This window comes from Actinomycetospora aeridis, from assembly GCF_037400275.1.
In the GTDB taxonomy this organism is placed as follows: domain Bacteria; phylum Actinomycetota; class Actinomycetes; order Mycobacteriales; family Pseudonocardiaceae; genus Actinomycetospora; species Actinomycetospora aeridis.
In genome coordinates, this window is record NZ_JBBEGL010000017.1 from 1 (window position 1) to 55773 (window position 55773).

60 protein-coding genes (1 of these 60 only partly in view) are annotated in these 55773 nt (G+C 74.2%); 14 read left to right on the forward strand and 46 right to left on the reverse strand.

Annotated features, from left to right (window positions below; all coding sequences use genetic code 11):
* Positions 1-291: 291 nt before the first annotated feature.
* The 15 genes from tyrS to WCD41_RS30065 all read right to left on the reverse strand — a co-directional run bounded on the left by tyrS (position 292) and on the right by WCD41_RS30065 (position 16697).
* The gene (gene tyrS, locus WCD41_RS29995; protein WP_337718920.1) at positions 292-1575 is read right to left on the reverse strand and encodes a tyrosine--tRNA ligase; all 1284 of its coding nucleotides are present in this window, start codon (positions 1573-1575) and stop codon (positions 292-294) included.
* 22 nt (positions 1576-1597) lie between these two features.
* Positions 1598-2221 (reverse strand): DNA-3-methyladenine glycosylase, encoded by a 624-nt coding sequence (locus tag WCD41_RS30000; RefSeq protein ID WP_337718921.1) that lies wholly within the window; start codon positions 2219-2221, stop codon positions 1598-1600.
* Positions 2222-2242: 21 nt separating this feature from the next.
* Positions 2243-3181 carry a lytic transglycosylase domain-containing protein gene (locus WCD41_RS30005; protein ID WP_337718922.1) on the reverse strand — a complete coding sequence of 313 codons (939 nt, stop codon included), beginning with the start codon at positions 3179-3181 and terminating at the stop codon, positions 2243-2245.
* Positions 3182-3310: 129 nt separating this feature from the next.
* Entirely contained in the window at positions 3311-4735 is a 1425-nt protein-coding gene (gene argH / locus WCD41_RS30010; protein WP_337718923.1) for an argininosuccinate lyase, read from the reverse strand.
* Entirely contained in the window at positions 4735-5928 is a 1194-nt protein-coding gene (locus WCD41_RS30015; protein ID WP_337718924.1) for an argininosuccinate synthase, read from the reverse strand. The genes argH and WCD41_RS30015 overlap by 1 nt, the downstream gene beginning before the upstream one ends.
* Positions 5925-6485, reverse strand: a complete 561-nt coding sequence (locus WCD41_RS30020; RefSeq protein WP_337718925.1) for an arginine repressor — start codon at positions 6483-6485, stop codon at positions 5925-5927. The genes WCD41_RS30015 and WCD41_RS30020 overlap by 4 nt, the downstream gene beginning before the upstream one ends.
* Complete coding sequence (gene argF, locus WCD41_RS30025) at positions 6482-7423, reverse strand: ornithine carbamoyltransferase (RefSeq protein ID WP_337718926.1); 942 nt, start codon at positions 7421-7423, stop codon at positions 6482-6484. Before argF ends, WCD41_RS30020 begins: the two co-directional genes overlap by 4 nt.
* Positions 7420-8628: an acetylornithine transaminase gene (locus WCD41_RS30030; RefSeq protein ID WP_337718927.1), complete on the reverse strand. Its 1209-nt coding sequence runs from the start codon at positions 8626-8628 to the stop codon at positions 7420-7422. Before WCD41_RS30030 ends, argF begins: the two co-directional genes overlap by 4 nt.
* A gap of 3 nt (positions 8629-8631) precedes the next feature.
* Positions 8632-9576: an acetylglutamate kinase gene (gene argB, locus WCD41_RS30035; RefSeq protein WP_337718928.1), complete on the reverse strand. Its 945-nt coding sequence runs from the start codon at positions 9574-9576 to the stop codon at positions 8632-8634.
* A complete protein-coding gene (argJ, locus tag WCD41_RS30040; RefSeq protein WP_337718929.1) occupies positions 9573-10733 on the reverse strand; it encodes a bifunctional glutamate N-acetyltransferase/amino-acid acetyltransferase ArgJ in 1161 nt (386 codons plus the stop codon). Before argJ ends, argB begins: the two co-directional genes overlap by 4 nt.
* Positions 10730-11761, reverse strand: a complete 1032-nt coding sequence (gene argC / locus WCD41_RS30045; RefSeq protein ID WP_337718995.1) for an N-acetyl-gamma-glutamyl-phosphate reductase — start codon at positions 11759-11761, stop codon at positions 10730-10732. Before argC ends, argJ begins: the two co-directional genes overlap by 4 nt.
* Before the next feature lie 39 nt (positions 11762-11800).
* A complete protein-coding gene (locus WCD41_RS30050; RefSeq protein ID WP_337718930.1) occupies positions 11801-12319 on the reverse strand; it encodes a hypothetical protein in 519 nt (172 codons plus the stop codon).
* A 205-nt stretch (positions 12320-12524) separates the two neighbouring features.
* Positions 12525-14612, reverse strand: a complete 2088-nt coding sequence (locus tag WCD41_RS30055) for an NAD(P)/FAD-dependent oxidoreductase (RefSeq protein ID WP_337718931.1) — start codon at positions 14610-14612, stop codon at positions 12525-12527.
* 229 nt (positions 14613-14841) lie between these two features.
* Positions 14842-15903, reverse strand: a complete 1062-nt coding sequence (locus tag WCD41_RS30060; RefSeq protein WP_337718932.1) for a winged helix DNA-binding domain-containing protein — start codon at positions 15901-15903, stop codon at positions 14842-14844.
* Positions 15900-16697, reverse strand: coding sequence for an alpha/beta hydrolase family protein (locus WCD41_RS30065; RefSeq protein ID WP_337718933.1), 798 nt, complete (start codon positions 16695-16697; stop codon positions 15900-15902). The genes WCD41_RS30060 and WCD41_RS30065 overlap by 4 nt, the downstream gene beginning before the upstream one ends.
* 66 nt (positions 16698-16763) lie before the next feature.
* On the opposite strand from WCD41_RS30065, the gene WCD41_RS30070 reads away from it, so the two are divergent.
* Positions 16764-17315: a TetR/AcrR family transcriptional regulator gene (locus WCD41_RS30070; protein WP_337718934.1), complete on the forward strand. Its 552-nt coding sequence runs from the start codon at positions 16764-16766 to the stop codon at positions 17313-17315.
* Here the strand turns inward: WCD41_RS30070 and pheT are convergent.
* The 6 genes from pheT to infC all read right to left on the reverse strand — a co-directional run bounded on the left by pheT (position 17312) and on the right by infC (position 23262).
* Complete coding sequence (pheT, locus tag WCD41_RS30075) at positions 17312-19846, reverse strand: phenylalanine--tRNA ligase subunit beta (protein WP_337718935.1); 2535 nt, start codon at positions 19844-19846, stop codon at positions 17312-17314. The genes WCD41_RS30070 and pheT overlap by 4 nt on opposite strands.
* Positions 19847-19891: 45 nt before the next feature.
* Positions 19892-20959 carry a phenylalanine--tRNA ligase subunit alpha gene (gene pheS / locus WCD41_RS30080; RefSeq protein ID WP_337718936.1) on the reverse strand — a complete coding sequence of 356 codons (1068 nt, stop codon included), beginning with the start codon at positions 20957-20959 and terminating at the stop codon, positions 19892-19894.
* Between the two features lie 81 nt (positions 20960-21040).
* Positions 21041-21868, reverse strand: coding sequence for a TrmH family RNA methyltransferase (locus tag WCD41_RS30085; RefSeq protein ID WP_373695224.1), 828 nt, complete (start codon positions 21866-21868; stop codon positions 21041-21043).
* Positions 21865-22269, reverse strand: coding sequence for a 50S ribosomal protein L20 (gene rplT / locus WCD41_RS30090; protein ID WP_337718937.1), 405 nt, complete (start codon positions 22267-22269; stop codon positions 21865-21867). Before rplT ends, WCD41_RS30085 begins: the two co-directional genes overlap by 4 nt.
* Before the next feature lie 51 nt (positions 22270-22320).
* Positions 22321-22515, reverse strand: a complete 195-nt coding sequence (rpmI, locus tag WCD41_RS30095; protein WP_337718938.1) for a 50S ribosomal protein L35 — start codon at positions 22513-22515, stop codon at positions 22321-22323.
* 120 nt (positions 22516-22635) lie between these two features.
* Positions 22636-23262 (reverse strand): translation initiation factor IF-3, encoded by a 627-nt coding sequence (gene infC, locus WCD41_RS30100; protein ID WP_373695220.1) that lies wholly within the window; start codon positions 23260-23262, stop codon positions 22636-22638.
* A 448-nt stretch (positions 23263-23710) separates the two neighbouring features.
* Here infC and WCD41_RS30105 point away from each other — a divergent pair, with 448 nt between their 5' ends.
* From WCD41_RS30105 to WCD41_RS30120, 4 genes are read left to right on the forward strand one after another with little or no spacing between them, the layout of a single operon-like run.
* Entirely contained in the window at positions 23711-24082 is a 372-nt protein-coding gene (locus WCD41_RS30105) for a hypothetical protein (protein WP_337718939.1), read from the forward strand.
* A complete protein-coding gene (locus WCD41_RS30110) occupies positions 24079-24906 on the forward strand; it encodes a glycosyltransferase family 2 protein (RefSeq protein ID WP_337718940.1) in 828 nt (275 codons plus the stop codon). The genes WCD41_RS30105 and WCD41_RS30110 overlap by 4 nt, the downstream gene beginning before the upstream one ends.
* A 1-nt stretch (position 24907) precedes the next feature.
* The gene (locus WCD41_RS30115) at positions 24908-26770 is read left to right on the forward strand and encodes a hypothetical protein (protein WP_337718941.1); all 1863 of its coding nucleotides are present in this window, start codon (positions 24908-24910) and stop codon (positions 26768-26770) included.
* Positions 26767-26973, forward strand: a complete 207-nt coding sequence (locus WCD41_RS30120) for a hypothetical protein (RefSeq protein ID WP_337718942.1) — start codon at positions 26767-26769, stop codon at positions 26971-26973. Before WCD41_RS30115 ends, WCD41_RS30120 begins: the two co-directional genes overlap by 4 nt.
* A gap of 66 nt (positions 26974-27039) precedes the next feature.
* Here the strand turns inward: WCD41_RS30120 and WCD41_RS30125 are convergent, their stop codons facing one another.
* The gene (locus WCD41_RS30125; RefSeq protein WP_337718943.1) at positions 27040-27717 is read right to left on the reverse strand and encodes a class I SAM-dependent methyltransferase; all 678 of its coding nucleotides are present in this window, start codon (positions 27715-27717) and stop codon (positions 27040-27042) included.
* Positions 27714-28733, reverse strand: a complete 1020-nt coding sequence (locus WCD41_RS30130) for a sulfotransferase family protein (RefSeq protein WP_337718944.1) — start codon at positions 28731-28733, stop codon at positions 27714-27716. Before WCD41_RS30130 ends, WCD41_RS30125 begins: the two co-directional genes overlap by 4 nt.
* Positions 28734-28980: 247 nt before the next feature.
* Between WCD41_RS30130 and rfbF the strand changes: the two genes are divergently transcribed.
* Positions 28981-29796: a glucose-1-phosphate cytidylyltransferase gene (gene rfbF / locus WCD41_RS30135; RefSeq protein ID WP_337718945.1), complete on the forward strand. Its 816-nt coding sequence runs from the start codon at positions 28981-28983 to the stop codon at positions 29794-29796.
* Positions 29797-29823: 27 nt separating this feature from the next.
* On the opposite strand, the gene WCD41_RS30140 is transcribed toward rfbF, so the two are convergent.
* The 6 genes from WCD41_RS30140 to WCD41_RS30165 form a co-directional block, all read right to left on the reverse strand.
* Positions 29824-30687, reverse strand: coding sequence for a glycosyltransferase family 2 protein (locus WCD41_RS30140; protein WP_373695221.1), 864 nt, complete (start codon positions 30685-30687; stop codon positions 29824-29826).
* A 135-nt stretch (positions 30688-30822) separates the two neighbouring features.
* On the reverse strand, positions 30823-32157 hold the full coding sequence (locus WCD41_RS30145) for a polysaccharide biosynthesis protein (RefSeq protein ID WP_337718946.1): 1335 nt from the start codon (positions 32155-32157) through the stop codon (positions 30823-30825).
* A gap of 41 nt (positions 32158-32198) precedes the next feature.
* The gene (locus WCD41_RS30150) at positions 32199-33176 is read right to left on the reverse strand and encodes a glycosyltransferase family 2 protein (protein ID WP_337718947.1); all 978 of its coding nucleotides are present in this window, start codon (positions 33174-33176) and stop codon (positions 32199-32201) included.
* On the reverse strand, positions 33173-33295 hold the full coding sequence (locus WCD41_RS30155) for a hypothetical protein (protein ID WP_337718948.1): 123 nt from the start codon (positions 33293-33295) through the stop codon (positions 33173-33175). Before WCD41_RS30155 ends, WCD41_RS30150 begins: the two co-directional genes overlap by 4 nt.
* Positions 33296-33349: 54 nt before the next feature.
* Positions 33350-36250 (reverse strand): excinuclease ABC subunit UvrA, encoded by a 2901-nt coding sequence (gene uvrA / locus WCD41_RS30160; RefSeq protein ID WP_337718949.1) that lies wholly within the window; start codon positions 36248-36250, stop codon positions 33350-33352.
* A 173-nt stretch (positions 36251-36423) separates the two neighbouring features.
* Entirely contained in the window at positions 36424-37176 is a 753-nt protein-coding gene (locus WCD41_RS30165; protein ID WP_337718950.1) for a helix-turn-helix domain-containing protein, read from the reverse strand.
* A gap of 53 nt (positions 37177-37229) precedes the next feature.
* Here WCD41_RS30165 and WCD41_RS30170 point away from each other — a divergent pair, with 53 nt between their 5' ends.
* From WCD41_RS30170 to WCD41_RS30185, 4 genes are all read left to right on the forward strand, one after another.
* Entirely contained in the window at positions 37230-37802 is a 573-nt protein-coding gene (locus WCD41_RS30170; protein WP_337718951.1) for a TIGR03086 family metal-binding protein, read from the forward strand.
* 50 nt (positions 37803-37852) lie between these two features.
* Complete coding sequence (locus WCD41_RS30175) at positions 37853-38044, forward strand: hypothetical protein (protein WP_337718952.1); 192 nt, start codon at positions 37853-37855, stop codon at positions 38042-38044.
* Positions 38045-38054: 10 nt separating this feature from the next.
* Positions 38055-38732, forward strand: a complete 678-nt coding sequence (locus WCD41_RS30180) for an MBL fold metallo-hydrolase (protein ID WP_337718953.1) — start codon at positions 38055-38057, stop codon at positions 38730-38732.
* Between the two features lie 219 nt (positions 38733-38951).
* Complete coding sequence (locus WCD41_RS30185) at positions 38952-39311, forward strand: hypothetical protein (RefSeq protein WP_337718954.1); 360 nt, start codon at positions 38952-38954, stop codon at positions 39309-39311.
* Positions 39312-39351: 40 nt separating this feature from the next.
* Here WCD41_RS30185 and WCD41_RS30190 read toward each other — a convergent pair whose 3' ends face one another.
* The 5 genes from WCD41_RS30190 to WCD41_RS30210 all read right to left on the reverse strand — a co-directional run bounded on the left by WCD41_RS30190 (position 39352) and on the right by WCD41_RS30210 (position 42978).
* The gene (locus WCD41_RS30190; protein WP_337718955.1) at positions 39352-39570 is read right to left on the reverse strand and encodes a type II toxin-antitoxin system HicB family antitoxin; all 219 of its coding nucleotides are present in this window, start codon (positions 39568-39570) and stop codon (positions 39352-39354) included.
* On the reverse strand, positions 39567-39770 hold the full coding sequence (locus WCD41_RS30195) for a type II toxin-antitoxin system HicA family toxin (protein ID WP_337718956.1): 204 nt from the start codon (positions 39768-39770) through the stop codon (positions 39567-39569). The genes WCD41_RS30190 and WCD41_RS30195 overlap by 4 nt, the downstream gene beginning before the upstream one ends.
* Before the next feature lie 293 nt (positions 39771-40063).
* A complete protein-coding gene (locus WCD41_RS30200; RefSeq protein WP_337718957.1) occupies positions 40064-40843 on the reverse strand; it encodes an HD domain-containing protein in 780 nt (259 codons plus the stop codon).
* On the reverse strand, positions 40843-41148 hold the full coding sequence (locus WCD41_RS30205; protein WP_337718958.1) for a PadR family transcriptional regulator: 306 nt from the start codon (positions 41146-41148) through the stop codon (positions 40843-40845). The genes WCD41_RS30200 and WCD41_RS30205 overlap by 1 nt, the downstream gene beginning before the upstream one ends.
* 90 nt (positions 41149-41238) lie before the next feature.
* Positions 41239-42978, reverse strand: a complete 1740-nt coding sequence (locus tag WCD41_RS30210; RefSeq protein WP_337718959.1) for an arabinofuranosyltransferase AftB family protein — start codon at positions 42976-42978, stop codon at positions 41239-41241.
* Between the two features lie 130 nt (positions 42979-43108).
* Between WCD41_RS30210 and WCD41_RS30215 the strand changes: the two genes are divergently transcribed.
* Positions 43109-44029, forward strand: coding sequence for an alpha/beta hydrolase (locus WCD41_RS30215; RefSeq protein WP_337718960.1), 921 nt, complete (start codon positions 43109-43111; stop codon positions 44027-44029).
* On the opposite strand, the gene WCD41_RS30220 is transcribed toward WCD41_RS30215, so the two are convergent.
* Positions 44026-44445: a TIGR03668 family PPOX class F420-dependent oxidoreductase gene (locus tag WCD41_RS30220; protein ID WP_337718961.1), complete on the reverse strand. Its 420-nt coding sequence runs from the start codon at positions 44443-44445 to the stop codon at positions 44026-44028. The two genes, WCD41_RS30215 and WCD41_RS30220, sit on opposite strands and share 4 nt — an antisense overlap.
* 16 nt (positions 44446-44461) lie before the next feature.
* A complete protein-coding gene (locus WCD41_RS30225; RefSeq protein WP_373695222.1) occupies positions 44462-45301 on the reverse strand; it encodes an LLM class F420-dependent oxidoreductase in 840 nt (279 codons plus the stop codon).
* A 59-nt stretch (positions 45302-45360) separates the two neighbouring features.
* Here WCD41_RS30225 and WCD41_RS30230 point away from each other — a divergent pair, with 59 nt between their 5' ends.
* Entirely contained in the window at positions 45361-45741 is a 381-nt protein-coding gene (locus tag WCD41_RS30230; protein ID WP_337718999.1) for an RNA-binding S4 domain-containing protein, read from the forward strand.
* Here WCD41_RS30230 and WCD41_RS30235 read toward each other — a convergent pair whose 3' ends face one another.
* The 6 genes from WCD41_RS30235 to nadA form a co-directional block, all read right to left on the reverse strand.
* Positions 45742-46533 carry a GH12 family glycosyl hydrolase domain-containing protein gene (locus tag WCD41_RS30235; protein ID WP_337718963.1) on the reverse strand — a complete coding sequence of 264 codons (792 nt, stop codon included), beginning with the start codon at positions 46531-46533 and terminating at the stop codon, positions 45742-45744.
* A gap of 92 nt (positions 46534-46625) precedes the next feature.
* A complete protein-coding gene (locus WCD41_RS30240) occupies positions 46626-47492 on the reverse strand; it encodes a GH12 family glycosyl hydrolase domain-containing protein (protein WP_337718964.1) in 867 nt (288 codons plus the stop codon).
* 10 nt (positions 47493-47502) lie between these two features.
* Positions 47503-48639: an NAD(P)/FAD-dependent oxidoreductase gene (locus tag WCD41_RS30245; RefSeq protein WP_337718965.1), complete on the reverse strand. Its 1137-nt coding sequence runs from the start codon at positions 48637-48639 to the stop codon at positions 47503-47505.
* 36 nt (positions 48640-48675) lie between these two features.
* Positions 48676-49545 (reverse strand): carboxylating nicotinate-nucleotide diphosphorylase, encoded by an 870-nt coding sequence (gene nadC / locus WCD41_RS30250; protein ID WP_337718966.1) that lies wholly within the window; start codon positions 49543-49545, stop codon positions 48676-48678.
* The gene (locus WCD41_RS30255; protein ID WP_337718967.1) at positions 49542-51140 is read right to left on the reverse strand and encodes an L-aspartate oxidase; all 1599 of its coding nucleotides are present in this window, start codon (positions 51138-51140) and stop codon (positions 49542-49544) included. Before WCD41_RS30255 ends, nadC begins: the two co-directional genes overlap by 4 nt.
* On the reverse strand, positions 51137-52141 hold the full coding sequence (gene nadA / locus WCD41_RS30260; RefSeq protein WP_337718968.1) for a quinolinate synthase NadA: 1005 nt from the start codon (positions 52139-52141) through the stop codon (positions 51137-51139). The genes WCD41_RS30255 and nadA overlap by 4 nt, the downstream gene beginning before the upstream one ends.
* Positions 52142-52404: 263 nt before the next feature.
* Here nadA and WCD41_RS30265 point away from each other — a divergent pair, with 263 nt between their 5' ends.
* Positions 52405-53100 (forward strand): NUDIX hydrolase, encoded by a 696-nt coding sequence (locus tag WCD41_RS30265; protein ID WP_337719000.1) that lies wholly within the window; start codon positions 52405-52407, stop codon positions 53098-53100.
* A gap of 1 nt (position 53101) precedes the next feature.
* Positions 53102-53812 carry an LON peptidase substrate-binding domain-containing protein gene (locus WCD41_RS30270; protein ID WP_373695223.1) on the forward strand — a complete coding sequence of 237 codons (711 nt, stop codon included), beginning with the start codon at positions 53102-53104 and terminating at the stop codon, positions 53810-53812.
* Here the strand turns inward: WCD41_RS30270 and WCD41_RS30275 are convergent.
* The 4 genes in view from WCD41_RS30275 to bioB are tightly spaced (each overlapping or abutting the next) and all read right to left on the reverse strand, a layout consistent with a single transcriptional unit that may run on beyond the window.
* Entirely contained in the window at positions 53805-54881 is a 1077-nt protein-coding gene (locus WCD41_RS30275; RefSeq protein ID WP_337718970.1) for a M20 family metallopeptidase, read from the reverse strand. The two genes, WCD41_RS30270 and WCD41_RS30275, sit on opposite strands and share 8 nt — an antisense overlap.
* The gene (locus tag WCD41_RS30280; protein ID WP_337718972.1) at positions 54878-55492 is read right to left on the reverse strand and encodes a DUF2567 domain-containing protein; all 615 of its coding nucleotides are present in this window, start codon (positions 55490-55492) and stop codon (positions 54878-54880) included. The genes WCD41_RS30275 and WCD41_RS30280 overlap by 4 nt, the downstream gene beginning before the upstream one ends.
* Complete coding sequence (gene bsaP / locus WCD41_RS30285) at positions 55489-55728, reverse strand: biotin synthase auxiliary protein BsaP (RefSeq protein WP_337718973.1); 240 nt, start codon at positions 55726-55728, stop codon at positions 55489-55491. The genes WCD41_RS30280 and bsaP overlap by 4 nt, the downstream gene beginning before the upstream one ends.
* Positions 55725-55773, reverse strand: the end of a protein-coding gene (gene bioB / locus WCD41_RS30290; protein WP_337718974.1) for a biotin synthase BioB. Its footprint extends 998 nt past the window's final position; 49 of the gene's 1047 nt are visible here — the last part of the coding sequence; its start codon lies beyond the right edge, outside the window — the gene reads right to left on this strand; the stop codon is at positions 55725-55727. The genes bsaP and bioB overlap by 4 nt, the downstream gene beginning before the upstream one ends.

Here is a 55773-nt window from a genome sequence, read left to right on the forward strand (position 1 = left end):
AAAAGAAAGCCATGCGATGCCGACGAGGACAAACACACCAAACATTCAGCACACTGTTGAGTTCTCAAAGGACAACCACACCACCATACCAACCCACTCACCGAGCGAGCCTTCCGGAGGGCGAAGCTCCTAACTTAGTTGTCCGCAGGGCCCGGGGCAACCCCTTGCTCTGCGATGACGTGAACTCTACACACGCCGGAAACCCGCCCTGCACGGGGGGTCGATCAGCGCATCAGCGCTGGTCAGCCGGAGTTCCCGGCCCACACGACCCCGGAAACCCTCCAGCACCTATCAGGTGCTCGCGAGCTCCACGCCCGCGGCGTTGCGCTTGCCCCGCCGCAGGACGAGCCAGCGCCCGTGGAGCAGGTCGGCGTCGGCCGGCTCCCACTCCTCGGACTCGATCTTCGCGTTGTTCACGTACGCCCCGCCCTCGGCGATCGTCCGGCGCGCGGCGCCCCGGCCCGTCGAGAGCCCGCTCCCCACCAGCAGGTCGACGATGGTCGGCCGCTCCGAGCGTGTCGCGGTGTACGAGGGGATCTCCGCGATGGCCGCGGCGAGGGTGGCGGCGTCGAGCTCTGCGAGCTCGCCCCGGCCGAACAGCGCCCGGCTGGCCGCCTCGGCGCGCTCGACCTCCGCGTCGCCGTGCACCAGCGCCGTGACCGCGCGCGCGAGGGCCCGCTGGGCCTCCCGCGCCTGGGGCTTCTCCTCGGTGAGGCGCTCAAGCTCGGTGATCTCGTCGTGGGAGAGCCAGGTGAAGGCGCGCAGGTAGGTGCCCACCATCGCGTCCTCGGCCTGGATCCAGAACTGGTAGAAGGCGTACGGGCTGGTCAGCTCGCGGTCGAGCCAGACCGTGCCCGACTCCGTCTTGCCGAACTTGGTGCCGTCGGCCTTCGTGATCAGCGGCGTCCCGAGCGCGTGCAGGGACCGGCCTTCGACGCGGTGCACCAGGTCGGTGCCCGCCGTGAGGTTGCCCCACTGGTCGCTCCCGCCGGTCTGCAGCGTGCAGCCGTAGCGGCGGAAGAGCTCGAGGAAGTCGTAGGACTGCAGCAGCTGGTAGGAGAACTCGGCGTAGCTGATGCCCTCGTCGGACTCCATCCGCCTGCTCACGGCCTCCTTAGCGAGCATGCGGCCCACCCGGAAGTGCTTGCCGACGTCGCGCAGGAAGTCCAGCGCCGACAGGCCCTCGGTCCAGTCCAGGTTGTTGACCAGCAGGGCGGCGTTGGGGGCGTCCGAGGAGAAGTCGAGGAACGGCCGCAGCTGCGCGCCCAGCTTCTCGACCCAGCCGGCGACGACGTCCCGGTCGTTGAGCGTGCGCTCCGAGGTGGGCTTCGGGTCGCCGATGAGGCCGGTCGCCCCGCCGACCAGCGCGACCGGGCGGTGCCCCGCCTGCTGGAAGCGGGCGAGGGTGAGCCACTGGAGCAGGTGCCCGATGTGGGCGCTCGGCGCCGTCGGGTCGATCCCGGAATAGAGCGTGACCATCCCCGCGTCGAGGTCCCGGCGCAGGGCGTCGAGGTCGGTGCTCTGGGCGATGAGGCCCCGCCAGGCGAGGTCGTCGAGGACGTGCGGCTCGGTCACGCGCCCAGTCTGGCCGACGTCGTCACCAGTCGGGACCGTCGGGCCGGGCGCGTCCCGCCTTGTACGGCGTCACCGCCCTCGAGCCGGCGACCCAGAGGCGCCACGGACGCTCCTGGCCCGCGGCGACCCCGACGCGCGGCCCGGTCCGGACGTCGGCGTCGGCGACCGGTGTGCCGGCGGACAGACGCACGGGTGACGACGGTGCGAGCACGTCGACGCCGTTGTGCTCGCGGCCGAGCCCGAGCAGGGCACAGAGGCGCGCCGGACCACGGGCGAGCTCGGTGTCGCGACCTCGTGCGGTCGGGCGCCGTGCGTGCGCGGCACCGACGTCGGAGAGCACCTCCCCCGCCCGCACCAGGACCGCGCCCGCCACCCCGTCCCGCAGGCAGACGATGTTCGCGCAGAAGTGCATGCCGTAGACGAAGTAGACGTACAGGTGCCCGGCCGGTCCCCACATGACCTCGTTGCGCGGGGTCCTGCCGCGGTAGCAGTGCGAGCCCGGGTCGTCGGCGCCCCGGTAGGCCTCGACCTCCACCAGACGCAGGCGCACCTCGCCCTGCGGGGTGTCGGAGGCGAGCTCGCACCCGAGGAGGTGGCGGGCGGCCGGGAGCACGTCGTCGGCGAGGACCGAGCGGTCGAGCAGCATCGCCGGTGATCCTCCCCCGGCTCAGCCCGGGGTCCCCGTCCGGGCCAGGTACGCGACGGCCGTGATCGGCTCCGCCTCGTCGTACCCGACGGGCAGGTGCACGCGGCCCGACGTCGTCCGGAAGTAGACCTCCCAGGCGTGGAAGGCGAGGTAGGCGCGCTCGTCGGCCTGCATCACGGAGGCGTACGCGCGCACCGCACGGACGTAGCGCTCGTCGTTGTTGTAGCGCTCCAGCGCCCGGTCCAGGCCGGCGTCGGTGGCGCCGCCGTTCGCGCGCAGGTAGTTGGCGGCACCGAGGATCGCGTCGTGGGGGTCGCTGATGTCGCCGCCGAGCCCGTAGGACGACCAGGTGGCGGGCATGAACTGCATCGGGCCCTGCGCACCGGCCTCCGAGTGCGACGCGATGCGGCCCATGCGGCTCTCGACGAGGTTGACGGCCGCGAGCACCGTCCACGGGACCCCGAAGCGCTCCTCGGCCTCGGCGTACGCGGCGCGGAGCTCGTCGGGCGGCAGCGGGGCGGCGATCCGCCAGGCCGGGAGCATCTCGCCGGGCCCGCGCTTCGCCATGGACAGGAGCGAGCGGCCGGCGCCGACGATGCGGTCGGTGGAGTCGCGGACCGGCGGGGACAGCGCGGCGAGGACGGGAGGCAGCCGCTCGGGGCGGAAGGCGAGCTCCTCGTAGGCGACCTGCGCGGTCCGGCCCGCGGCCGCGACGTCGCCGGGCGTGCGGGTGGGGTCGGCGATCGTGGCCTGGGCGTCCTCGAGGACGCGGGCCAGCGCGACGGGCTCCTCCGGGACCGACGGTCCGTGGGGCCCGATGGCGGCGGCGGTCGGCGGCGCCGGCGGGGAGCTCGGCGCGGCGGGAACGACCGAGGCGACGGGCGCCGCGGGCACCTCGGCGCACCCGGCGAGGACGCCGAGCAGCACGAGGACGACCCCGATCCCCCGCACCGCGCCCACGACTCCCACGGTAACGCTCGGTGCTCGCCGGGACGTCCGGACGCCGCGCCCGCGATCGACTGCGTGGAGATACGGACACTCAACGTCTGCGGCGCCACGCCGCTGACACGGGGACCACGTCACACAGGGTCAGCGGCGCTCGATGGGGCGGCCGGCCCAGGCGTGCGCCTCGATCGTCGCGCCGAAGATGCGGTCGAGCTGCTCGGCGACGCGCTTCGGGGCCGTGCCGCCGTGGGCGTCGCGGGAGGCGATCGAGCCCGCCACCGTGAGCACCGCGCGGACGTCCGGGGTCAGCGCCGGGTCGCACGCGGCGAGCTCGGAGTCGGTGAGCTCGTCGAGCCCGACGCCCCGTTCCTCGGCCGCACGAACGCACGCCCCCGCCGCCGCGTGGGCCCGCCGGAACGGCACGCCCTGGCGCACCAGCCACTCGGCGAGGTCGGTGGCCAGCGTGAAGCCCGCCGGGGCGAGCTCGGCGAGACGGTCGGTGTGGAACGTCAGCGTCCTGATCATGCCGGCCATCGCCGGGAGCACCATCGCGAGCTGGGCCGCCGAGTCGAACAGCGGCTCCTTGTCCTCCTGGAGATCCCGGTTGTAGGCCAGCGGGAGGGCCTTCAGCGTCGTCATCAGGCCGGAGAGGTTCCCGACGAGCCGCCCGGCCTTCCCGCGCGCGAGCTCCGCGACGTCCGGGTTCTTCTTCTGCGGCATGATCGACGACCCGGTCGACCACGCGTCCGCGAGCGTCACGTACCCGAACTCGGCGGTCGCCCAGAGGATGACCTCCTCGGCGATCCGCGACAGGTCCACCGCCACCTGGGCGAGCACGTACGCGCCCTCGGCCGCGAGGTCGCGCGACGCCGTGCCGTCGATGGAGTTGTCGACGGCGTCGGTGAACCCGAGGTCGTGCGCCACCGCGGCCGGGTCCAGGCCCAGCGACGTGCCGGCCAGCGCGCCCGACCCGTAGGGCGAGTACGCCAGCCGGCGGTCGAGGTCGCGGCACCGGCCGACGTCGCGCAGGAGGGCCTGGGCGTGCGCCCCGAGGTGGTGGGCCAGCAGCACCGGCTGGGCGTGCTGCAGGTGCGTGCGCCCCGGCATGGCGGCGTCGGGGTGCGCGCGGGCCTGGATCAGCAGCGCGTCCACCACGCCCGCGACGCCCCGCACCACCGAGCGCAGCTCGTCGCGCAGCCACATCCGCAGCTGCGTGGCGATCTGGTCGTTGCGCGAGCGGCCGGCCCGCAGGCGCCCGCCGACGTCCTCGCCCGCCCGCTCGATGAGCCCGCGCTCGAGCGCGGTGTGCACGTCCTCGTCGTCCTCCGCAGGCCGGAACGCCCCGGACTCGACGTCGGCCTCGAGCCGGCGCAGCCCGTCGAGCATGGCCTCGAGCTGCTCGTCGCTGAGCAGCCCGGCCCCGTGGAGCACGCGCGCGTGGGCCCGGGACCCGGCGATGTCGTACGGCGCGAGCACCCAGTCGAACTGGGTCGACTTCGACAGCGCCGCCATCACCGCGTCCGGGCCCGACGCGAACCGCCCGCCCCAGAGGGCAGACCCTTCCGGCATCAGCCCTGGTCCCTCTTCGCGGCGATCTTGGACGGCAGGCCCCAGAGCTGGACGAAGCCCTTGGCCAGCGACTGGTCGAACAGGTCGCCCTCGTCGTAGGTGGCGAGGTTGAAGTCGTAGAGCGACTGCGCACTGCGCCGGCCCGTGGGCACCGCGCGCCCGCCGTGCAGCGTCATCCGGACCTCGCCCGTGACGTGCTCCTGGGTGGTGTCGACGAAGGCGTCGAGGCTGCGGCGCAGCGGCGAGAACCACAGGCCGTCGTAGACCAGCTCGCCCCAGCGCTGCTCGACCTGGCGCTTGAACCGCGCCTGCTCGCGCTCGACGGTGACGTTCTCCAGCTCCTGGTGCGCCGTGATCAGCGCGATCGCGCCCGGGGCCTCGTAGACCTCGCGGCTCTTGATGCCCACGAGGCGGTCCTCGACCATGTCGAGCCGCCCGATGCCCTGCGCTCCGGCGCGCTGGTTGAGCTGCTCGATGGCCTGCAGCACCGAGACCTTCTGGCCGTCGAGGGTCACCGGGACGCCGGCCTCGAAACCGACGACGACCTCGTCGGCCTCGCGCGGCTCGGCGGGGTTGGCGGTGTAGGAGTAGACGTCCTCGATCGGCCCGTTCCAGATGTCCTCGAGGAAGCCGGTCTCGACCGCGCGGCCCCAGACGTTCTGGTCGATCGAGTAGGGCGAGCGCTTGTTGACGTCGATGGGCAGCGAGCGCTCCTCGGCCCAGGCGATCGCCTTCTCGCGGGTCCAGGCGAAGTCGCGGACCGGGGCGATGACGTCGAGGTCGGGGGCGAGCGCGCCCACGCCGACCTCGAAGCGGACCTGGTCGTTGCCCTTGCCGGTGCAGCCGTGGGCGACCGTCGACGCGCCGTGGGCGCGGGCCGCCTCGGCGAGGTGCTTGACGATCAGCGGGCGCGACAGCGCCGACACCAGCGGGTAGCGATCCATGTAGAGCGCGTTGGCCCGCATCGCCGGCAGGCAGTAGCCCTCGGCGAACTCGTCCCGGGCGTCGGCCACCGCCGCCTCCACGGCGCCGCAGTCCAGGGCGCGCTTGCGGATGACCTCGAGGTCCTCGCCGCCCTGCCCCACGTCGACGGCGACCGCGACGACCTCGCGCCCGGTCTCCTCGGCGATCCAGCCGATGGCGACCGAGGTGTCGAGACCCCCGGAGTACGCCAGCACGATGCGCTCGCTCACTGCTCTCCCTCTTCCTGCTCGTTCACGTGCTCGATCTCGTCGTGGGTGGACGACCGCGCCGTCGTCCTGGTGCTCAGGGTCCGCAGCTGTGCCGCGAGATCCGCCCCGTCGAGGGGCTCGCGGGCGACGACGAACACCGTGTCGTCGCCGGCGATGCAACCGACCACCTCGGCCAGGGCCGCGCGGTCCAGCGCGCTCGCCAGGTAGTGCGCGGCTCCCGGCGGGGTGCGCAGCACCGCGAGGTTGCCGGAGTGGTCGGTGGAGACCAGCAGCTCGCCGAGCAGCCTCGTCAGTCTGTCGGTGCCGCCGACGACCCCGCGCACGGGGCTCCCGTCGTCGGGCACCACGTAGCGCCCGACGCCGCCGTCGGCACCGCGCAGCTTCACCGCGCCGAGCTCGTCGAGGTCGCGCGAGAGCGTGGCCTGGGTGACCTCGACCCCCTCGGACGCGAGCAGCGCCGCCAGCTCGGACTGGCTGTGGACCTCACGCTCGGTGAGGAGGGCGACGACGCGTGCCTGGCGCGCCGCCCGGCTGGTCACGTGGCGTGTGTCGGTCACCGCGAGTGCTCCAGGAGCCACGTCAGGACGGCCTTCTGGGCGTGCAGGCGGTTCTCGGCCTCGTCCCACACCGCCGACGCGGGCCCGTCGATGACCTCGGCGGTGATCTCGTCGCCGCGGTGGGCGGGTAGGCAGTGCAGGACCGTGACGTCCGGGCGCGCGCGGGCGAGCGCCGCCTGGTCCAGCCGGAACGGGGCGAGCACCGCGCGGTCGCGGCCGTCGGACTCCTGGCCCATCGAGGTCCAGGTGTCGGTGACGAGGACGTCCGCGCCCTCGGAGGCGGCCGGGTCGTCCGTGACCGTGACCGACCCGCCCGTCCCGGCCGCCCGCGCCCGGGCGGCGTCGACGACCGCGGCGTCAGGGGTGAATCCGGTCGGTGCCGCCACCCGCACGTGCATGCCGGCGGTGGCCCCGCCCAGCAGCAGCGAGTGCGCCATGTTGTTGGCGCCGTCGCCGAGGTAGGTCAGCGTCCGGCCCGCGGTGCCGCCCTGGCGCTCGGCGATGGTCTGCAGGTCGGCGAGGACCTGGCAGGGGTGGAAGCCGTCGGTCAGCGCGTTGACCACCGGCACGGTCGCGTGCGCGGCCATCTCCTGGATGCGCTCCTCGCTGCTGGTGCGCCAGACGATCGCGTCGACGTAGCGCGAGAGCACCCGCGCGGTGTCGCCGATCGTCTCGCCGCGCCCGAGCTGCGCGTCCCGGCCGTCGATCATGACCGGGGTGCCGCCGAGCGCGGCGATGCCGACCTCGAACGACACCCGCGTGCGGGTCGAGCTCTTGTCGAAGACCACCGCGACGGCGCGCGGCCCCGCCAGGGGACGCCGGCCGAACGGGTCGGCCTTCATCGTCGCGGCGAGCTCGAGCACCTCGGCCTGCTCGACCGGGGCGAGGTCGTCGTCGCGCAGGAGGTGCCGGACGCGCGTGTTCACCGTGGCGGTCACGACCCCGCCGCCTCGGCCGCCGCGGCACCCTGGTCGAGCACCTGCGGCAGCACGGCGAGGAACCCGTCGAGCTGCTCGTCGGTGACCACGACGGGCGGCGCCAGCCGCACGCGCTCCGGCACGGCGTTGTTGATCAGATAGCCGGCCTCGCGGCCGGCGGCGGCGACCTGGGCGGAGATCGGCTGGTTCAGCGCGATCCCGATGAGGATGCCGACGGCGTCGACGTGGTCGACCGCGCCGTGACCGAGCCCCTCGACGCGCGCCGCGACGTCGCGGCCCAGCGCGGTGGCGCGCTCGAGGTGGCCCTCGGCAGCGATCGTGTCGAGGACGGCGAGCGCGGCGGCACAGCACACCGGGTTGCCGCCGAACGTGGTGCCGTGCTGGCCCGGGCCGAGCAGGTCACCGGCCGCGCCGACCCCGATGCAGGCGCCGATCGGCAGCCCGCCGCCCAGACCCTTGGCCAGGGTGACGACGTCCGGGACGACGTCGGTGCGCTGGTGGGCGAACCACAGGCCGGTGCGGCCCACCCCGGTCTGGACCTCGTCGAGCACCAGCAGGGCGCCGCGCTCGGTGGTGATGTCGCGGGCGGCGCGCAGGTAGCCGTCCGCCGGCACGATGACGCCGGCCTCGCCCTGCATGGGCTCGAGGAACACGGCGGCGGTGTCGTCGTCGACGGCCGCGCGCAGGGCCTCAACGTCGCCGTAGGGCACGAACTCGACGCCGGGCACGAGCGGCTCGAACGGCGTGCGCTTGGCCGGTTGCCCGGTCAGCGACAGCGCGCCCATGGTGCGCCCGTGGAAGGCGTTCTCGGCGGCCACGACCTTCGGGCGGCCGGTCCGCCGAGCGATCTTGAAAGCGGCCTCGTTGGCCTCGGCGCCGGAGTTGCAGAACAGGACGCGCCCGGGGTGACCGAGCAGGTCCAGCAGGCGCTCGGCGAGCTCGACGGTCAGCGGGTTGATGACGAGGTTGCTCGTGTGACCGAGGGTCGCCACCTGGCGGGAGACCGCCTCGACGACCGCCGGGTGCGCGTGGCCGAGCAGGTTGACCGCGATGCCGCCGAGCAGGTCGAGGTACTCGCGGCCGTCGGCGTCCCACACCCGGGCGCCCTCGCCGCGCACGACGCTGATCGGCGGGGTGCCGTAGTTGTCCATGAGCGAGGCGCTCCACCGGCGGCGGAGGTCCTCACCCGAGAGAATTGCCGTCATCCGTCACGCCTCCTTCCCGTCGGCGGGGACGACCATCGTCCCCACCCCCGCACTCGTGAACACCTCGAGCAGCACGGAGTGCGCCACCCGCCCGTCGATGACGTGGGCGCGGGGCACGCCGCCGCGCACGGCCCGCAGGCAGGCCTCCATCTTCGGGATCATGCCGCTGGCCAGCGACGGCATCAGCGCCTCGAGCTCGTCGTCGTCGATCTGCGAGCGCAGGCTCGTGCGGTCCGGCCAGTCGGTGTAGAGGCCCTCGACGTCGGTGAGGACGACGAGCTTGCGCGCACCCAGCGCCTCGGCGAGGGCCGCGGCGGCCGTGTCGGCGTTGACGTTGTGCACGACGCCGTCGACGTCGGGCGCGACGGTCGACACGACGGGGATGCGCCCGCCGGCGACGAGGTCGAGCACCGCCGCCGGGTTGACCTCGACGACGTCGCCGACGAGGCCGACGTCGACCGCCTCGCCGTCGACGGTCGCGGTGCGCCGGGCCGCGGTGAACAGGCGCGCGTCCTCGCCGGAGAGCCCGACGGCGTAGGGACCGTGGGCGTTGATCAGCCCGACGAGCTCGCGGCCGACCTGGCCGACGAGCACCATCCGGACGACGTCCATTGTCTCGGGGGTGGTGACGCGCAGGCCGCCGCGGAACTCGCCCTCCATGCCGAGCCTGGTCAGCATGCTGGTGATCTGCGGGCCGCCGCCGTGGACGACGACGGGGCGGATGCCGGCGAGGCGCAGGAACACCATGTCCTCGGCGAACGCGCGGCGCAGGGCGTCGTCGGTCATCGCGTTGCCGCCGTACTTGACGACGACCACGGCGCCCTGGAACCGCTGCAGCCAGGGCAGGGCCTCGGCGAGCACGCCGGCCTTGGCGGCGGCCTCGTGGTAGCGGTCCGGGACGTCCGCGGGGACGGGGATGCTGGTCAGCGCCTGGTCGATGTCCGTCATGACGAGTACGCGCTGTTCTCCTCGACGTAGGCGTGCGAGAGGTCGGTGGTCAGGACCGTCGCCCGCCCGTCGCCCAGGCCGAGGTCGACCTCGACGGCGATCTCGGGCCCGGACAGGTCGGCCCGGTGGCGGTCGCCGACCGCGGTGGCGGCCTCGCAGAGCAGGACGCCGTTGACCGTGACCGACAGGGTCTCGGGCTCGACCTTCGCCTCGCTCGCCCCGACGGAGGCCGCGATCCGGCCCCAGTTCGGGTCGGAGCCGAACAGCGCGGTCTTGACCAGGCTGTCGCGGGCGACGGTGCGGGCGCCGAGGAGCGCGTCGCGGTCGTCGCGGGCCCCTGTGACGGTGACCGCGATCCGCTTGGTGACGCCCTCGGCGTCGGCCTGCAGGCCGCGCGCGAGGTCGGCGCACACCTCGGTGACGACCTCGGTGAACGCGTCCGCGTCGGCCTCGACGCCCGAGGCGCCCGAGGCGAGCAGCAGCACGGTGTCGTTGGTGCTCGTCGCGCCGTCGATGTCGAGGCGGTCGAACGTCGTCGCGGTGGCGGCGCGCAGGGCGGCGTCGGCGGTGGCGGCGTCGACCACGGCGTCGGTGGTGACGACCACCAGCATCGTCGCGAGGCTCGGCGCCATCATCCCGGCGCCCTTGGCGAAGCCGCCGACCGTCCAGCCGTGCCGGGTGACGGCGGCCTGCTTGTCGACGGTGTCGGTGGTCAGCACCGCGGTGGCGGCCCGGGTGCCCGCGTCCTCGCCGTCGGCGAGCTCACCCGCGGCGGTGTCGACACCCTTCAGCAGGTCGTCCATCGGCAGGCGCTCGCCGATCAGGCCGGTGGAGCAGACGGCGACCTCGATGGCCCCGCAGCCCAGGACGTCGGCGACCTTCTCGGCGGTGCGGTGGGTGTCGCCGAAGCCGTCGGGGCCGGTGCAGGCGTTGGCGCCGCCCGCGTTGAGCACGACCGCGCGCAGGTTCTGCTCGACCAGCACCTGCTGGGACCAGAGCACCGGCGCGGCCTTGACCTGGTTGCGGGTGAAGACGCCGGCCGCGACCTGCTGCGGACCGTCGTTGACGACGAGGGCGATGTCCGGGCGATCCCCGTGGGCGCGGATGCCCGCGCGGACGCCGGACGCCCGGAAGCCCTGCGGGGCGGTGACGCTCACGGGCTGACTCCGGTGGTCGGGAGACCGAGGGTCTCGTCGAGGCCGAGGGCGAGGTTGACCGACTGGAACGCGCCGCCGGCCGTGCCCTTGGTGAGGTTGTCGATGACGGCCGTGACGACGACCCGCCCGGCGTCGGGGTCGACCGTGACCTGCACCTGCACGCTGTTCGAGCTGACGACCGACTTCGTCTGCGGCTGGACGCCCGCGGGCAGCAGGTGCACGAACGGCTCGCTGTCGTAGGCCTTGGCGTAGGCCTCGCGGGCCTGCTCCTCGGTGATCGCGCCGTCGGCGAGCGGGGCGCTCGCGACCGCGAGGATGCCGCGCGGCATCGGCGCGAGGACGGGAGTGAAGGAGACGCGGACCGGCTGCGGCCCCACGGTCGCGAGATTCTGGACGATCTCCGGGGTGTGCCGGTGGCCGCCGCCGACGCCGTAGGCGGTGGCCGAACCCATGACCTCGGAGCCCAGCAGGTGCGCCTTGGCCGCCCGGCCGGCCCCGGACGTGCCGGAGAACGCCACGATGCTGACGTCGGGCTCGATCAGGCCGGCGGCGACCGCCGGGAAGGCCGCGAGGGTGCTCGCCGTCGGGTAGCAGCCGGGGACGGCGATGCGCCTGCTGTGGCGCAGCTGCTCCCGGGCGCCCGGCAGCTCGGGCAGCCCGTAGGGCCAGGCGCCGGCGTGCTCGCCGCCGTACCAGCGCTGCCAGGCCGCCGGGTCGGTGAGCCGGTGGTCGGCGCCGCAGTCGACGACGAGCGTCTCGGCCGGCAGCCGGGCGGCGAGCTCCGCCGAGCGGCCGTGCGGCAGCGCGAGGAACACGACGTCGTGGCCGGCGAGCCCGTCGGGCGTCGTCTCCGCGATCGTCCGGTCGGCGAGGGCGGGCAGGTGTGGCTGGTGGGCACCGAGGGTCGTGCCGGCGGACTCCCCCGCGGTCACCGCGCCGATCTCGACCTCGGGGTGGCCCAGGGCGAGCCGCAGCACCTCACCCCCGACGTACCCGCTGGCTCCGGCGACCGCGACAAGCATGCGTATGAGTATGCACGTCGCCGGAAACCCATGCAAAAGCAGTGATCAGCGTCGCCGCCGGTCGGGCGGCCAGTCGTAGGGGATCGTGTCCCCCGGACCGAGCCGGCGCCAGCGGTCCCGCAGGGTGCGCAGCTCCTGCACCGCCGACGCCGCCTGGTCGGTCGTGAACGGGCTCGGCCCCGTGCCCGTGATGCCCCACGCCGCGTCGAGCGCCGCCTTCGTCGCCGGCCCGTCGCGGTCGACGCTCTGCTGCAGGACGCCGACCACGGTCTCGGCGAGCATGAGCCGCACGGCGTTGGCCTTGCGGACGGCGTCGGAACGCTGCCGCCGGTCGTGACGCAGTCGCCCGCCCACGACCTCGAGGCTCTCGAACAGCGCGCCCGCCCGGATCGAGCCCCAGAGGCCGTCGGTGATGCCCAGCGCGCGCTCCCCGAGGAAGTGGACGGCGTCGTGCGGGACATCGCCGGTGCGCTCGTAGGAGCGCAGGCGCAGCGTGACGCCGTCGCCGCGGTCGATCAGCGCCAGCGAGCCGCCGTCGGCGCGCTTCGAGAACTCGACGTGCACGGGGCCATGCGACCACGCCCGTCCAGCCGGTAACGGTGTCGACCTGCGCGCCTCGCGGTGATCAGGAGCGCGTCATCGACCGGAGCGGCGACCGTGAGGTGGGTACCGCACTCGTGATCTCCCTGCCGCGGGGCGCGGGCCCGGCCGGGAAACGGTTACTGGCTGGTATCTCTCGCTCAGCGAGGGATACCAGCCAGTAATCGACTCAGTTGTTGCGGTGGTCGTCGCGCAGGGAGTGGCGCGGGCGGCTCGTCGACGGGTACGGCGCGCGCGGGCCGTCGTCGGCGCGGGGCTCCGACGGGAACGACGGGTGCGGCTCGCGGAAGGAGCCGGTGTCCGCCGGCCGGTCGAACGACAGCGACGGGGTCAGGTCGCGGAAGGTTGCCTCGGACGACGAGAACGAGCCGGCCGGGAACGGCTCGGCGAACGACGGCAGCGAGGGGTGCGGCTCGCGGATCGTCGCGAACCCGCCGGACTGCGTCATCGCGATCTGCATGGCCGGGATGCCCTGCGAGTCGGTCGCGCTCGCGCGCTCCGGCGTGACCTCGGGGGTCGGAGTGGCCGCGCGCTGCGGCCCCGTGGCGGTCGGGTCCGCGCCCCAGGTCGGGGCGGGAGCGGGCGCCACCTCGAGCGGCGCCTGCGGGCCGGCGACGGGCTCCTCGGCCTCGGCCGGCGGCGCGACCGTGGGGGTGGCCTCGGGGTCGGGCAGCGGGGCGGCGTCGCGGCGGCCGACCGCCACCAGGTCGCGTCCGAGGAGACCGGACACGAGCCAGTCGAGGGCGATCCGGACGGTGCGGTCCGCGGTCGGCATGGCCCACAGGTGGTACGTGCGGTGCAGCAGGAAGGCGGGCCAGCCCGTCATGCGCAGCGGGCCGATCTGGGCCGCACCGCGCCGGCGGCCCAGACCGGCCACGGCCCCCGAGTTCTTGTGCCGGTACCCGCGCAGGAGGCGGCCGGCGAGGAACGCGTCGACGTTGCGGGCGAGCAGCCGGGCCTGACGCACGGCGTGCTGGGCCGTCGGCGGGGTGGTCACCGGCTCGCCGCCCCGCGACGCCGGCACGGTCACGTCCGGCACGGCGGCGCAGTCACCGGCGGTGAAGACGTGCGCCCGGTCCCGCACCTGCAGGGTCGTCGCGCAGCGCACCCGCCCGCGGGGGTCGAGCGGGAGGTCGGTGCGCTCGAGCAGCGGGTTCGGGACCGACCCCGCGGCGACGACGATCGTGTCGGTCGCGAAGGTCGGGCCCCCGGCGAGCACGACCCGGCCGCCCTCGGCCGAGGTGATCTTGGCCCCGACCCGGACCTCGATGCCGCGACGCAGCAGCTGGGCGTGCACGCGCGCCGCGAGCGCCGGGCTGACCTCGGGCATGATCCGCCCGGCCGCCTCCAGGAGCACCCACTGGATCTCCTCGGCGACGTAGCCGGGCTGGTGCTTCGCGGCCCGGCGCGTCATGTCCTCGAGCTCGCCGAGCACCTCGAGCCCCGCGAATCCGCCGCCGATCACCGTGAAGGTCAGCAGCCGGCGGCGCTCGGCCGGGTCGGTCGTCGACGCCGCCGCGTCCAGCCGCGACAGGACGTGCTCGCGCAGCGCGAGGGCGTCGGTGACCGAGCGGAAGGGCAGCGCGCGCTCGTCGAGGCCGGGGATCGGCAGGCGGCGCGGCGCGGTGCCGGGCGCGACGACGAGGACGTCGTAGGTGATCTCCCGGGTCCCGCCGTCGGGCAGGCTGACCACCGCGCGCCGCGACGCGTCGTCGACGGCCGCCACGGACCCGGTGATGACGTCGCAGCGGCGCAGCGCCCGCCGCAGCGGCACGGTGAGGTGCCGGGGCTCGATCGCGCCGGCGGCCGCCTCGGGCAGGAACGGCTGGTAGGTCATGTGCGCCTGCGGGTCGACCACGGTGATGCCGGCGATCCCGGTCGAGGAGCCGCCGGGGCCGAGGTGCCGCCCGCCGCGCGTGCCCCCGGGCAGGCGTGCCTGCAGCGCGCGGGCCGCGACGAGCCCGGCGTAGCCGCCCCCGACGACGAGGACCCGGGCGCCCTCGGCACCCTCGGCGCCCGCACCGGTCCCCCGCGACCGCAGCCGCGCGAGGAAGACCACCGCCACGGCGCACAGGAACCCGCCGAGCGCGGCCGCGCCCCAGGCGGGCAGCGCGCCGAACACCCAGAACAGCGCGACGATGATCGGGCCGATCACGAGCAGCACGCCGCGGCCCACCACGGAGTCCGCGGTCGCCCAGGCACCGCCCGAGCTCTCGGGAGCCTCGGGGAAGGCCGGGTCGTCGGGCGCGCTGGACATGCAGGTGCTCCTCGCTGCTCGGGGTCGAGGCCACCGCGGCCCGGGCGGAGGGGGAGCCTCCGGGTCACGGCCAGGTCACGCTATTGAGGCGGATCATGGCCCGGGGCGGACCTGAGAGCTCGACACGCCGCGAGCCGGTCACCACCCGCTGCCACGCGGTCACCGGTCGTGTGATCGCCCGAACGGTGCAGTATCGGACCACCGGGCTCTCAGGAACGGCGACGAGCGGTCATCCGGGGAGCCGGGCGTGCGCCCGGGCGACCGCCGCCTCGGTGCGGGCGTCGAGGGTGTCGAACGGCGCGACCTCCAGGCGACGCCGCGGCACCGCCCACGTCCCGACGATCCGGCCCCGGTGGACGACGGTCGGGCGGAACACCCCGTTGCCCCCGGGGACGATCCGGTCGAACTGCGCGGGCTCGAGGACGTCGTCGCGCCGGCTGTAGCCGAGCACGAACTCGTCGAAGCCCGGGAGCAGGTGGACGCCGAGGGCCTGGCGCCGGTGCGCGGCGAGGAGGTCGGGTACGGCGGGGTCCATGAGGTACTCGGTGCCGTCGACGACCATGGTCGCGAGCTCCGGGCGGGCCAGCGCGAGCCCGGTGTCGACGTCAGCGGCCGGGATGTTCGTCCAGCGCAGGAAGTCGGCGCGCGTCGCGGGCCCGTGCGAGCGGAAGTAGCGCCGCGCCCACTCCCCCAGCGCCTCGTCGCGCTCGAGGCGGCGCGGCTCCGGGATCCACCGCGCGACGTCGACGATCACCGGCTCGCCGTCCCGCATCGGCCCGAAGCACAGGACGCCGGTGGACGCCAGCTCGCCGAGCAGGTGGTAGCCCCGGCCCTGCACCGGCCGCAGGCCGGCCTGCTCCCACACCGCGAACAGGCCCTCGCGGGTGGCGGGCACCGCGGCGAGGGCCAGCTCGCCGGCCCCCTCGACGTCGGCGTCCGTCAGCCCGAGCTCCCCGCGGCGCCGCGCCGCCTGGACCCGCGGGCGGGGCGTGCCGAGCGGGAGCATCCAGCCGAGGTCCTCGGCCGGCACGACGTGCAGCGTCCCGCGCATCGGCCAGCTGCGGACGATCTCACCGGCGTCGAACGCCGCGACCACGGCGTCGCGCGACCGGCCGGCGGTGCGCAGGGCCAGCGACGTCAGCACGTCGGGCAGGACCTGGGCCTGGGCGGCCCCGAGGTGGCGGACGACCTCGCCCACGTCGTCGGTGCGCGCCCCCGCGGGCCCCACGTCGACGAGCCGCAGCGCGACGAGCCGCAGCAGGCCGATCTCGGAGACCTGCCGCGTGCTCATGCGCCCAGATGCTGCCGGAACCACGCGACGGCGTGCGCGTCTACCTCCGCGGCGTGCGGCGTCTGCGGCGCCGGCTCCAGACCCGGCTCCTCGGCGAGCGCGTGGCCCATGCCGTCGATGACGACGAGGTCCGACGCTCCGGTCGTCCGGGCGACCAGCTCCTGCGCGGGCTCGAGGAACGCGGTGGGCTCGTCCTCGGCGCCGACCACGAGGAGCGTCGGCGTGGCGGCGAGCGCGCCGGCTCGGGCCACGTAGTCCATGCGGTCCGCGACCTCCTCGGACTCCGGCGTCCACTGGTAGTCGACCCCGAAGAGCTTCCCGAGCGTCGCGACGACCGGCCGCAGCTGCAGCATCGGACTGATCCCGACGAGCGCGGTGACGTCGTCGCGCCGCGTCGTGACCTCGAGCGCGACGCCCGCCCCCGCCGACCCGCCGAACAGGCCGAGCGCACCGCCGATCCCGAACTGCTCGCGCAGCGCACCCAGCGCCGCGTCGAACTCGTCGGCGGCCTCGGCGTTCACCGGCCCGTGCATGAGCATGACCGCGTCCTCGTACCCGAGGCCCATGAGCTCGTCCATGCCGCCGGCGGGCAGCCGCGCGCCCATCTTCGGCAGGCCGAGGTAGATCCGCCACGCGTCCAGGCCCGCCAGCGGCAGCGCCGCGGCGAACGCGGCCTCGCTGCGCGGCGCGTCCATGAGGTGCCAGCCGACGACGACGGGCGCGTCGGCCCGCGCGCCGCCCTCCGGCGGGACGGCGATGAAGGGCACGCCGGCGGCGGTTCCGGTCTCGGTCATGGGGAGCTCCTCGGGATCGCTCGAACTGTACGGTGTCCAGCATACTGGACGGTGTACAGTTCGTCCATGCCCAGGACCCCGGGTCAGCGTGCCGGACTCAGTCACGACGCCGTGCTCACGGCGGCCAGGACCGTGTTCGCCGAGCGCGGACTGCCCGGGCTCTCGATGCGCTCGGTGGCCGGCGCGCTCGGCGTGGCCCCGAACGCGCTCTACAGCCACGTCGCCGACAAGAACGCGCTGGTCGACGCCCTGCTCGACGACGTGCTCGGCGCGCTGACACCCCCGGCCCCGGACACCGACCCGGTCGGCGGGCTCCGCGCGGTCATGCTCGCGACGTTCGACCTGCTCGCGGAGCACCCCGACCTCGTCCCGCTCTACCTCGCCCGGCAGGGCGCCCGCGGGCCGCACGCCCGCGCGCTGGGCGCGGCGATGGTCGTCCTGCTCGCGCGCCTCGGTCTCGACGACGCCGCCGCCGGCCGGGTCGTGCGCGCGCTGATCGTCAGCACGCTGGGCTACGCCGCGCTCGCCACCGCCGACGACGCCAACCTGAACCCGCCGGAGCTGCGGGCGGACCTCGAAGTCACCCTCGACTGGATCGTCCGCGGCGCGGTGTCCTAGCGCAGACGCGCGCCGACCCGCTCGGACGCCGTCGCGACGGCCGCGTCGCGCCGGGCCGACGCCTCCTCGAGGGTCAGCGTCCGGTCGGGGGCGCGCAGGCGCAGGGCGAAGGCGAGCGAGCGCTTGCCCTCCCCCACCTGCGGGCCGGCGTAGACGTCGAAGAGGCGCACGTCCTCGACCAGGTCGCCCCCGCCGTCCCGCAGCGCGGCGACCACCGACGCGGCCGGCACCGCCTGGTCGAGCACGAGCGCGACGTCGAGCAGCACGGGCGGGAAGGACGACACGGCGGGCACCGGGCGGTCCTCGGCGAGCGGGAGCCGGTCGAGCTCGATCTCCATGGCGCACGTCCGCGCGGGCATCCCGAGGGCCTCGAGCACCTTGGGGTGCAGCTCGCCCGCGTGGCCGACGAGCGTGTCGTCGAACCACAGCGCCGCACAGCGTCCCGGGTGCCACGGCGCGTGCCGGTCGGCGGTGACGGCCAGCTCGGCGCCGTACACGCGGCCGGCGAGGCGGGCGGCCTCCACGGCGTCCGACCAGTCGGCGGGCCGGCCCGGACCCCACCAGCCCGCGCGCTCCCACGCGCCGGCGAGCACCGCGCCGACGCGCAACGGCTGCGCGGGCAGGCCGTCGAGCACCGAGGCGATCGCCGCGGCGTCCGGGCGGTGGTCGACGGGCAGCGACGGTGCGGCGGACGGGTCGCCCGGACCGGGACGCACCACCTGGCCGACCTGGTACAGCGCGAGGTCCCGCAGACCGCGGGACACGTTGCGGACCACGGCGTCGAGCAGCCCCGGCAGCAACGTCGTCGCCATCAGCGAGCGGTCGGCGTCGAGCGGGTTGGCCAGGCGCAGGGCGTGGCGGCGGTCGTCGTCGGCGTCGAGCCCGAACGCGTCGAACACCGTCGGCGGGACGAACGGCGAGGGCAGGACCTCGTCGTACCCGGCGTCGGCGAGCGCGCGGGACACCTGGCGCCGGCGGCGCTGGGACAGCGTCAGACCGGTCCCCGGGTGCGCGGCCGGGAGCTCGGACGGGATGCCCGCGTACCCCTCGAGCCGCAGGACCTCCTCGACGAGGTCGGCCGGACGGGTCAGGTCGGGACGCCACGTCGGGGGCACCGCCCGCAGCCCGGCGCCGCCGCTGTCGCCCGGGTCGGCGCCGGCGACCTCGACCGCACAGCCGATCTGACTCAGGCGGCGCACCACGGCGCCGCGCTCGTAGCGCGTGCCGGCGACGCGGTCGGGCAGGTCGAGCGCCATGACGACGGGCTCCGGGGCGCTGACGCCGCCCTCGTCGGTGACGCCGGGGGCGACGGTGGCGCCGCCGTAGTGCGCGAGCAGCCACGCGGCGCGGTCGGTGGCGGCGCGGGCGACGCCGGGGTCGACCTCGCGCTCGAAGCGGCGGGCGGCCTCGCTGGGCAGCCGGTGCCGTCGCGCCGCGCGGGCCACCGACGGCGCGTCCCAGGTGGCGGCCTCGAGCAGGACGTCCGAGGTCCCGGGGCCGACCTCGGTGCTCGCCCCACCCATCACACCGGCGAGACCGATCGGCCCGGAGTCGTCGGTGACGACGACGTCGTCGACGTCGAGCGCCCGCTGGGCGTCGTCCAGGGTCGTGATCTTCTCGTCCGCGCCCGCGCGCCGGACGACGACGTCGCCGGTCACGGTCGCCGCGTCGTAGGCGTGCATGGGCTGGCCGAGCTCGAGCATCACGTAGTTGGTGACGTCGACGGCCAGCGAGATCGGGCGCACCCCGCAGAGCAGCAGCCGCCGGCGCATCCACCACGGCGACGGGGCGGCCGGGTCGAGCTCGGTGACGCGGCGCGCGACGAAGCGCCGGCAGCCGGACGACGGGTCCAGGCGCACGCGCCAGGCGTCCCCGTCCTCGCCGGGCAGGTCGCGGCCGACCAGCGCCGGGTCGCCGTAGGGGGCGTCGAGGGCGCACGCGAGCTCGCGGGCCAGACCGCGCACCGACAGGCAGTAGCCGCGGTCGGGCGTCACGGCGATGTCGAGGACCGCGTCGTCCAGCCCGAGCAGCACCGCCGCGTCGTCACCGGGGTCGGCCGTGCCGGGCGGGAGCACGAGGATGCCGCTGTGGTCGTCGCCCAGACCCAGCTCGTCGAGCGCGCAGATCATGCCGTCGGAGACGTGGCCGTAGGTCTTCCGCGCGGCGATCGCGAAGTCACCGGGCAGGACGACTCCGGGCAGGGCCACGACCACGAGGTCGCCCTCGGCGAAGTTCGTCGCGCCGCAGACGATGCCCCGGGAGCCGGCGTGCTCGCCGTCGGCCTCGTTGTGCTCCGGCCCGACGTCGACCCGGCAGTACCGGATCGGCTTCTTGAACTCGGTGAGCTCCTCGATGGAGGCGACGCGTCCCACGACGAGCGGGCCCGTGGTCGCCGGCACCGGGATGACGTCCTCGACCTCGAGGCCGACGCGGATCAGCGCCTCGCCGACGGCGTCGGCCGTCGGCGCGGGACCGTCGTCCTGCGAGGACAGGTCGACGTGCTCGAGGAGCCACGAGACGGGGACGCGCACGGCGGGGCCTTTCTGGAGCTGCGGGGTGGGAGGGCGGAGCCGGGGCTACGGCTCGACGGCGAACGCCGAGGTGAACCGCACGTCGCCCTCGACCATGTCGCGCATGTCGGGCAGGCCGTTGCGGAACATCAGCGTGCGCTCGAGGCCCATCCCGAAGGCGAACCCGGAGTAGACCTCGGGGTCGACACCGCAGGCGCGCAGGACGTTGGGGTCGACCATGCCGCAGCCGCCCCACTCGACCCAGCCCGCGCCGCCCTTCTTCTGCGGGAACCAGACGTCCGGCTCGGCCGAGGGCTCGGTGAACGGGAAGTACGAGGGCCGCAGGCGGATGGTCGACTCCTCGCCGAACATCGCGCGGGCGAAGGCGTCGAGGGTGCCCTTGAGGTGGGCCATCGTCAGGCCCTTGTCGATCGCCAGCCCCTCGATCTGGTGGAAGACCGGGGTGTGGGTCGCGTCGAGCTCGTCGGTGCGGAACGTCCGGCCCGGGCAGACGACGTAGACGGGCAGGTCACGCTCGAGCAGCGCCCGGATCTGCACCGGGGACGTGTGGGTGCGCAGCACCTGGCGCGCCTCGGCGGGCTCGACGTGGAAGGTGTCCTGCATGGTGCGCGCCGGGTGGTCGGGCAGGAAGTTCAGCGCGTCGAAGTTGAACCACTCCGACTCGACCTCGGGACCCTCGGCGACCTCGTAGCCCATCGCGACGAAGATGTCGGCGATCCGCTCGGAGAGCTGCGTCAGGGGGTGGCGGCTGCCGCGGGGATGGCGGTCGCCGGGCAGGGTGACGTCGACGGCCTCCTCGGCCAGCATCCGCTCGTCGCGCTCCGCGGAGAGCACCTCGTGGCGCTCGTCGTACGCGGTCTGGATCGCGACGCGGACCTCGTTGACCCGCTTGCCGGACTCGGAGCGCGCCTGCGGGGGCAGCGCCCCGATCTCGCGGCGCGCCGTGAGCACCGGCGACCGGTCGCCGAGGTGGGCGGGCTTGAGGGCCGTGAGCGCTTCCAGGGTGGACGCGCCCGCGAAGGCGGCGGAGGCGTCCGACCGGGCGGCGTCGAGCGTCTCGGGGTCGAGCGCCGCGACCTGCTTGGGGTCGTAGAGGTCGTTGGTGCCGGACATCGAGGTCGTCTCGCTCCTGCGCTGCTCTCGGGGTGCTCGGGTGCCCGTCGATGGTATCGGAGCAGGTCGAACGCGTTCTCCTCAGTGGTGCGCGCGCGCCGAGGCGTAGAGGCAGACCGCCGCGGCCGTCGCGAGGTTCAGGCTCTCCGCACGGCCGTGGACGGGGACGCGGACGCGGTGGTCGGCGAGCTCCGCGGTGCGCTCGTCGAGGCCGTGGGCCTCGCTGCCGAACAGCCAGGCGGTCGGCCCCGCGAGCAGAGCGTCGGCCGAGGCGTCGAGGACGGTCTCGCCGTCGCCCGCGGCGGCGAGCAGCGTCAGGCCGCGCTGCCGCAGGGCCTCGACGACCGCGTCGACGTCGCGCGCGACCGCGAGCGGCAGGTGGAAGAGGCTGCCCATCGTCGAGCGCACGCACTTGCCGTTGTGGGGGTCGACGGCCTGGTTCCTGCTGTCGCCCGCCAGGACGACGGCGTCGGCGCCGGCGGCGTCGCTCGTGCGGATGACGGTGCCGGCGTTGCCGGGGTCGGCCACGCCGACGAGGACCGTGACGAGGCGCGCGGTGGGGGCGAGGGCCGCGTCGAGCCCGACGGTCACCGTGGAGCAGACGGCGACGACGCCCTGCGGGCTCACGGTGTCCGAGAGGCCGGCCGCGGCCTTCTCGGTGACGCGGGCGACGCGGATCCCGAGGGCCGTCGCCCGGTCCTCCAGCGTGGGGTCCCGGTCGGCGACGGCGTCGGTGAGGAAGAGGTCGTGCACGCGCCGGGGATCCTCGTCGGCCCAGGTCAACGCTTCGTGCACCGGCCGGACACCCTCGACGAGGAAGCGTCCGGCCTCGAGACGCGCCGCGCGCCGCAGCAGCTTGCGGGCTGCGGCGACGCGCGGCGTGCGTTCGGTGAGGATGGCCTCGGTCAGGCGGCGTCCTCGTTCTTCGCGTCCTTGTCCGCGGCGTTCTTGTCCGACGGGACCGCCGCGCGGGCGACCTCGACGAGCGCGGTGAACGCGGCCGGGTCGGACACGGCGATCTCCGCGAGGTTCTTGCGGTCGACCTCGACGCCCGCGAGCTTCAGCCCCTGCATGAACCGGTTGTAGGTCATGTCGTTGGAGCGCGCGGCCGCGTTGATGCGGGTGATCCACAGCTGGCGGAAGTCGCCCTTGCGCTGCTTGCGGTCGCGGTAGGCGTAGGTCAGCGAGTGGAGCGTCTGCTCCTTCGCCTTGCGGTAGAGCCGGGAGCGCTGGCCGCGGTAGCCGCTGGCCATCTCGAGGGTCGTGCGCCGCTTCTTCTGCGCGTTGACCGCGCGCTTCACGCGTGCCACGTGGTCCTGCCTTCGTCGTGTGGGATGCGGGGTGCTGGGTGGAGCGCCGGGTCAGATCCCGAGCATCCGGCGGACGCGCTTGTCGTCCTGCGGCGCGATCTCGGTCTGCCCGGCGAGCCGACGCGTGTGCTCGCTCGACTTCTTCTCCAGCAGGTGGCGCTTGCCGGCCTTCTCACGGAGCAGCTTGCCGCTCCCCGACACCTTGATGCGCTTCTTGGTGCCGCTGTGGGTCTTGTTCTTCGGCATGGATCCTGTCCTGCTCTGCTGGTTCGGCGTCCGTTCCGGCCCCTCGACGAGGACGGTACGGGCGCCCGGGAACCCGGCCGCACACACCCCGGGGGGCGGGTGCGGCCGGACGTGCGGGTGTCAGCCCGCCGGCTCGGGGGCCGGCTCCTGGGCCTCCTGCTGCGCCTCCTGCTGGGGGCGCGGGGCCTTCTGCGGCTTCTTGTTCGGCGCCAGGACCATGGTCATGTTGCGGCCGTCCTGCTTCGGCGTCGCCTCGACGTAGCCGAGTTCACCGACGTCCTCGGCGAGGCGCTGCAGGAGGCGGAACCCCAGCTCCGGGCGCGACTGCTCGCGACCACGGAACATGATGGTGACCTTGACCTTGTGACCCTGCCCGAGGAAGCGGGTCACGTGACCCTTCTTCGTCTCGTAGTCGTGAGGGTCGATCTTCGGCCGGAGCTTCTGCTCCTTGATCACCGTCTGCTGCTGGTTGCGCCGCGACTCGCGGGCCTTCTGCGCGCTCTCGTACTTGAACTTGCCGTAGTCCATGAGCTTGCAGACCGGCGGGCGGGCCTGGGCGGCCACCTCGACCAGGTCGAGGTCGGCCTCACGGGCCAGGCGCAGGGCGTCCTCGATGCGGACGATCCCGACCTGCTCCCCGTTGGGGCCGACCAGTCGCACCTCGGGAACGCGGATGCGCTCGTTGATGCGGGTCTCTGTGCTGATGAGCTCTCCTCGGGTCCGTGACAGTTCCGTGCGACCCTGCACGAGGAGCCCCGATGGACGTCGGGCCCCGCGCCACGGAGGGTGGCGGCAGGGCCCACGGTCGACCGATCCACGTCCCCCTGCGGGAGACGGTGTCGCCGCGGCACTCGCGTGCTGCGGCTACCGGACCGGAACCCGCTCGCCTGTGCGGCGGACGGGTGGGAGCCGGGGGCTCCACTTGCCGCTCGATGGACGCAGAACACCCACCGAGCTGGTCGCTCACCGCACAACGTACCACTGCGCGGCGATGTTCCTCGGGACGCCCCCACGACCCCGGACGCGAGACGCCGTGGGCACCCTCAGGGCCTCCGACTGCGGTGTGTGACGATCTTCGCCTCGTTTACCCTGAGCAGCGCAACATTGATGGAGCATTTCGCTCCGGACCGTAGCGACATTGCCTCACACGGGCCATACTCCCCGGCGTCGGGCGCGACTCGTGGGGGGAAGCCACATGACGGCAGCGGCTCCGGTGTCGGAGCTCGACGACACGCTGGTCAGGCACCGTCGATGGGCCTGCGGCGTGCTCGCGGCGCTCGGCGTCGTCGCCGGCGTCCTGGCGGCTCTCGAGGTCACCGGCGTCGTCCGGGCCGTCGCGACCGTGACGTTCATGCTGCTGGGCCCGGGCTGGGCGGTCGCCGGCTTCCTCCGCGGCGCGGCACCGGCGCTCGTCTGGGCGGTGGCGGCCGCGCTCGGGTGCGCCGTCGGCGCCCTCGGTGCCGTGGTGATGCTGCGTCTCGGCCAGTGGCACCCCCTGGCCGGCCTCGCGGCCCTCGTGGTCGTCGTGGTGCCCGTCCTCCTCCGACACGCGATCCGTCCCCGATGACGCCCCCGGTCTCGGTCTGCATCCCGGTCTACCGCGGGGAGGAGCACCTCGCGGTCGCCATCGAGAGCGTTCTCGCGCAGACGTTCACCGACTTCGAGCTCGTCGTGCTCGACAACTGCAGCCCGGACCGCTCCGGGGAGATCGCCGCCTCCTACCGCGACCCGCGTCTCCGGATCGAGACCAACCCGGAGGTGCTGCCCCTGACCGAGAACTGGAACACGGCGGTGCGCCTCACCCGGGCACCGCTGGTGAAGCTCCTGTGCGACGACGACCTGCTGCACCCTCGCTGCCTCGAGCTCCAGGCCGCGGCGCTCCGGGACGACCCCGGCCTGGCCGTCGTCGCCTCCCGCCAGCACCTGATCGACCGTGACGGACGCATCGTGGTCCCGGCGCGCTTCCTGCGCGGCCTCCTCGGGCCGCGCACCCGCAGCGAGGTCGTCCGCCGCGTGGTGCGCGCCGGGGCGAACCCTGTCGGTCAGACGGCGGGCGTGACGTTCCGGCGCTCCGCCTTCGACGCCACCGACGGGTTCGTCGCCGAGAAGACCTTCGTGGGCGACATCGACCTCATCGTGGCGCTGACGGCCTCGGGCGGGTTCCTGGGACAGCGCGAGAGCCTCGCGGCCGCCCGGCTGGTGCCCACCAGCGCCTTCGCCTTCGCCCGCCCCCAGGACTTCGCGGTCCAGAAGGCGTTCCTGCGTGAGCTGCGTCGCGCACCGGGTGGGCGTGTCCGCCGCCTCGACGTGATCGCCGGCGACGTCGCAGGCCCGGTCGCCCGCCTCCGTCGCGCCGCCGGCTCCCGGCTCGCTGCACACCGAGGAGCGTGACGTGGCGATCCCGACGTCGAGCGAGGGCTCCCGCCGCCTGGCCACGCTGCGATCGCGCCCGGCCACGGCGCCGGCGACGTCCCACCGGCCCGCCGCCCAGCGCACCGTGACCCCGGCCGACGCCCTGCCGGTGGTGCTCGCCCTGGCGGCGCTGGCGTGCCTGCCGATGGTCGTCCGGGCTACCCGACTCGACGGCATGGGCGGGCTCGGCCTCGCCACGGTGCTCCCCCTGTGGGCGTGGGCGGCCATCGTCCTCGCCGTCGTCGCGTGCGCCACCGAGATCCTCCGTGCCCGTCCGCGCAGCGCGGTCCTCGTCGGGACGACCGCGGTCCTCGTCCTGTGCACCACCGGCCTGCCGTCGTTGGTCGAGTCGGCGGCCCGTGTCCCGAGCGCGTGGGTCCACCTCGGCTTCATCGAGGCGATCGTGGAGACGGGCCAGATCCCCAGCGGGGTGGACTCCCGCTTCGCCTGGCCGGGGTTCTTCGCCCAGTGGGCCTGGCTCTCGGAGGCCTCCGGCGGGCTCGCCCTGGACGGTGTCCTGCGCTGGACACCTCCCGTTGTCGTCGCCGTCTGGGCCGTGGCGGTCCACGCCATCGCGCGTCCCCTGCTCGGCGGGGTCCGCGGCCCGTGGGTCGCCGTCTGGCTCTTCCTCGGCGCGAACTGGATCGAGCAGGACTACTTCTCGCCCCAGGCCACCGTCATCGTCCTGACCCTCGCGCTCCTGGCCTGCCTCGTCGGCCCGCTGGCCACCACCCGCGGCGACCCCGCGGGGGGCACCTGGCCCGTGCCCGCGCCGGACAGTCCCCGCGCACCGTGGCTGCGCCGCATCGTCGCGACCGCCCTGCTCCCCGTCCGGCGGCCGGACCGCGACGTCGACCAGGTCCTGCTGACGTGGGCCGTCGTCGCCCTGTGCCTGGTCACCGTTGTGATCGACCACCCACTGACACCGTTCGCGCTGGGTGCCCAGCTGGTCCTGCTCGCCCTCGCCGGACGTTTCTGGGGACGGTGGCTGGTCGTCGTGCTGGTCGTCGTCGAGCTGACCTGGTTCGTCCTGGGAGCCCGGGAGTTCTGGACGTCCCGGCTGGACCTCGCGATCGGCGACCTCGGCGACCTGGTCGGGGCCCTCGCGGAGGCGCTGTTCGGCAGGTTCGTCGGCGACCCCGGCCAGCTCGTGATCAAGGCCGGGCGCGTCGTCATGGCCCTGGCCACGGTGGCCCTCGCCGTGGCCGGGGCGTGGGTGCGTCGACGACGGAACGGGTCGTGGCTGATCGCCCTCCTCGCTGCCGTGCCCGCGGGACTCGTCCTCGGGCAGAGCTACGGCGGCGAGATCCTCCTGCGGGTGCTGCTGTACTCGCTGCCCTTCCTGGCCGTCCTGGGCGCCGAGGCGATCCGCGAGGCAGCCCGTCGCCGTCCCCGGGCGGGCCCGGTGGTGCTCACGGTCGGGCTCGTGGCCCTCTTCGCCTCCCTCGTCGTCCTGCGCGGGGGCAACGAGGCCTATCTCGGGGTGACGGCGCGCGAGGTCGCCGTCAGCCGCGAGGTGCTGGACGCCGCCCCTCCGGGCGCGCGCATCCTGCGGCTCGCGAACACCGGCCCGATGCGCCTCACCCGTGCCGCGGACACCGTCCAGGTGGGGTCGGCGCCCGAGTGCGCCAGGCTGGGCGACGACGTCGTGGGATGCCTCCGCCGGGATCGTCCGGACATCGTGCTGGTCCTGCCGAGCATGGAGGCCGAGGGTGTCGTCCTCCACAACGCGCCGCCGGGCTGGAGCCGTGCGGCCGTGAACGCGATCCTCGCGACCGGCCAGTACCGCGCGCTCCGCGACGACGGCGACATCGTCGTCCTGGGAAGGGAGGTCCCCCGATGACCGTCGTCGGAACCATCGTCTGCCTCGGGTTCCTCGCCGTCCTCGGCACGCGGGTGGGTCTGACGGAGGCGGTCTGGCCGGAGTACCGGGTGCGGAGGACACAGCGCCGGGTCGTGCACGGGCTCGACCTCGTCGCGGTCCTTCTGGTGCTGGTCCTGCTCGCGACCCTGGCCGCCGTGATGGGTCCGTTCCTGCTCTCCTGAACGGGCCGCCTCACCGTCGGGGTCGAGGTCGCCGGGGGCAGCCGCTCCCACGACCCCACCGTCGGGTCAGCGCTCGAAGACCAGCCACTGGTGGACCGCGGCGAGCAGGCCGAGGGCGCGTGGCAGCCACAGGACGCCGGCGGTCCCCCGGGGCATCAGGCCGGCCAGGTTGGTGGGCTTCGGCCGCGCGGTCCGCCGGGTCAGCTCGGGCCGCAGGCGCAGGCCGTGCTCGGCGAACGCGTTCTCGAACCAGGACGCGGAGCGGGCCCTGGTCCCGGGGCTGAGCGCGCTCGGCACGGCGCTCCGGGTCATCTCGTGGACGATCACACGGGACCTCGCGACCCGGGAGATCTCGGCGATCGCGCGGGTCGGGTCGGCGAGGTGCTGCAGCACGGTCACCGTCAGGACGTTGTCGAACGAACGGTCCGGGAACGGGATGGCCGCAGCGTCGAACTGCGTGACCCGACCGTCCACCTTCCTGGCCTGCTCCACCATGTGCGCGCTGCGGTCCCCACCGGTCGCGTCGAACCCACGCTCCTTGAGGAGCTGGAGCCACTGGCCCTTGCCACACCCGACCTCGAAGACCGACCCCGGGGCGAGGTCGCCGATGACCGCCTCCAGGAACGTCGTGCGGGCGAGTGCGCCGAACAGCTCGTAGAGCTCACCGCCGTCCCGGCGGGCGACCACGGAGCCACCCTCGCCGGCCACCCCGTCCCAGTTCCACCTGCCGAAAGCGTCGCTCACCCTCCGGCCCCCCGCGGTCGATCCGCTCGCGATACCGCGGTGAGGGAGACGTCGCTCCGGGCCGTCGGCCTCCCCCACGAGTACCCGTAGTGGCGCAACCAGGGGGACGCCAGCGCGGTCGTGACATACCGGTCGAGGCGTCCCTGCTCGGTGACCCACGCGTCGTCGAGGCGCACGCCTACCTCGCCGGTGCGGAACCGGCCCGGGTTGCCGGCGATCGTGTGGTTCGGCGGCAGGTCGACGGTCCGGTCGTCGAGGAACGGGCCGTCGGTGACCGGCTCGCCCAGCCAGTCCACGACCGCGCCGACGACGTCGCGCGGCGCGGACATGAAGTCCTCGTACCGGACGCGCAGGACGCGGCCCGGAGGCAGGAGCTGCGTCAGGCGTTCGATGAGCACGTTCCAGCTCACCCAGTGCCCGACGTTCATCAGCCGTCCGTGGCGGTGCATCCGCGTCCCGTCGGCCGACGGGTCGGTCACGGTGCGCTGCCACGAGTAGGCACAGGCCCGGGGGTCCCGCACCATGTGCAGCAGGTAGGGCTCGACGCCGGACGCCATCGCCGTCAAGATCGCGTCCGGGGGGCGCTTCGACGCGTCGACGACGACCCGGCACCCGGTCGTGGCGGCGATGGCGCGGTAGAGGCGGGACAGGATGTCGGCGTATCCCGTGGCCTCGTCCGTCGACCGACCCGAGCGTGCCGCGGCGAGGAGCGCGCCGGTGCGCAGCACTCCGAGCGACCCGTGCTGCAGGGCCGCCAACCGCCGCGGGTCGGGAGGCTGGTCGCCGAACGCCCGGCGCAGCACGGGAGCCCAGAACGCGCACCCGACCACGGGGTCGCCGCAGCCACAGCGCCGGCCCTCGAGGTAACCGAGCTCCCAGAGGCGGGTGATCTCCCCCGCGGTGAACACCCCGTCGTGCGCCCCGAGGACGTTGTCCATCAGCGTCGTGCCGCTGCGCCCCCAGCCGGCGACGTAGAGGACCTTGAGTCGAGCGCCGCCCGGATCGCTGTCGACCACGACCACCTCCATCACTCGTCCGGCGGTGCTTGCGACCTACCGTGACCGATGAAGCGGGGACTGTGCCCGTGATGCCGACGTTCGATGAGCGTTCCGCCGTTGTGGGGCCTCGATAGGCTCCAGAGCGTAGCGAACACCGGCCACAGGCGCGATACTCCTGCTCCGGGGGGCGTAGCGAGCGACGACGGGCCGTCGGGTCCGTCGCGGGACATCGTCCCCGTCACCACGGCGCCGGGAGGACACCGCCATGCCAGCTCCGGACCACTCCTCCACGGCCGACATCCCGGTCGTCATCCTGGCCGGCGGCCTGGGCACCCGGCTGCGCGAGGAGACCGAGCGGATCCCCAAGCCGATGGTCCGCGTCGGCGAGCAGCCGCTGCTGTGGCACATCATGAAGCTCTACGGCCACTACGGTTTCCGCCGGTTCGTCCTCTGCCTCGGGTATCGGAGCGAGGTCGTCAAGCACTTCTTCCTCACCTACCGGACCCAGCTCGCCGACCTCCGCATCGACCTCTCCGGTGCCTCCGCGCCGGAGTTCGTCAACCGGCCGGGCGTCGAGCCGTGGGACATCCTCTGCGCCGAGACGGGCCTGCTCACCGGCACCGGGGGCCGGCTCAAGCGCGTCCGCGACTACCTGGACGCCGACACGTTCATGTGCACCTACGGCGACGGCATCGGGCCCGTGGACCTGCACGCCCTCCTGGACCACCATCGATCGCACGCCCGGGTCGCGACCGTGACCGGAGTGCACCCGACGAGCCCTTTCGGCGAGATGGAGATCGTGGACAGCACCGTCGTCGAGTTCAACGAGAAGCCGGACATCTCGACCCGCCTGGTGTCCGGTGGCTTCTTCGTCTTCGAGCGGACGGTCTTCGACTACCTCACCGACGAGGACGACCTCGTCCTCGAGCGCGAGCCCCTGCGCAAGCTGGCGCGCGACAACGAGCTCTCCGTGTACGAGCACCACGACTTCTGGCACGGCATGGACACCCACCGCGACCTCGTCGAGCTCAACGACCTGTGGGCGTCCGGGCGCGCGCCGTGGAGCGTGTGGGAGTCCTGAGCGGGCTCGCCGGCACCGGATCGGTGATCAGGTGTCCGTCGCTGCGGGAAGACCTGCGTGTCCCGACGTCCACGTGCGCTCCCGCGTCACCGCCTGCAGGACGCGCCATCCGTCGCGCCAGGGACGCAGGTGGGACGCACCGCTGCGGCGGCGGTACTCGAAGCTGGGCACCTCGGCGATCCGGAGCGCGGCACGGGCCGCGCGACAGAAGATGAGAGCCTCGATCTCGAACCCGTGCCCGTAGTCGGCGCGCAGGCGCCGAGCGGGTCCCGGGGCCGGACAGGCCAGTGCCGCGAGCTCGAGCACGGGGACGATGTCGGTCCAGAGCGCGGCGTAGCCGTAGCAGAGCTCGCTCCACCGTTGGCGGTACGTGCCGTTGGTCAGACCGATCAGCACCCGGTTGCCACAGCGCCGCAGCGCCGAGATGTCGTGCGACCCGCCGCCCCTCACGGTCCGGGAGCCCTTGACGAGATCGGCGCCGCCGAGCAGTGACTGCACGAACGCGGGGATCTCCCGCGGGTCCATCGAGCCGTCGGCGTCCATCATGACGACGATGTCGCCGGACGCGGCGCAGAGCCCGAGCGCGAGCGCGGCCCCTTTCCCCGGCAACGGCTGCTCCAGGATCCGCACCTGAGGTCGCGACCGCCGCGCGACGTCGACCGTCGCGTCTCGCGACCGCCCGTCCACGACGATGACCTCCTCGACGGACGCGTCGATCCGACCGAGGACCCATCCGATGTTGGCCTCCTCGTCCAGGGTCGGGATCACGACGCTGACGCGCGGTCGGCGCGGGGTCGCCCAGGGGACGCGGACGATCGGGGCGGGACCGCCGGCCCGAAACGGTCGCACGGCGAGCCGGGACCAGCCGGGTCCGGCACCGATGAGCTCCACCCTGTCCCCCCTCGACCACTCAACCGGGGGAATCGTAGCGAGACGATCGGCTCTGTTGATACTCCTAGTAGCCGACAGCCGGACAGAAGCGGCGGCAGCGACCGACGGCCGCCGCCGGTCATCACACGAGCGGACCTAGCCGTCACTGTCCGCACGATCGTGCTGCTCCCGCGTGCCGTCGCGCGGTGCCGGGCCGGGCGGCAGGTCGGCCCCCGGTCGCTCGGCCCTCCGGCGCAGGACGACCACCACCCCGCAGCCCGCCTGCACGAGGGCGAACCCTGCCGCGATCGGGAGCAGGAGGCCCGGGAGCTCCGGCGTCCCGGCCGGTGCCACGAGCGCGACGCCGAGCACCAGCAGGGTGTTCACGACGGCCAGCCGGGCGTAGCGCAGCGCGCGGCCTCGCGCCTGGTGCTCGCCGACCCGGTGGATCACCAGGAGGCGGCACGCGGAGCCGGCGAGCATCAGCACGAGGACCGGTGCGGCCGCACGGTACGACGGGCCGAAGAGGCCGAGGATCGACCAGGAGAAGCCGGCCGCGACGACGAGAGCCGGCACGAGGAGCAGCAGGAGTCGCCGGCGCACCGCGCGGGAGAGTTCGTCGGCGAGCTCCGGGTGGCGGGCGACGGCGGCGGTCAGCGGGGCCACGAAGTAGAGCGCGACGACGTCGACGACCGTCACCGCCTGCCACACCACGAAGAAGGCCGCACCGGGCTCGACGCCGAAGCGGAACGTCACCAGCAGCGGCACCTGGTTGTAGAGGACCGCGGTCGCGACCTTCCCCACGTAGGTGGGGCCGAGGAAGGCGACCGCCTCGCGCCGCGTCGGCAGCCGGTACAGGGCATCGTCGACCCGGGTCCTGGCGACGAGCGCACGGGCGATGACGAGGGAGCCGACGAGGACGGCGACCGTGGTGGGGACCAACCAGGACCACACGACGCCGACGGTGGTCAGCCCTGCGCCGAGCCCCACCAGGAGGCTCACACGGATGACGCCGAGGAGCCCGATCCTGGCCGGTGCCCACCAGGCCCGCCGGACCCCGACGAGCACGTAGTCCTGGTGCTGGAGCAGCGCGTAGAGCACCACCGTGAGGGTGAACAGCCCGACGGCGAGCGCGCGGTCACCGCCCGGACCCGCCGCGGCGTCCACGACGAGGGACGCGGCGGGCAGCTGCACGTAGACGAACCCGACGACCCCCGCCATGACGGCGACCGCCCCAGCCGCACGCAGGACGACGGTGCGGCTCGCGCCGCCGGCTCGCGGCAGCCAGCGCATGACGGCGATGCCGAGGTTGAGGTCGGTGCACCCGGCGACGAGCAGGACTGCGGAGACGAACGCGGCGGCGGTGCCCAGCTCGCCGGGATCCAGGACCCGTGCGGCCAGCACCCAGCTCACCAGGCCCACGACCGCGGCGCCGCCGACGGAGAGCGCCAGCGCAACGCCGTCGCCGGACGTGTCGCGCCACGAGGTCATGGGGGTCGTGGACTCCCCGCCGGGCGTTCCCCCCTCCGAGGTCATCGGCTCCGCCGCCTCCGCCCCACCCGTCCGCGGAGGTAGCCCGCCGCGGTCGCCGCGAGGGCGAGCACGACCGCGGCCGCGGCGCTCCCCCGGCGGCCCGCCTCGCTCGCCTGTCCCCCGATCCACGCCCGCGCGCCGCACCGGAGCTCGCGCCGCAGCGCGCCGGGCAGGACCTCGAGCACGTACGAACGCTCCGTCGACAGGCCGTCGGCGGCACCGACACGGCGCGCGAGAACCGCCTTCGACACGCCCTCCGACCACGAACGCCGCAGGAGGTACCCCCACCCGACCCGATCCGCCCCGACACGGTGATCGACCACGCCGGCCGGGGTGAGCACGATCCGACCCTCGGGATGGCGCTGTCGCAGGCGGATGCAGACATCGGTCTCTTCACAGCCCAGGGGCGTCGCGCCGACGCGACCCATGTCCTCGGCGAACCCACCGACGGCGACGAGCACCGAGCGGCGGAACGACATCGAGCACCCCATCACGTTGCGCACGTCGACGACGCCCTCACCCGTCGACGCAGGGTGCTGCCCGGTGAAACTGCAGCCGACGATCCACCAGAGCTCCGGGGGGAGGACGGCCGGTGCCTCCCCGGACGGCCACCGCGGGACGGCGAGCCCTCCGACCGCCAGCGTGCTCGGGTCGGCGTACGGCGCCACCAGTTGCGCCAACCAGTCGGGCCGCGCGCAGGCGTCGTCGTCGATGAAGACCACGATGTCGCCCGTCGCATGATCGAGGGCCGTGTTCCGCGCCCCGGAGAGGCCGCGCCGTCGGGGGCTCTCCCGCACCGCGACGTCGGACAGGACGACCCGGGCGCGGGCGGCGAGGGACGGGTTGTGATCGACGACGAGGAGGATCTCTGCCGCGGGCCGGTCCTGCTCCCGGATCGAGGCCACCGCGGCGACGAGGTCCGGCCAGCGGCGTTCGGTGTACGCACAGATCACCACCGAGACCGCAGGGCCGGTCACCGGGCCTCGTCCGGGTCCCGCCCGAGGGCGACGGTGCCGGAGCGGCGGTGGAGCCGGCGGCCGGGCTCGATGGCGGAGAGCGCTCTGCTCGCCGCAACCGCCCCGAGGTGCCGGATCACGGGGTCATTGTTGCTGGTCGACGCCCGGCTCGGGCCCGCCGGCGTCTGCGGGGCTCAGCCTGCCTTCCGGGCACGGCTCTTGCGGACAGGACCGGCGTCGGGCTCGACGAGCTTGCCGAGGAATTGGCCCGTGTAGCTCTCGGGCACCGCCGCGACCTGCTCGGGTGTGCCCTGGGCGACAACGGTACCGCCGTTGTTGCCGCCCTCGGGCCCCATGTCGACCACCCAGTCGGACACCTTGATGACGTCGAGGTTGTGCTCGATGACGAGGACCGTGTTGCCCTTGTCGACCAGCCCGTTGATGACGCCGAGCAGCTTGCGGATGTCCTCGAAGTGCAGGCCCGTGGTGGGCTCGTCGAGGATGTAGATCGTGCGGCCCATCGAGCGCTTCTGCAGCTCCGCGGCCAGCTTGACGCGCTGCGCCTCGCCACCGGAGAGCGTCGGCGCGGGCTGGCCGAGGCGAACGTAGCCGAGGCCGACCTCGGTGAGCGTCTGCAGGTGGCGGTGGATCGCGCCGATCGGCTTGAAGAACTCGGCGGCCTCCTCGATCGGCATGTCGAGGACCTCGGCCACGTTCTTGCCCTTGTAGTGCACCTCGAGCGTCTCGCGGTTGTAGCGGGCGCCCTTGCAGACCTCGCACGGCACGTACACGTCGGGCAGGAAGTTCATCTCGATCTTGATCGTGCCGTCGCCCGCGCACGCCTCGCAGCGTCCGCCCTTGACGTTGAACGAGAACCGCCCGGGACCGTAGCCGCGAACCTTCGCCTCGTTCGTGGCGGCGAAGAGCTTGCGCATGTGGTCCCACACGCCGGTGTAGGTCGCCGGGTTGGACCGCGGCGTCCGCCCGATCGGCGACTGGTCGACCCGCACGAGCTTGTCGAGGTGCTCGAGGCCCGTCACGCGGGTGTGCCGGCCCGGCACCTGGCGGGCGTTGTTGAGCTTGTTGGCCAGGACCGTGGCCAGGATGTCGTTGACCAGCGTCGACTTGCCCGACCCGGAGACCCCGGTGATCGAGACCAGGCAGCCCAGCGGGAACGAGACGTCGACGTCGCGGAGGTTGTGCTCGCGGGCGCCGACGACGCCGACCTGGCGCTTCTTGTCGACGGGGCGCCGGATCTGCGGCACCGGGATCTGCTCGCGGCCCGACAGGTAGGCCCCGGTGAGCGACTCCGTGCTCTTCTCCAGCCCCTCGACCGGCCCGGAGTAGACGACACGCCCGCCGTGCTCGCCGGCGCCGGGGCCGATGTCGACCACCCAGTCGGAGGCGCGCACGGTGTCCTCGTCGTGCTCGACGACGATCAGCGTGTTGCCGAGGTCGCGCAGCCGGGACAGCGTCTCGATCAGCCGGCGGTTGTCGCGCTGGTGCAGCCCGATCGACGGCTCGTCGAGGACGTAGAGCACCCCGACCAGCCCGGACCCGATCTGCGTGGCGAGCCGGATGCGCTGCGCCTCGCCGCCCGAGAGCGTCGCGGCGGCGCGGGCGAGGGACAGGTAGTCGAGCCCGACGTCGAGCAGGAAGCCCAACCGGGCGTCGACCTCCTTGAGCACCGCCCCGGCGATGACCTGCTCGCGCTGGCCGAGGACGAGGCCCTTCATGAACTCGGCGCAGTCGGCCACCGAGAGCGCGCAGACGTCGGCGATCGAACGGTCGCCCAGCGACTCGTGGCGCAGCGTCACCGCGAGGATCTCGGGCTTGAGGCGCGTGCCGCCGCAGGCGGGGCACGGGACGTCGCGCATGTAGCCCTCGTAGCGCTCGCGCGCGCTGTCGGACTCGGCCTGGTCGAGCCGGCGCTCGAGGAACGGGACGACGCCCTCGAAGGAGGCGTAGTACGAGCGCTCGCGGCCGTAGCGGTTGCGGTAGCGCACGTGCACCTGGTCCTCGGAGCCGTGCAGCACCGCCTTCTGCACCCGGGCGGGCAGCTTGCGCCACGGAGTGTCCATGCGGAAGCCGACCTGCTCCGACAGCGCCGTGAGCAGGCGGGTGAAGTACTCGGCGGACTGGCCGATGGCCCACGGCGCGATCGCGCCGTCGGCGAGCGAGAGCTCGTCGTCCGGCACCAGCAGCTCCGGGTCGACCTCCTTCTTGATGCCCAGGCCGGCGCACGTCGGGCAGGCGCCGTAGGGCGAGTTGAAGGAGAAGGCGCGGGGCTCGAGGTCGTCGACCTGGAGCTGGTGGCCGTTCGGGCACGCCATCCGCTCGGAGAAGCGGCGCTCGCGGTCCGGGTCGTCGTCGGGGAGGTCGACGAAGTCGAGCACGAGGATGCCCTCGGCCAGGCGCAGCGCGGTCTCGACCGAGTCGGTGAGGCGCTGCTTGGCGCTCGACTTCACCGACAGACGGTCGACCACGACCGCGATGTCGTGCTTCTCCTGCTTCTTCAGCGTCGGCGGCTCTGCGAGCGGATACACGGTGCCGTCCACGAGGACGCGGGAGTAGCCCTGGCCCTGGAGCTGGCTGAACAGGTCGACGTACTCGCCCTTGCGCCCGCGGATGACCGGCGCGAGCACCTGGAACCGGCGGCCCGGCTCCATCTCGAGCACCTGGTCGACGATCTGCTGTGGCGTCTGCTTCGAGATGATCTCGCCGCAGGTCGGGCAGTGGGGCGTGCCGGCGCGCGCGTAGAGCAGACGCAGGTAGTCGTAGACCTCGGTGATGGTGCCGACCGTGGACCGGGGGTTGCGGCTCGTGGACTTCTGGTCGATCGACACCGCGGGCGAGAGGCCCTCGATGAAGTCGACGTCGGGCTTGTCCATCTGCCCCAGGAACTGGCGCGCGTAGGCCGACAGCGACTCGACGTAGCGGCGCTGACCCTCGGCGAAGATCGTGTCGAACGCCAGGCTCGACTTGCCGGAGCCGGACAGTCCGGTGAAGACGACCAGACTGTCGCGGGGCAGGTCGAGATCGACGCCCGTGAGGTTGTGCTCACGGGCGCCCTGGACGACGAGACGATCGACCACGTGCGGGGCCTCCAGGCTCGGGGCGAGACGCGCCGGGGTGTCAACACGCCGCGTCGAGCGTCTCTTCCCCCGGTCCACTCCATGCTAGGAGCGACCCCCGACAACGGCCGCCCGGCCTCGGTGCCGCGCGACAGGTCGGGCGTCCGGGGCGGCGACCGGTTGGGCCGTCCGTGTCAGCCGTGCGCCGGATATCGCCGGGCGTACCAGGTGGGCGGTTCGCCGAACAGGTCCGCGAAGTCGCGCGAGAGGTGGGCCTGGTCGGCGTAGCCGAGCGTGGCGGCGAGGTCCGCCCAGTCGACCCGTCCGCCGGCCTCGAGCCGGCCCACGACCTCCTCCAGCCGGTAGCGCCGGATGACCCACTTGGGCCCGAGCCCCACGTGCTCGGCGAAGAGCCGCTGCACGGTGCGCATCCCGAGGCCCGCGTCCGCGGCGAGCCGGTCGACGCGCGCGATCGCCGGGTCCGCGGCGACCCGCGCGACGAGGTCGCCGGCCTCCTGCGCCGCGCGCGCCGGAGCCCCGGTCGGTAGACGGGCCCCCAGCCAGGCGCCCAGGTCACCCTCCCAGCGCGGCCCCTCCCCGAGGACGGCGGCGGCGTCGAACTCGCGGTCGACCAGTGCGGTGACCGGCCCGCCCGCCGGCGCCCGGAAGACGCCCGGCCGGAACGCGGCCCCGACCACGGAGCCGCGACCCTCCAGGACCCGCACCATGTGCCGGCTCCGCGGGCCGACCACCCGCGGTTCCCCGTCACCGATGACGGAGACGTGCACCTGCGGCAGCGGGACGATCTTCTGGCGGTAGGGCTCCGCGTAGTCCCAGGAGGCCGTCCAGAGCCGTTCGACCCAGGGCGCGAGACGCTCGTCGGGCTCGTGCACGGCGATCCGCTGGGCGGTGCGCCAGTGCCCGCCGAGCTCGCGCGGATCGCGCATCTGTCGTGTTCCTCCATGACCCGGGCCGTCGGTGCTGGCTAGCGTCCTGCGTCGTGTTCCCCGACTTCACGCCCCGCCCGCACCTCGTCGTCGCCGCGGCGGCTCCGCACGAGGAGCTCGTGGCCCTCGCCGCCGAGCACCTGGACGCGCCGGCGCCCTGCGAGGGCTGGACCGTCCGCGACCTCGCCGAGCACATGATGACCTGGACGCCCGTGCTCGCGGGCGCCGGTCGCGGGGCGCCGCCCGAGCCCGGGTCGCCGTCGGCCACCGGAGACTGGCCGGCCTCGCTCGGTGCCGCGCGCGACGACCTCGTGGCCGTCTTCGCCGACCCGGAGGCCTGGCGGGGCACGACCACCATGACCAGCTCGGAGCTCCCGTCGCCGGTCGTCGGCACGATGGCGCTCTGCGAGCTCGTCCTGCACGCCTGGGACCTCGCGCGCGCCGTGGGCGAGCCCGTGACGTGGGACGACGCGCTCCTCGCGGAGGTCCTCGAGGCGCTCACCCAGCTCACGCCGCTCGGCCGTCAGATGGGGGCGTTCGGGCCCCTCGTGGAGGTCGACCCGGGGGCGCCGCTGCTCGACCGCGTCGTGGCCGTCGCCGGCCGTGACCCGGCCTGGAAGGCGTGATCAGCCGCGGGCGCCCCCGTCCCTGACGGTGCGCGGGCAGGATGGAGGCCATGGACGAGGTCGATCCGTCGGACCTGGCGCGGCTGCGCTCCCGGAAGGGCTGGAGCGGTGACGCGGGCGGCGGGTGCCGGCACCGTGCCGTGGTGATGAGCGAGGACGAGATCCCGCGCTGCGAGGACTGCGGGGAGACGCTGAGCCCCGACGCGCTGCGCAAGGCGGGCCACAAGCCCGTGCGGCGCTAGGCTCCCCGCCGTGGACCTCCTCGACCAGTACACCGGCCACGTCGAGCCCGGCGGCCCCGCCGCCCGGCGCGACCTGCGGGACGTCTCGATCACCAAGGTGTCGGTCGGGCCGATGGACAACAACGCCTATCTGCTCGTCGACCACGCCTCCGGCGAGACGCTGCTCATCGACGCCGCCAACGAGATCGACCGCCTGCTCGACACCGTCGACACCGTCGCCGAGCGCGGCAAGGTGAAGCGCCTGGCGACGACGCACAAGCACTGGGACCACGTGCAGTCCCTCGAGGACGCCGTCAAGGCCCTCTCCCCCACGACCTACGCCGGCGAGCAGGACGCCCCCGAGCTGCCCGTGGCGCCCGACCACACCGTCGGCGACGGCGACACCGTCGAGTTCGGCGGGTCGCGGGTGGAGATCATCCACCTCGACGGCCACACCCCCGGCTCCATCGCGCTGCTCTACCGCGACCCCGCGGGCTCCGGGCACCTCTTCACCGGCGACTCGCTCTTTCCCGGCGGCCCGGGCAAGACGGCCGGGCCGGCGGAGTTCACGTCGCTGCTGGACGACCTCGAGGCGAAGGTCTTCGGGCAGTTGGGCGACGACACGCATGTCTACCCGGGCCACGGCGACGACACGACGCTGGGCACCGAGCGCCCGAAGCTGCCGGAGTGGCGCGAGCGGGGCTGGTGAACAGCGCTTCTCGGGCCGGTCGCGGCGTGGCCGGGCACACGGCGATGCAGTGATCGCTCCCAGTGCTCCGTCGCCCTCACCTGGTGGGGTCGATGGAGCACCTGCAGCGATCACACTGGGGCACCGCCGACCCCAAGGTCGTGGAGTTCGGACCTGGACTACGGTCCGCACCGATGCTGCAGACCAGTTCGAGGCCGTCTATGTCCAGCGTGGTCACTGATGGACGGGCTGTCGCTGAGCGCGCTCAAGGGCGAGCAAAGCATGATTCAGCGCGCTGAGGACGAGAAGGTTGTCCGCGCCTACTTGCGACTCTGCGAAGACCAGTGCGAAATGCGGTGCGCAGGGTGGATCGGGGACGCGACCTGGAGAATCTGGGCCGACGGCATGTCCGACCAGCTCGGCACCGAGGCGGGCGAGCATCGAGGACGGGAGCCCTTCGTCTCGGTGTGGCGGCCCATGATCGGTGACGAGACGCAGTACAAGCTGTTGCAGGCCTTGCTACGCGGTGAGTTCCAGGAGCACCAACCGTCGCTGGTGAAGCGGCTTCTCAACGGCCTCTACGGCCGGAGCGGCGTGTGATGAGCGTCGGCGGGCCCACGAGCACCGAGTGATGGGGGCACTAGGCAGCTGGAACGACGAGCGCTGCGTACGCCGTGGGGAGCGGCACGGGGTCGCCGTCTTCACGAAGGCCGTCGACATGCATCCGTACAGCCTCCGTCATCAGCTGCAAGCACTCGTCGTAGTCGGCCGCAGCAGCCACGCATCCCGGGAGGTCCGGGCTCCAGGTGCTGTAGCCACCGCTCTCGTCGCGCTCGACCACGACGACATATCCGGTCACGATGTCCTCCGCTCCAGGCCGGCCTGCTCGAGGATGCTCTGCTCGGTACGCGGGTGCAACGTGTCGCTCGGCTTGCCCGCGACCGTGGTGCGCCCGGCTTTGATCGGATGCTTGAACTGGCGGTGACTGCCACGGGTCGCCACGAGGTACCAACCGTCCGCCTCGATCAGCGAGAGGATCTCGGACACCTTGCGAGCCACTCGCATACCCCACCTTCAGTGACAACGCAGGCACGGTAGGGGCGAGGACCGACAGTCCGATCGATCGTGATGACGAGCTGCGCCGGACGCTTCCGTACGCCTCCTCGAATCAGCTTGCGAGAACGACGCCGACGATCGTGGACCGGCGCCTCAGCACGGTGACCGCGTCTCAGCCGTGCAGGTCGGAGGAACCGCCGGCGCGGAGCTGTGCGCCACCGACACCCCGGCGACGAAGCACACGACCGCGACGAGCAGGAGCAGCGACAGGAGCTGTCGGAAGCCGAGCGCGATGATCACCGCGCCTCCCCCGTGCCCGCCCACCGGGTCTCGAGCGCCATGCGCGGACAGCCGAGCGCGACGTCGACCGCGAAGCGCCACCGCGCCCGACGGGTCCGCAGGACCGACATCTCGGCGCGCCACTCCCCCAGCCAGCGCCCTCGGGACGGGGCCGGCAGCAGGAGCGCAGCCAGCCTCAGCACGAGGGCCGCGAACGGAGGCCTCACCGACCTCGGCGACCTTCCGGGCGTGAGCGTGTGGTGCGCCGCCGCGAACAGCTCCTCCCCGAGCTCGTCGTGGCCGGCGGTCCGGGCACGCGGCACCAGCAGTCGCAGGGTCTCGGTGGCCTTCTGCACCTGCACATCCCGCGACAGCGGGTCGACGGTGTGCAGGTTGTGGAGACGGTCCGCGAGCTTGAGCAGCAGCACGTCCGGATGGGCCCCGGGGAGCGCGACCTCGCTGACCCCGAGCGCCGCGAGGTCCCGGACGAGGCGGGCGACGTCGTCACCGAAGTGGTGCGCCAGTTCAGGGATGTCCCGCGCGCGCCACCGGACGTCGTGCACGAGCGCCGCCGCGATGACCCTGCTGCTTCCCCCGCGCTCGGCCACGATCTGGGCCACGGCAACCGAGTGCGCCAGGAACGGATCACCGTTGAGACGCGTCTCGCCCTGGTGATGCCTCGCGGCGAATCGGAAGGCCCGGCGTACGAGCGCCGCCGCTGCACCACCCTCACGCCGCCGCACCTCCTCGGAGTGGAAGCGCACCGTGGGTGCGTATCGCTCCTCGAGGCTGCTCATCAGCGGACCCCTCGCACACTCACGTCGGCGGGAGAGGTGCGATGTCGGGGGCGCAGCGCGGCGGTCGCGAACTGTGTCCCGTCCCGCGTGAGCCGGTAGTACCGGCGCGGCGGGCGCCCGCTGCCCTGGAAGAGCTCCGGCGCCTCGTGGCGGCTCTCCACCAGCCCGGCGCTCTCGAGGCGGGCGAGCATCGGGTAGAGCGTGCCGCTCGCGAGGTCCGCGCCGCGCGCGAGCTCGAGGCCGTAGAACTCCTCGTCCGGGGCAGCCATGAACACGGCGAGCAGGTTCCTGATCGCAGCCGTCACACGCGGAACCCGAGCCGTCATAGCTCGTAGACTACCTAGGTAGCCGAAGCGCGGGGTCTCGGTCGCGTCTCGACGGCGGAACGATCGACCTCAGCCCGTGCGGCAGTCCGCGGCCTCGAGCGGGTCGCGCGGGTACCGGTAGGACGTGCGCTCGACCGCGCCGGCGAGGTTGTCCCAGAACCGATCGAACGTCAGGGGCGCGCGCACCGAGGCGAGCATCTCCTGGGTCCGCGGGCAGGCGACGGCCTGCTGCGCCGCGCCCAGCTCGGTCGGGTCGATGAGCCCCCGCGCGTCGGTGACCCCCGCGTCGGCGGTGTCCCAGCTCGTGGGCAGCTCCTTGTCGTGCCCGATCCGGCCGTTCGGGACGCTCGTGGAGTGGGCGGCGAGGGGGTTGGTCAGCCCGATCGAGTCGTGCACGCGGACGTCGAGCGGCGAGAGCTCGCCGGTCACGCCGAGGTTGAGCCAGACGATCGTGGACGGCGTGCCCGGGGTCTCACCGAACAGCGACCAGCCGTCCTCGAGCCCCCGCAGCACGAGCGTCCCGGGCGGGGCGCCGGCGACGGTGGCCGCGCCGTCGGGGGCGACGGGGTGTCCACGGAAGTCGTCGGTCGTGATGGGGTGCGGGACGCCGGTGATGTTGACGTAGTACATGCGCTCGTTCGCGATGAAATTCGGCCCGAGCTTCTCGCCGTAGTCGGGGCGCAACCCGGCCACGCAGACCAGCGCCCACACGCCGAGCACGGCCACGGCGGGGAGGAGGTCGCGGCGCCACGGCACCGCCATCACCGGCAGCACCAGGCAGAACAGCGACGGCAGCATCATGCGGGCGTGCATGAAGTCCCCGCCGACGCGGGTGACGTAGAGGGCGATCAGCAGGCCGGCCAGCGGCGGTGCGAGCGCCACGAGCACCGACACCCGGCGCAGCGACGTCGCGACGAGCGCGAGGGTCAGCCCGACGACGGCGAGCACCGCGGCCGGCACCCACAGGCCGTAGGTGCCGATGAGGTCGTCGAGGTAGTTCAGCCCCTGCTCCCAGCGCGGCGTCGCGGCCTCCTTGGCCAGCGCCGTCGAGGGGACGAGCAGTCCGTAGTAACCGGCGCGGAAGATCTCGTAGGCGACGGGGAGGACCGCCGCGGCGGCGGCCAGGCCGACCAGCCGCACCCACCCGCGGCGGGCCTCGAGCACCCCGAGCGCCACCGCGAACAGGAGCCCCGCGATCGCCAGGTCCGGGCGCACGAGCGGCGCGAGACCCAGCACGACCGCCGCCGGCCACGCCCGGCCCTCGAGATCCGCTCGCCGGGCCTCGAGGCGGCACACGACGAGCCACCAGGCGAGCCCGAGCCAGCCGATGATCAGGCCGGTCTCGAGGCCCGACGTGCCGAAGTCCCAGAACGGCGGCAGGGCCACCACGACGAGCGCGCCGCACGGCACCATCCGCGCCCGTCCACCGAACAACCGGCGGGCGCCGTCGAGGGCGAACGCCACCCCGGCGGCCGAGAGGACGACGCCGAGGACGACCGCGGACCAGTTCAGCCCGTCGCCCGGCAGCAGGCCCGGCAGCGCGAGCAGGGCGGTCCAGAGCGTCGAGGTGTTCGCCTCGACCCGCTCACCGGCGTTGAACACCGGCCCGTTGCCCAGCGCGATCTGACGGACCGTGCGCAGGACGATGAGCCCGTCGTCACTGATCCAGCGTCGGTGCCACACGAGCAGGCCGAAGACCGCCGCGGTGCCGCCGAGCACGACGAGGTTCCAGGTCGGGACCGGGGCCCGGCGGGCAGGTCCGGGCACGGCGGACTCCGTGGTCACACCCCCGTCGATCACCGCACTCATGCGGTCGACCCCCTTCCCGATCCGGAGCACCAGGAAACCACTGCCCGTGGTGGCTCTGGCCACGAGGTCCGCGGGCGAGCAGGCTCGGTGCCGACGAGGGTCACGACGGGACGACGACGGGAGCGCGACGATGCGCGAGGACATCTCTTTCGACGCCGAGGGCGCGACGCTGCGCGGGTGGTTCTACACACCCGACGGCGACGCGAACGGGGGCCACCCCTGCGTGGTCATGGCCCACGGCTTCTCGGCGGTCAAGGAGCAGCACCTCGACGACTACGCCGAGGTGTTCGCCGCCGCCGGGCTGGCGTGCGTCGTCTTCGACAACCGCGGCTTCGGCGCCTCCGACGCCGCGCCGGGCAAGCCGCGCCAGGAGATCGACCCCTGGGAGCAGGTGCGCGACTACCAGCACGCGGTCACCTACGCCCAGAGCCGCGACGACGTCGACGCCGACCGGATCGGCGCGTGGGGCTCCAGCTACTCGGGGGGTCACGTCTACGTGCTCGGCGCGATCGACCGGCGCGTCAAGGCCGTGTCCGGGCAGGCGCCGCTCGTCTCCGGACGGCGGGGCTTCGAGTCGCTCGTGCGCATCGACGCGTGGGGGCCGACGTGGGAGGCGTTCGCCGCCGACCGGCTCGAGCGCGCCCGCGGGGGCGAGCCGGCGATGATGCCGGTGGTCACCGAGGACCCGACCGCGCCGGCCGCCCTCCCGACGCCGGACTCCTACGAGTGGTTCACCCGCACCGCCCGCGACCGCGCGCCGTCGTGGCGCAACGAGGTGACCCTGCGGTCGGTCGAGCTGCTCCAGGGCTACGAGCCGCGCCTGTTCCTGCCGCTGATCTCGCCGACGCCGGTGCAGATGGTCGTGACGCCGAACGACCGGCTCATCGCGGGCGAGATCGCGGCGGCGGCGTACGAGGCCGCGGTGCACCCGAAGAAGATCGTGATCGCGCCGGGCGGCCACTTCGACGCCTACCAGGGTCCCGGCTTCGAGATCACCTCCGCCGCCGCGCGCGACTGGTTCGTCGAGCACCTGCAGGTCGGCAAGCACTAGCCGGCCGACCACCCCGTCCAGCGGGAGACCTCGACGACGAAAGCCGGGCCCTCGGGCGGGTCCTCGCGGTGCTGGGGGTAGCGCTCCCCCAGCGCCGCGCGGACCCGGGCGAGCTCGGGCTCGGCGTCGGAGATCGTCGCGACGCCGTCGGCACGCACCCACCACAGGGCGCTCCAGTCGTCGTCGTAGCGGTCGACGAGCAGCGAGACCGCGGGGTTGTCGTCGATGTTGCGCAGCCGCTTGAGCGCGCGGTGGCGCTTGGGCTTCTGGTCGACGGCCATGAGGACGCGGTCGTCCTCGACGGCGAACACCACGGGCACGAGGTGCGGCTGCCCGTCGCCCGAGACCGTGGCGAGACGCGCGACGCGCGCCGCGGCGAACCGGCGGCGCGCGTCGTCGACGTCGAGGGTCGGCACTGTTCCTCCGCGTCCCTCAGCCGATGACCTTCGCGAGCTCGTCGAGCTCCTTGAGCACGGTGTCGCGGTCGGCGGAGCTGACGCCGTGGATGGCGCGCTCGAGCCCGATGCGGCGGTACCCGTCGAGGGCCTCGGACGAGCTCTCGGCGCCGAAGAGCGACATCGGGATCGGGTCGCGGCCGGCCTCGGCGGCGCGCTGCTGCAGGACGTTCGCGCGCTGCTCGAACTCGTCGATGTTGTCCGGACCGACGCGCTGGGGCAGCCAGGCGTCGCCGTAGTCGAGGATGCGGTCCTCGACGCCCGGGCCCATGCCGCCGACGTACACCGGCGGGCGCGGCTGCTGGGTCGGCTTCGGCCAGGCCCAGCTCGGCGCGAAGTCGACGAACTCGCCGTGGAACTCGGCCTCGTCCTGCGTCCACAGCTCTTTCATGGCCTTGACCTGCTCGGCCATCAGGCGCATCCGGGTCTTCGGGTTCGCCCCGTGGTGCGCCATCTCCTCGCGGTTCCAGCCGGCGCCGATGCCGAACAGGAAGCGGCCGTCCGAGAGGCGGTCGAGGCTCGCGACCTGCTTGGCGGTGTGGATCGGGTCGCGCTGGATGACCAGGCAGATGCCCGTCGCGACCTTGAGCGTGGTCGTCCCGGCCGCCGCGGCGGTGAGGGCGACGAACGGGTCGTAGGTGTGGATGTACATCCGCGGCAGGTCGCCGCCGCCGGGGTAGGGCGACTCCCGCTTCGTCGGGATGTGGCTGTGCTCGGGGAACCAGAGCGAGTCGAAGCCCCGGTCCTCGACCTCCTTGGCCAGCTCGGCCGGGTCGATGGCGTAGTCGGTCGGGAACATCATGATGCCGTGCTGCACATCGCCCCGGTTATCCCGTGGACCGTGTCGCCATGCTGGGGGGTGCCATGCTGGACGCGATGGACTCCACCCGCGTCGACCGCTGGCTGTGGGCGGTGCGGCTGACGAAGACCCGTGCCGACGCCGCCGAGGCCTGCCGCGGCGGCCACGTCCGCGTCAACGACACCCCGGCCAAGCCCGCGACGCCGGTGAAGCCCGGCGACACGATCCGCACCCGGGTCTACGAGATCCCGCGGACCGTCGAGGTCACCAGGATCATCGAGAAGCGGGTCGGCGCGCCCGTCGCCGTGACCTGCTACGTCGACCACACCCCGCCGCCCCCGCCGCCCGAGGAGCGCCCGGCTCCGGTCGCGGTGCGCGACCGGGGCGCGGGACGTCCGACGAAGCGGGACCGTCGTCTCATCGACGCCCTGCGCGAGCGCCCCGTCGACGAGACCTGATCACGGCGCCGGGACGGGGGTCCCGATGTCGGCGGAGAACGACCGCGTCGCCAGCCCCCGCCCGCCGATCCACGGCTCGAAGCCGGCCTGCACGCTCGTCATCCACCACTCGGGCTTCGCGACGCCGCGACGCTGGGCGTCGGCGACGAACTGGTCGAGCGGCAGGTCGGTGACCGACAGCGTCGGCTCCTGACGGACGTAGCTGATGGTCGGCAGGTCGATCGAGCCCAGCCACACGTCCCACGTCGTGCCGCCGATCTCGACCTCGGCCTTCTTCTCGCCGATCGGCTGCACGCGCGGGGTGTTCTTCAGCCAGACCATCAGCTCGAGGCCGGTCGGGCGGCCGGTGCGCCGGGGCGTCGGGTCCATCCAGAGGTCGTAGGACACGTTGTAGTCGCCGGTCGGCGGCACCTCGACCGTCCACGACGAGCGCAGCCCGGCGAGCTCGGAGACCTTCTTGGGGAACGGGGTGTCCTTGGTGCAGTTGCCGTAGTTGCAGCCCCAGACCATCGACGGGTACGAGGCCGGCCCGTCCTCGTTGCGGTGGTCGGCGGGGTCGACGACGAAGCCGGTGTCGAAGGCCGTGATGCACTGCGGCGTGTCCGCGCCCCAGAGGTTGTTCTGGGCCTCGTAGCGCCCGCCCGCCACCGGCGTGGACTCGGTCTTGCCGCACACCCGCGTGCCCCCGTCACCGCGGGGCGTCCCGAAGGCGGGGTTGACGCCCACCACCATCGCGAGGACGGCGGCGATCGCCACCATCAGTCCGCTCGTCGCCCGCTTCCGACCGTTCATCCGCCGCCGCCCTCGTTGCTCGACCGTTCGTCGCGCTGAAACGTACGGTGAGCGTGTGGGTGACGGGAGCCGTCTCCCTCGTTCGGGAGTGATCAGACCCCGTTCCGGGTGAGCGAGAAGGCGTCGGTGGTCAGGCCCGCGCCGCCGATCCACGGCTCGAACCCGGCCTGGACGTTGGTGAGCCACCAGCCCGGCTCGACGACGCCGCGGCGGGTCGCGTCGCCGACGAAGTCGCTGATCGGCAGGTCGATGACGGTGTCGGTCGGCTCCTCGCGGACGTAGGAGATCACCGGCGTGCCCTGGTTCTCGCCGGTCCAGACGGCCCATCGAGCGGCGCCGATCTCGACGGTCGCGCGCTCGGCGCCGATCGGCTGGACGCGGTCGGTGCGGTCGAGCCAGATCATCAGCTCGGCGCCGGTGTTCGCGCCGTCGCGCCGGGGGGTCGGGTCGAGCCACACGTCGTAGGCGACGTTGAAGTCGCCCCGGCGGGGCACGGTGACCTCCCAGCTCGAGCGGACGTCGCCGAGGTCGGCGAGCGGGCGTGGGAACGGCGCGTCACGGGTGCACGTGCCGTAGTTGCAGCCGACGACGATCGAGGGGTAGGCGGCCGGCCCGGAGTCCTTGTCGTGCCGGGCCTCGATGCTGAAGCCGGTGTCGAAGGCGGTGGTGCACTGGGGTGTGTCGGCGCCCCAGGCGTTGTTCTGGACCTCGTAGCGCCCGCCCGCGACCGGCACCGACTGGGTCCGCCCGCAGATGCGCGGCCCCTCGCGCGAGCCCTCGGGCGGCAGGGGCGCGAGCACGCCGCGGGCCGGGTCACCGGTGCCGACCGGAGGGCTCGCGGACGGCGACGTCGTCTCCGCGGGCGCCGGCGCGTCGCCGGTCGAGCACCCCGCGAGGGTGAGCGCGAGCCCGGTGAGGAGCACGGCGATCACGCGCCGCACCCGCTGAGCATCCCCCATACGGGCGAGGCTAGCGGGGCTCCGTCGTGGCCCCGAGGCGGGTGGTGAGCACGGCGTCGAGCGTCGTCCCGTGGCGGGCGAAGGCGGCCACGACGTCGTCGGGCGGCGCCTGCCCGCGGATCACGGCGGCGGCGAGGGCGGCCGCGGCGGGCGCGGTCTCGATGCCCGAGCCGCCCTGGCCGGCGAAGAGGTGCAGGCCGGGGTGCGCGGGACGGTCGCCGATCACCAGGGAGCGGCCGGGCGCGAAGGTGCGCAGGCCCGTCCAGCTCGTCGCGACCGAGCGCAGGCGCAGCGTCGTGACGGCGTTGACCTGCTCGAGGGCGCGGGCGATGTCGAGCTCGTCGGGGCGCGGGTCGCCGGGCTCGGCCGGGGTCTCCTCGGACGGGGAGACGAGCAGGTGCTCACCCTCGGGCTTGGCGTACCAGCGCTCGCCCGCGGAGACGACGAAGGGATCGTCCCGGCGGACCGGGGCGCCCTCGGGGACCCGGACGATCGCGATGGTGCGGCGCAGCGGGCGCAGCCCTACCGGGTCGGCCCCGGCGAGGGCGAGCAGGTGGTCGGTCCAGGCCCCGGCGGCGAGGACGACGGTGTCGGTGTCGAGGTGGTCACTGCCGGTGCCGAGGCGCCAGCCGTCCCCGCGGCGTGCGAGGGACGTCGCCGGTGTCCCGGTCCGGATCTCCCCGCCCCGGGCGCGCAGGGTGCGGCGGTAGTGCTGGTGCAGCCCGAGCGGGTCGGCGTCCTGGGCGTCCTCGACGACGGCGGCGGCGCGCAGGACGTCGCGGCGCAGCGCGGGCCAGCGGGCGACGGCGTCGTCGGGGTCCAGCTCGTCGACGCCGTCGAGGGGCAGCAGCTCCTCGCGCAGCGTCCGTTCCTCGTCGTCGTCGTGGGCGACGTGCAGGACCGGGCGCGGGCGCAGGAACGGGTGGCCGGCCTCGTCGGCGAGGGCGTCGAAGCGCTCTCTCGAGGCGGCGACCAGCGCCCGGGCAGGCGGGGCGCCGTGGCCGGGGATGTAGCTGGCCGCGGAGCGTCCGGTGGTGTGCCGGGCGAGCTCGTGCTCCGTCTCGAGCAGCACGACGGGCCCGTGGCTCGCCAGCTCCGCGGCCACCGACACCCCGGCGATCCCGCCGCCGACGACGACCGTTCCCATGTGAGTGATTTTCGGTGCTATAGCACCGAAAATCACTCACATGGCGAGGTCCAGGCCGATGTCGAGGACCGGGGAGGAGTGGGTGAGGGCGCCGACGGCGAGGAAGTCGACGCCGGCGGCCGCGTGGCCGGCGGCCACGTCGAGCGTCAGGCCGCCGGAGACCTCGAGCCCGGTGCCGGGCGCGCGGGCGTCCCGACGCACCACCGCCTCGGCCGCCTGGTCGGGCGTGAAGTTGTCCAGCAGCAGGAGCTCGACGCCCAGCTCGATCACCTCGTCGAACTGCGCCAGCGAGTCCACCTCGACCTCGCACGGCAGGTCCGGGGCGTGCGCCCGCGCGGCGGCCAGCGCCGCCGTCACCGAGCCGGCCGCGGCGACGTGGTTGTCCTTGATCAAGATCGCGTCGCCGAGCGACATTCGGTGGTTCACCCCGCCACCGCAGCGCACGGCGTACTTCTGCAGCGCCCGCAGCCCGGGCACGGTCTTGCGGGTGTCGCGGATGCGCGCGCGGGTGCCGGCGACGGCGTCGACCCACGCCGACGTGGCCGTCGCGACCCCGGAGAGCTGACCGAGCAGGTTGAGCGCGGTGCGCTCGGCGGTCAGCAGGGTGCGCAGGGGCGCGCGGACGGCGAGGACGACGTCGCCGGGCGCGAGACGGTCGCCGTCGACCCGGGCCGCCAGCACCTCGAGGTCCGGCCCGCACACCCGCTCCAGCACGCGGACGGCGACGCCGAGCCCGGCGAGGGTGCCGGCGGGGCGGGTCCGGAACTCACCGACGGCGATCGCGCCCTCCGGCACGCACGCGACGGTGGTGACGTCCGGGCCGTCGCGCAGGTCCTCGTCGAGGGCCCGGGTGACGACGGCGTCGACCTCGGCCGGATCGAGGGTCTCGGGAAGGACCGCGGTCATGCCGCACCTCCGTGGCGGGCGTCGGTGGTCCCGACGTGCAGGCGGTCGCCGCGCAGCACGACGGTGGCCGAGGCGCGCTGCCAGTGGTCGTCGGTGAGCGGGTGGTCGGTGCGGACGTGGCAGCCGCGGGTCTCGGTGCGCGAGCCCGCGGCGGCGAGCAGGGCGTGGGCCGCGAGGGTCAGGGCGGCGTCCTCGACGTCGGCGCGGGTCGCGGGGACGCGGTCGGTGCTCGCGGCCTCGACGGCGTCGGAGGCGGCGGCGAGTCCCGCGGCGTCGCGGCCGATCCCCGCGCCGCGGGTCATGGCGGCCTGCAGGACGGCACGGTCGGCGATCGTCGTCGGCATCGGTGCGGGTGCCTCCGGCTCTGTGAGGCGACGGGGGCCGGCCAGCGTCGCGGCGACGTCCTCGGCGGCCCGGCGGCCCATGACCAGGCCCTCGAGCAAGCTGTTCGAGGCGAGGCGGTTGGCGCCGTGCAGGCCGGTGCGGGCGACCTCGCCGGCCGCCCACAGGCCCGGCACGCCCGTCCGCCCGCGGGTGTCGGTGACGACGCCGCCGCAGGAGTAGTGCGCGGCGGGGCGCACGGGCACGGGGTCGCGGGCGAGGTCGACGCCGATCGCGGCGCAGGCGGCCGCGACCGTCGGGAAGCGGGCGACGACGTCGGGGATGCCGGTGGCGTCGAGCCAGACGTGCTCGGCGCCGAGGTCGCCGATCCGGCGGGTGATCGCCGCGGCGACGACGTCGCGGGGGGCGAGGTCGCCGAGCGGGTGCACGCCGGCGGTCACCGACGCCCCGCCGGTGTCACGGAGCACGGCACCCTCGCCGCGCAGGGCCTCGGTGACGAGCGGCGCCCGGCCTCGCGAGGACGCTCCGACGTAGAGGGCCGTCGGGTGGAACTGGACGAACTCCACGTCGGCGAGCGCGGCCCCGGCCCGCAGCGCGAGCGCCCATCCGTCGGCGGTCGCGACGGTCGGGTTGGTCGTCGTCTCGTAGAGCCCGCCGACACCGCCGGTCGCGAGCAGGACGGCCGGCGCGGCGAGCAGACCGGCGCGACCCTCGTCGTCGCGCACCTCCAGGCCCTCGACGCCGCCGTCGGGACCCGTGAGCACGGTGGACGCGGCGTGGCCGGCGAGGACGGTGAGCTCCTCGCGCTGCGCGGCGGCCAGCAGGGCCCGCTCGACCTCGGCGCCCGTGGCGTCGCCCCCGGCGTGCACGACCCGCAGCGCCGAGTGCCCGCCCTCGCGGGTGCGCGCCAGCCGGTCGGGGTGCCCGTCGAACACCGCGCCCTCGCCGCGCAGGGCGGCCACGGCGTCGGGGCCGGCGGTGAGGATGCGTCCGGCGGCGTGCTCGTCCACCAGGCCACCGCCCGCGGCGACCGTGTCCGCGAGGTGGGCGGCGATCGAGTCGCCGACGACGTCGCCCAGGACCACGGCGATCCCGCCCTGCGCCCAGAGGGTGCTCCCGGCGTCCGGGGTGTCCTTGGTGACGACGACGACGCGCAGCCCGGCGCGCTGGGCCGTCAGCGCCGCGGTCAGGCCGGCGACGCCGGAGCCGACGACGACGAGGTCGGCCGCGGTCTCCCAGCCCGGGCGGCTCACTCCCCACCCCCGGGCTGCCCGATCTCGATCATCCGCTGGACGGCGCCGCGGGCCCGTCGTGCCGTCGCCGCGTCCACGTGGACCTCGTCGCGACCCTCGCGCAGCGCCCGGGTCAGCGCGCCCGGCGTGATCATCTTCATGTAGCCGCAGGAGGCGCGGTCGTTGACGGCGCGGAAGTCGACGTCGGGGTTGGCGCGGCGCAGCTGGTGGAGCATGCCGACCTCGGTGGCGACCAGCACGCTGCGCTTCGTCGTGTTCTTGGCGGCGTCGAGCATCCCGCCGGTGGACAGGATGTGGACCTGGTCGGCGGGGACGGCGCCCGCGCCGGCGAGGTAGAGCGCGCTCGTCGCGCAGCCGCACTCGGGGTGGACGAACAGGTCGGCGTCGGGGTCGGCCTGCGCCTGGGCGGTGAGCTCGGCGCCGTTGATGCCGGCGTGGACGTGGCACTCGCCCGCCCAGATGTGCAGGTTCTCCCGGCCGGTCACGCGCTTGACGTGGGCGCCGAGGAACTGGTCGGGGAGGAAGAGGACGTCCCTCCCGGCGTCGACGCTCTCCACCACCTCGACGGCGTTCGAGGACGTGCAGCAGACGTCGGTCTCGGCCTTCACCGCGGCCGTGGTGTTGACGTAGCTGACGACGACGGCGCCCGGGTGCTCGCTCTTCCAGGCGCGGAGCTCGTCGGCGGTGATCGAGTCGGCGAGGCTGCAGCCGGCGCGAGCGTCGGGGATGAGAACGGTCTTCTCCGGCGCGAGGATCTTTGCGGTCTCGGCCATGAAGTGCACGCCGCAGAAGACGATCGTGCTCGCGTCGCTGGCCGCGGCGATCCGGGAGAGGGCGAGCGAGTCGCCGGTGTGGTCGGCGACGTCCTGGATCTCGGGGCGCTGGTAGTTGTGCGCGAGGACCACGGCGTCGCGCTCGCGCGCGAGCCTGCGCACCTCGTCCGCCCAGTCCGGGCCGGCGACCAGCGGCGCGACGAGGTCCGTGGCAGCGGTGACGGTCATCGCCGTCTCCTCCCCCGGCCGCGTCGCCGTCGGCGCGGTCCGGTGCTCGACTGGTTTTCGCCTGATGGTCGAAAACGTGGCCGACCGTACCCGCCCGCTCCGGCCCCGCGCCAGGTCCGTGTCACGCGGCGTGGTGCGCGCCACCTCCCGTGCCGGCGAGCGCGTGGCGTTACGGACACTCAACGTCTGCGGAGCGCCGCCGCTGACACGGCCTACGATCACGCTCCGTGGAGGTCACGGAGCCGGGGACGTACGCGCACGACGTGCTCGCCGTCGTCCTGCGGATCACCGAGCCGGTGCCGAGCGTCCTGCTCTGGCAGCGGGCGCGGGATCCCCACCGCGGCCGGTGGGCCCTCCCGGGCGGGCGGCTGGGGCCCGACGAGGACGTCGAGGCCTCGGTGCGCCGGCACCTGGCCGAGAAGGTCGACCTCGCCGAGGTCGCCCACGTCGAGCAGCTCGGCGTGTTCTCCGACCCCCACCGCGGGCCGCCCCCGCGCCGGATCGCGACCGCGTTCCTCGGCCTCGTCCCGACCGACGCCGACCCGACGGTCCCCGACGACACCGCCTGGCACCGCGTCGACCGCCTCCCCGAGACGGCCTTCGACCACGGCGCGATCACCCGCGACGGCCTCGACCGGCTGCGCGCGAAGCTCTCCTACACCAACATCGGCTTCGCCCTCGCCCCCGACGCGTTCACGGTCTCCGAGCTGCGCGACCTCTACGCCGCCGCGCTCGGACACCGGGTCTCGGCGACCAACCTCCAGCGGGTGCTGACCCGCCGCGGCGTCCTCGTGCCCACCGGCGAGACCGCCGCCCCCGGACCTGCGGGTGGGCGCCCGGCCGCGGTCTTCCGCTTCTCCGAGCACGGATTGCGGGTGACCGATCCCTTCGCCGCCCTGCGCCCGCCCGGGGAGCCCGCCGCGGAAACCCACCCGGCGCCGACGCGCCCGGGGTCGTAGCGTGGGCGTCGTGGTCGAGACGCTGCCTCTGTTCCCGCTGGGGACCGTGCTGCTCCCGGGCGCCTCGCTGCCACTGCACATCTTCGAGCCGCGCTACCGCCAGCTCACGATCGACCTGGTCACCGGCACGCTGCCCGGCAAGCAGTTCGGCGTGGTCGCCGTCCGCGAGGGCTGGAGCCCCGACGACGGCCGCGACGGCCTGCACGACGTGGGCTGCACGGCGACGCTGCGCGAGGTCCGCCGCCTGCCCGACGGCCGCTTCGACATCCAGACCACGGGCGACCGGCGCTTCCGGCTCGTCGACGTCGACGACTCGACCGCGCCCTACCTCGTCGCGAACGTCGAGTGGCTGCCCGACGACGACGAGGACGAGCAGCAGGACCTCGCGCCGCTGGCCATGGCCGCCCGCGCCGCCCACCGCCGCTACTGCACCACCGCGTGGCGCCAGCAGGGCGGCGGCGACGGGGAGATGCCCGCCGAGCTCGCGGAGGAGCCCGCGCCCGACGTCGCCGACCCCGAGCTCGCCCACATCCTGGCCGGCGACTGCCTGCTGCCCCTGGCCGACCGCCAGGAGCTGCTCGAGCAGACCTGCCCGATCAAGCGCCTCGAGCTCGTGCGCCAGTCGATGACCCGCGAGGCCGTGCTGCTCGGCGAGCTGCGCGCGGTGTGGGCGCCGACCGCGAAGTTCGCGGTCGAGCACAGCCTCAACTAGTGAGCTCGGCGAGCACGCGCCGGTAGGCCGCCGCGGCCGGCCCGATGAGGTCCGCCGGGGCCCACTCGTCGGTGACGTGGCACTGCTCCGGCTCGCCGGGGCCGCAGACGATCGTGTCCGCGCCGCCGAGGGCGCCGGCGAGCACGCTCGCGTCGGTGAAGTAGGTGGCGTAGCGCGGCTCCCCGCCGCCGAGCAGCTCGACGGCCCGGGCGACGCGGCCCGGGTCGGTGTCGATGAGCGGCAGCTCGACGAGGCGCTCGGTCTCGACGGCCACGCCCGCGAGGTCGACGACCGTGGCCTCGGCGGCGTCGGCGGTGTCGCCGGGGACCAGCCGCAGGTCGACGGTGAGCGCGGCGCGGTCGGGCACCACGTTGGGCTGGATGCCGGCGCGCATCATGCCGACGTTGGCGGTGGTCGCGCCGTGCGTCGCGCTGGTCGGCCACCGGTCGTGCTCGTGGACGCGCACCGCGGCGCGGGCGAGGTCGACGAGCGCGTTGTGCCCCAGGTCGGGCCGCGAGCCGTGCGCGGGCACGCCGCGCGCCCGTAGCTCGAGCCACAGCACACCCTTGTGGCCCAGCACGACGCGGTTGTTCGTCGGCTCGGCCACCAGCAGCGTGCCGGACGGGCGCAGCGCGTCGGCCGGGATCTCCCGGGCGCCCTCGCAGCCGGTCTCCTCGCCGAACGTCAGCACGACCTGCACGCCGGTGCCGCCCGCGCGCACGTGCTCGGCGGCCGCGACGACCGCGGCGGCCACCCCGGCCTTCATGTCGCTCGCCCCGCGTCCGCGCAGCCGCCCGTCGACGACGTCGCCGGCCAGCGGGTCGAACGACCACGCCGCCTCGTCGGCGGGCACGGTGTCCAGGTGCCCGGTGAGCGTCACCGGGGTCTGCTCGCCGTGGTGGGCGACGACGTTGGCCCGGCCCGGCCGGCTCTCGTGGACGGCGACGGTGAGCCCGGCGTCGGAGAGGTGGTTCGCGAGCAGGTCGGCCGCGACCCGCTCCCCGCCGCCGCGGGTGTCGAGCCGCACCAGCGCGCACGCCAGGTCGAGGGCGGTGCCGGAAGGACTCACGCGGGCTCCTCCCGCCCCATGTCCTCGTGCCCGTCGACGATCGCGGCGAGCACGTAGGTCAGCGCCGCGCCCAGGCCCGCGACCAGCGCGATCCACCACGGCCCGGGCGACGGCGGCAGGCTGGTCAGCACCGCGGGCACCGGCGCCCCCGGCACCCCGGACGTGCCGAGCGCCGCGGGGTCGACGAGGACGGGCACCGGCGACGACGCCCAGGCGAACAGCGCGCCCACCCGACCCGCGAGCACCGCCCCGACCAGCGCCCCGACCACGAGCGCCACCAGCATCACCGGGCCGCGCCGGTGGCGGCGCCGCCAGGCCACGGCACCCGCGATCACCCCGAACGCGGCCACCATCAGCAGGTGGATCGCCACGGCGTCGAACGCGTGGTCGGCCTCCCCCGCCGGCGACCCGGTCCCCGAACCCGGGAGCGCGACGACGTGCACGTCGGGCGCGAGCAGCGCCCACAGCGCCCCGAGCGGGAGCCCGACGACCGTGAGGATCGCGGCCAGCCGCAGCGCCGCGGGCACGTCGCCGCGCAGCTCGGCACGGGTGAGCCTGCCCTCGGGCTCGGTGGGCAGGAAGTCGTCGTCGAGAACAGGAGGAGCACTCATCCGAACCCGTTCGCCCCCGCCGACTCGCCGTGCCGGCTGCAGCGGGCCGTCCAGCCCACCGGGTCGACCTGCACGACCATCCGCCGCGCGCACACCGGGCAGTGCCGCGGCGGGTCGACGGTCGCGAGACGGCGCTCGCACGCCGCGTGGTCGCCGTCGGCCCGCGCGCCGCCGCACCAGGCGCAGTACGGGGGGACGCCGTCGGTCTGGCCGGTCGGCTCGAGCACGGCGCTCACAACGTGTCGTTCAGGGCCTTGATCGGCATCTTGAGGGTCTCGAGC

Coding starts and splice junctions, on each gene's coding strand:
- WCD41_RS30000 (WP_337718921.1), bottom strand. CDS start 2,221: ATGCTGCTCGACCGCTCGGTCCTCGCCGACGACGTGCTCCCGGCCGCC.
- WCD41_RS30185 (WP_337718954.1), top strand. CDS start 38,952: ATGGACGGGCTGTCGCTGAGCGCGCTCAAGGGCGAGCAAAGCATGATT.
- pheS (WP_337718936.1), bottom strand. CDS start 20,959: ATGTCCGGCACCAACGACCTCTACGACCCCAAGCAGGTCGCGGCGCTC.
- WCD41_RS30280 (WP_337718972.1), bottom strand. CDS start 55,492: ATGAGTGCTCCTCCTGTTCTCGACGACGACTTCCTGCCCACCGAGCCC.
- WCD41_RS30235 (WP_337718963.1), bottom strand. CDS start 46,533: ATGAACGGTCGGAAGCGGGCGACGAGCGGACTGATGGTGGCGATCGCC.
- rfbF (WP_337718945.1), top strand. CDS start 28,981: ATGCCAGCTCCGGACCACTCCTCCACGGCCGACATCCCGGTCGTCATC.
- nadA (WP_337718968.1), bottom strand. CDS start 52,141: ATGACCGTCACCGCTGCCACGGACCTCGTCGCGCCGCTGGTCGCCGGC.
- WCD41_RS30245 (WP_337718965.1), bottom strand. CDS start 48,639: ATGGGAACGGTCGTCGTCGGCGGCGGGATCGCCGGGGTGTCGGTGGCC.
- WCD41_RS30120 (WP_337718942.1), top strand. CDS start 26,767: ATGACCGTCGTCGGAACCATCGTCTGCCTCGGGTTCCTCGCCGTCCTC.
- WCD41_RS30215 (WP_337718960.1), top strand. CDS start 43,109: ATGCGCGAGGACATCTCTTTCGACGCCGAGGGCGCGACGCTGCGCGGG.
- nadC (WP_337718966.1), bottom strand. CDS start 49,545: ATGACCGCGGTCCTTCCCGAGACCCTCGATCCGGCCGAGGTCGACGCC.
- argB (WP_337718928.1), bottom strand. CDS start 9,576: ATGACGGACATCGACCAGGCGCTGACCAGCATCCCCGTCCCCGCGGAC.
- rpmI (WP_337718938.1), bottom strand. CDS start 22,515: ATGCCGAAGAACAAGACCCACAGCGGCACCAAGAAGCGCATCAAGGTG.
- WCD41_RS30060 (WP_337718932.1), bottom strand. CDS start 15,903: ATGAGCACGCGGCAGGTCTCCGAGATCGGCCTGCTGCGGCTCGTCGCG.
- WCD41_RS30210 (WP_337718959.1), bottom strand. CDS start 42,978: ATGAGTGCGGTGATCGACGGGGGTGTGACCACGGAGTCCGCCGTGCCC.
- WCD41_RS30145 (WP_337718946.1), bottom strand. CDS start 32,157: ATGACCTCGTGGCGCGACACGTCCGGCGACGGCGTTGCGCTGGCGCTC.
- WCD41_RS30175 (WP_337718952.1), top strand. CDS start 37,853: ATGGACGAGGTCGATCCGTCGGACCTGGCGCGGCTGCGCTCCCGGAAG.
- WCD41_RS30200 (WP_337718957.1), bottom strand. CDS start 40,843: ATGAGCAGCCTCGAGGAGCGATACGCACCCACGGTGCGCTTCCACTCC.
- argH (WP_337718923.1), bottom strand. CDS start 4,735: ATGCCGGAAGGGTCTGCCCTCTGGGGCGGGCGGTTCGCGTCGGGCCCG.
- WCD41_RS30105 (WP_337718939.1), top strand. CDS start 23,711: ATGACGGCAGCGGCTCCGGTGTCGGAGCTCGACGACACGCTGGTCAGG.
- WCD41_RS30055 (WP_337718931.1), bottom strand. CDS start 14,612: ATGTCCAGCGCGCCCGACGACCCGGCCTTCCCCGAGGCTCCCGAGAGC.
- WCD41_RS30070 (WP_337718934.1), top strand. CDS start 16,764: ATGCCCAGGACCCCGGGTCAGCGTGCCGGACTCAGTCACGACGCCGTG.
- WCD41_RS30240 (WP_337718964.1), bottom strand. CDS start 47,492: ATGGGGGATGCTCAGCGGGTGCGGCGCGTGATCGCCGTGCTCCTCACC.
- WCD41_RS30110 (WP_337718940.1), top strand. CDS start 24,079: ATGACGCCCCCGGTCTCGGTCTGCATCCCGGTCTACCGCGGGGAGGAG.
- WCD41_RS30165 (WP_337718950.1), bottom strand. CDS start 37,176: ATGCGCGATCCGCGCGAGCTCGGCGGGCACTGGCGCACCGCCCAGCGG.
- WCD41_RS30030 (WP_337718927.1), bottom strand. CDS start 8,628: ATGACGGCAATTCTCTCGGGTGAGGACCTCCGCCGCCGGTGGAGCGCC.
- WCD41_RS30230 (WP_337718999.1), top strand. CDS start 45,361: ATGGACTCCACCCGCGTCGACCGCTGGCTGTGGGCGGTGCGGCTGACG.
- WCD41_RS30065 (WP_337718933.1), bottom strand. CDS start 16,697: ATGACCGAGACCGGAACCGCCGCCGGCGTGCCCTTCATCGCCGTCCCG.